Origin of the sequence: Streptomyces sp. NPDC015532, from assembly GCF_043078065.1 — a bacterium.
In the GTDB taxonomy this organism is placed as follows: Bacteria; Actinomycetota; Actinomycetes; order Streptomycetales; family Streptomycetaceae; genus Streptomyces.
In genome coordinates this window covers 248,628-306,298 of record NZ_JBIBSY010000010.1, presented here as the reverse complement: position 1 = coordinate 306,298, position 57,671 = coordinate 248,628, and the positions used below count along the sequence as shown (strand labels likewise).

Here is a 57,671-nt window from a genome sequence, read left to right as displayed (position 1 = left end):
ACACCCGGCCGTGGATGACGCCCCCGCCGTCGAGGCGTCCCCCGTTGGGGCGGCCGGCTCCGGAGCCCACGGAATCAGGGTCACGCTCGTGATCCCTGACACAGCCATCATGCTGCGACCGGCACCGCTTTATCCACCCACAGCTTTTTGACCCAAGAACGGCATGCCTTATTGAACTTGCGCTGGTGAGCGGGCATTTGCCGTGGAGCGGGCCAGGAGACGCGCAGGGGCCCGTCGTGGCCACCGACCACGGAAGGCCGGTTACACACGTGCACGCAAAGCGAACCTCAAGTCTCCCTCAAGTGATCACATTGTGAGATCGTTCCGTCGCAAGATGACCACGAACTGGCATCACCATGACTACGCCAACACAGGGGCATGACACCCCCTGCGGATATCGCCAACGGCACCGGACGACGCCTGACCAGCCGTTCCACCAGCCGAGATGGACCTGGACGCCGCACCTCGACGTCCCAGGTCCGAACCACGCACCGAGCACAACCGCACACCACGACTCACGGGGGTCGGTAACACATGTGGAAGTTACGATGAACGCGAAAGCACTGCGGGTGCTCCTGACAAAACGACGAGCCTCGGTGGCACCGGAAGCCCACGGGCTCAGGCGCCCCAGCGGCAAGGGCCGGCGCGCGGCCGGACTCGCCCAGCATCAAGTCGATCTCCTGCTCAACCGCGGCCCGGGAACCTACCAGCGCCTTGAGTCGGGGAAGTACAGGAACCCTCCCGTCGACCTGCTGCACGACCTCGCTCGCCTCTTGGGCCTCTCCGAACTGGAATGGATCACGCTGTGCCGTTACGCCGGCATCGGCGATCCACCCTGTCCTCTCACTCCACAGTCCGGCGAACAGGTTCCCCACCTCTGGAACGACGCCGTCAAGGGCATCTCCCACGCGGCCTGCGTCATGAGCGCCTCGTGGAACATCCTGGCCCACAACCAGCCGTTCGAAGACATCTTCCCTCCCGGGAAATGCCCCACGAACACGATGCAGTGGATGCTGTTCGACGGCCGGCATCTGCTCTCCAACTGGACCACCGCCTGGGCACCACATCTCCTGTCCCGTCTGCGCGCCGACCTGGCCGCCCGCCCCGAGGACGAGGTGCTGCGCCGGCTCGAATCGGCCGTCATCGCGGACCCCACCGCTGGGCAGCTCTACGAATCGGCCGGCGTGGTCGTCCACCCCTATGAGGTGGAGCGCCCCCTGCGGCATGCCCGGCTCGGCCCGGGTTCGATCAACATGTGCGTGGCACAGCCCCTGTCGTCCCCCGGAGCACGTCTGTGCATCCTCATCTTCACGCCCGTCGGCCACTCCCCCGGTCCGGCTCCCAGAAGCCAGGAGTCGGCCATCTCCCTCATTGAGCAGGTGAGGGTACCCGCCTGAGAACGGCGGACGACTTCGACCACCAGGCGCGGCGATACGGTTCTCCCACCACCCGGGAACCGTATCGTCGCGCCTCCTTCTCATTCCTCCGTGAGGCAGCGAATAACCCAGCTGTCTTTTGGGAGTAAAAGACGGCAGTGGATAACACCGCACCAGCCACGTGATGATTACCGGGGTGAGCACGCCGTGCAGTCCCCGACTGGCCGGTGGTCCACCGTTTGTCCTGCCGCAGCCGGTTCCGACGCAACGGCACCTCCATCGAACGGGAGTTGCGGCCACCCCCTCTGTATCGGCAACCCCGATGCAGTCCACCTATCGCCGCCGGCGTTTCCCTAACGGAGGGCTTACTGATGCGAACTTCCGCTGTCAAGAGCGTGCTGTTTGTCGGAGGGAAGCGGACCGAGGCACTCGAGGCAGCCCGGAACTCCGGTCTGCAGGTCATCTATGTGGGCCCCAAGACCGACATGACCGCACGGCATCACGAACTGGTCGACGCGGCGTTCCTCTTCCCCGAGTTCTCTCCCGAACTCGCCCTGCGTGCCGCCATCGCGCTGCGGGAACTCATTCCGTTCGACATCGCGTACACCGCCGGCGACCCGTACCTGGAGACGGCCGCACGGATCAATCATGAACTCGGCCTGAAATCGAATCCGCTGCGCACGGTCTCCGCCGTCAACGACAAGGCTCTTATGCGGGACATCCTGCGGGACACGGGCGTGCACCAGGTTGCGGCCGCGAAAATCCGCAATCGGCTCGACCTCGAGGAATTCGTCACGTCGAACGGCTTCCCGCTCATCCTCAAGCCCACTCGGGGCAGCGCGAGCGAAGACGTCCGCATCATCTCCGACCCCACCGAACTCGCCGACGTGGCCGCCGGGCTGGAGTCCGCCGGGAACGCTTCCTCCGACAGTGCGGCGCCCTGGGTGGCCGAGGAGTTCCTGGAGGGGCGGGAATTCAGCGTCGAGACACACAGTGCCGCCGGTGAGCACCAGATCCTCGCCGTCACCGAGAAGTTCAAGACCGAGAGTTTCGTCGAGATCGGCCACGTGGTGCCCGCGCGGATCACCGCCGAGGAACACACCCTGCTCACCGACGAGACGAAGGCCGTCCTGACCGCCCTCGGCGTGGAGGAAGGGCCGGCCCACACCGAACTGATCCTCACGGCCAAAGGCCCCGGCCTCGTCGAGACGCACACCCGTCCCGGGGGCGACGCGATCGTGGAACTGATCCGGATCGTGGCGGGATACGACATCCACGAGATGACCTTCTCCTGGCTGTCCGGAGAGCGCGCGGACGTGTCGCACGAGCCGCTGGCCGGGGGTGCGGCCATCTGGTTCCTCACGGCCGAGCAGGGCCGGGTGACGACCGCCGGGGGCGAGACGGAGGCCCGGACGTCCGAGGGAGTTCAGTTCGCCTCGCTCTCGGCGGCCGTGGGTGACGTGATCTCCGAGGTCCGCAGCTCCGCCGACCGGCACGGCGAAGCGCTCGCTGTCGGCGAGGACGCGGACAGCGCGCTGCGGAACGCGCGGGAAGCCGTGGCCCGGTTCCTGGTCGAGGTCGAGCCGCTCACCCTCACGGGAGACCCGGTTCAGGGCTGACACCAGGAGTGTCGGCCGGCCCCGCCCGAGTCCCGGCCGACCTCATGACGTCCCTCCGACAGAAGAACCAAGGAAACGAGCAGACATGACGACGAACCCCACACCCGCCGGCGTGCCGACGCCCGAGAAGCCGCTCCTGCTCCTGGTGGGCAGCGGAGGCCGGACATGGCGCGAGTACGTGCTGCGGGCCATCGTGACCAAGTACCGGCTGCACCTCCTGTGCCCCGCGCCGCCCTCCTGGGAGAAGCCGTACATCGACGGGTACACCGTGGTCGACACGCTGGACGCCCCGGCGATGGCCGACATCGCCCGCGCGCGCACCGAGAGCTTCGCCGGCGTGCTGACCTATGAGGAAACGCGCGTCGAGTCCGCCGCCGAGCTGGCCACCGCGCTGGGGCTGCGGACCAGTCCGCGAGCGGCCGTGAACGCCTGCCGCGACAAGTACCTCGGCCGCCAGGCCCTCAAGGCGAGGGGCGTGCCGCAGGCCGAGTCCATCGCCGTCACCGATCTGGCGCAGGCCCAGGAAGCCGCCGAGCGGATCGGCTACCCCGTGGTGGTCAAGCCCCGTGCGCTCTCGGCCAGTTGCGGAGTGACCTTCGTGCCCGGGCCGCAGCAGCTGGAGGAGGCCTACCGGGAGGCGGGCAGGATCTGGTTCGACGAGGTACCTCGTTCCGAAGCGCCCATCCTCGTCGAGGAGTTCCTCGACGGGCCGGAGATCAGCGTGGAGGCCCTCTGCCGCGACGGGCAGGTCACCGCTCTGTTCGTGGCGCGCAAGGAGCTCGGCTACGCCCCCGGCTTCGAGGAGGTCGGCCACACCGTCCGGGCGGACGACCCGCTCCTGCACGACGAGACGCTGCTCAAGGTCCTTCAGGACGCCCACACCGCGGTGGGCCTCACCGACACCGTGACCCACACCGAACTCCGGCTGACCGCGGCCGGACCGAAGGTCGTGGAGATCAACGCCCGGATCGGCGGCGACCGGATCCCCTACCTGGGCGGACTCGTCACCGGGATGGAGATCGGGCTGGTGGCCGCGGACCTCGCCGCCGACGTGGTGCCGGACATCCCGCGGACCACCGGCTCGGCGACGGCCGGCGTCCGCTTCCTCTACCCCGAGCGGGACCTGAAGCTCGAGTCCATCGAGATCGACGAGGCCAAGCTGCCCGCGTCGATCCACGAAGTGACGCCCCTGGCGGACCCGGGCAGGGAGCTCTGGCTCCCGCCCGTGGACAACGCGCGCTCGCGCTACGCCCTGGTCATCGCCGTTGCCGAGACCGAGAACGACTGCGCTGCCGCCCTGGACGAGGCGGCCGCGGCGGTGACGGCCACGGGCGTCCCGCTCTCCTGACACCAGAGAGCGGCAGTTCGCACCACCCACCATCGAATCCTGGGGGAAAGCACAGTGCCGAGAATCATCGCCATCGTGTCCGGTGGCATGGATTCCGTGACCATGGCTCACCAGCTCAAGGAGCAGGGCAACGATGTCCACCTGCTGTCGGTCGACTACGGGCAGCGCCACCGCAAGGAGCACGACTTCGCCGCGGCTGCGGCCGAGCGGCTCGGAGCGGTGCACCAGATCGCGGACCTGAGCGCCGTTGGGGCCATGTTCCGCGGCTCCTCGCTCACCGACCCCACGGTCGATGTGCCCGAGCAGACCTGGGACGGGTACGGCGAGAGCCCCAACATCGTGCCGAACCGCAACGCGCTGCTGCTCGCCGTCGCCTTCGCGATCGCGGTCGTGGAGAAGGCCGAAGCGGTGGCGATCGGCATCATGGCCGGCGACGCCACGTCGGTCCCCGACAGTACCCCCGCCTTCCTCGACTCCTTCATCGCCATGGAGCGACTCGCGACCAAGGGGTACGCACATCCCGAACTCGACCTGCTCGCTCCGCTGGCGGGGCTGCAGAAGAGCGATGTCGTCCTGCTCGGCGAACAGCTCCGCGTCCCGTGGACCCGGACGTGGACGTGTCTGCGCGGCGAAGAGGCGCACTGCGGCCGCTGCGCGGCCTGCTGGGAGCGCCAGGAAGCCTTCACCGACGCCGGAGTCGACGACCCGACCACCTACCAAGGGAACAGAGGATGACTCTCCGTATCACCAAGCAGTTCGCCTTCTCGGCCAGCCACCAGCTGGACGGCCTGCCCGACGGACACCAGTGCGGTCGCCTGCACGGCCACAACTACCAGGTGGAGATCGAGCTGAGCGCCCGGCGGGACCAGCTCACCGCACCCGGATTCGTGCGCGACTACGGCGACCTGGCCGGATTCAAAGGGTGGATGGACGAATTCCTCGACCACCGGCACCTGAACGACGTGGTCAAGGAACAGAATCCGTCGGCCGAGAATCTCGCCGTGTGGATCTATGAGCAGTGGTACACGGTCTATCCGGAACTCACAGCCGTACGCGTCTCCGAGACGCCGAAGACCTGGGCCGAATACCGTCCCTGATTCTCCATCGCGCACGTCACCTGCAACAGAATTCAGTGAAGGGGGTGGTGCCTTGTGGAACCGGAGCTTGTAGTCAATGAGATCTTCGGCCCCACCTAGCGCCTTTCAAGGCGAAGGGCGCTCGATCGGCCGTCGATGTGCATTTGTGCGACTGGGCGGCTGCAATCTCTCCTGCCGGTGGTGCGACACTCCGTACACCTGGGACTGGACAGGATCCAGTGACACGGGAATCAAGTTCGACCCCAAGAAAGAACTCCACCGGATGCCGGTCGGCACGGTCGCGGAGAAACTGCTCGCCTACGGTGTCGAGCTGGTCGTCATTTCCGGCGGAGAGCCTCTCAACCAGCAGAATCGACTCGTTCCGCTCGTCGATGAACTGATGCGGCACGGCGTCGAGATCGAGATCGAGACCAATGGCACACGGGTTCCCGACGAGCGTCTGATCGAAGCCGGCGTACGTTTCAACGTCTCCCCGAAGCTTTCGCACGCGGGAGATCCGGTCGAACAGCGCATCGTTCCCGATGCCCTGCGGAGCCTGGCCCGGCTTCCCTCCAGCACATTCAAGTTCGTCTGCCGGGAATTGGCCGACCTCGACGAAGTGGCCGAGGTGGCGGACGCGTTCGGCATCACCTCGGTCTGGATCATGCCGGAGGGGCAGACCAGCGAAGAGGTAAACGGCCACATGCAAAAGCTGGTATCCACCGTCATCGACCGTGGCTGGAACACCACAACCAGGCTGCACACTCTGGTCTGGGGACAGAAGAGGGGTGTCTGAGGGTGCTCGACAAGATGATCGAGGATGAGGTCCTTACCGTCCGTCCCGGTATCGCCGAAGAGGCCGTGCCGGATCCGCTCGAGGGCCTGGCCCGGGCACTTCTCACGGAGATAGGTGAAGACCCGGACCGGGAGGGTCTCCGGGACACGCCGGCACGCTACGCGCGTTGGTGGCGCGAGTTCACCAGCTACGACCCCGGCACCATCGACACGCTCTTCGAGACGACGTCCTCGGGGCAGATGGTGGTGGTCTCGGACATCAAGGTGTGGTCGCTGTGCGAGCACCACCTGCTGCCCTTCAACTGCTCGCTGACCATTGCCTATCGCTCCGCCAAACAGCTGCTCGGGCTGTCGAAGTTCGCCCGGATCGCTCATCAGCACGCCCACCGGCTGCAGGTCCAGGAGCGTCTGGTGTCGGGCATCGCGGAAGACGTCATGCGCATCACCGAAGCACCGGACGTCGCCGTCATCGGCCAGGGCGAGCACCTGTGCATGACCATGCGCGGGATCAAGACCGTCGGCCTGATGACCTCCACCTCGTTCCACGGGGTGTTCGCCGAGGACAGCTCCGCCCGGTCCGAGCTGCTGTCCCTCGCGCGCGGGGTCTGAAGTCCCGGCAGTGATCGGGCCGCCGTGGGATTCCCGGGCCCGGTCGGTTCCCGCGGACGGCCTGCGCATCGTCAGTTCGTCGTCGCGTCAAGAGAGTGGAACACCTCATGTCAGACACGTTTCCTGTGATCGACCTCCGGGACGCCGAACGCGGCCCTGAGGCACGGGCCGAGTTCCTGGACCGTCTACGACGGGCCGTCCACGACATCGGCTTCTTCCAGCTGGTCGGGCACGGCGTGACCGGTGCGGCCGAACTGCTGGACCTGTCCCGGGAGTTCTTCGCGCTGCCGAATCAGGAGCGCCGCGAGCTGGACATCCTCAACTCCCCTCATTTCCGCGGCTACTCCGAGCTCGGCCGGGAACGGACACGCGGTGTGCCCGATCAGCGCCAACAGCTCGACATCGGGCCCGAACGGCCCGGCGGACGCCCTGCCCCGGGTGAGCCGGCGTATCGCTGGCTGGTCGGCCCCAACCAGTGGCCGGCCGGCCTGCCGGGCCTGCGGCCCGCCGTCATCGACTGGATGGACCAGCTGACGGGCATCTCCCACCGACTGCTCAACCTCATTCTCGAGTCGCTGGAGACGTCCGCGGACTTCCTGGACACGGTCGTCGATCCCGATCCACAGGTCCACTTCAAGCTGCTGCACTACCCGGGTCCCGCCGAGTCGGTGGACATCGACCCCTCGGACCAGGGAGCGGGCATCCACAAGGATCTCGGGCTGCTCACCCTGCTGGTCCAGGACGATGTGGGCGGGCTCCAAGTGGCCGTCGAGGACGACCACTTCGTGGACGTGCCGGTGGTCCCGGACGCGTTCGTGGTGAACCTCGGCGAACTCCTCGAGGTCGCCACGCGCGGCTATCTCAGGGCCACCGTCCACCGGGTCGTCCGCCCGGCGCCGGGGGTCGACCGGTACTCCATGCCGTTCTTCTACAGCCCTCGCCTCGAAGCGTCGATGCGGCCGCTCCCGAGCCGCCACGTCAGCGAGGCGGGCGGTGTGGTCGTCGACCCGGACAATCCGCTGTTCGCCTGCTACGGCGACAACGTGATGAAGGGCCTGACCCGGGGGTTCCCGGAACTGATCGCCCGCCACCACCCCGATCTGCTGACCGCGGCCGGCCAGTGAGGGTCGGACGGACCACGCCCCGGCAGCACTTTCCCGAAGGAGCAAAGCAGTTGAGCAACCGCAAGCCGGCCGTTCTCCTGGTCGACCCTGTGTCGGTCGGAGCGGGCTACAAGCAGGCGGTCCGGGACATGGGCATGGACGTCGTGTCCCTCTTCACCAACGAACCGGCGGACCTGAGGGCGACCTGGCCGGACCACGCCAAGGGCGACGACGCCTCCCTGTACGCCACCGAGGCGGCCGAGGTCCTGACCGCTCTCACGGGGCTCGACCAGGAGATCAAGGCCGTCGTCCCGGGCTCGGAGTCCGGGGTGCACCTCGCGGGTGTCATCGCGCACGAACTGGGCCTGCCCTGCAATGACGTCGAGCTGGCACGGGCCAGGCACGACAAGGCCCTCATGCGCGACCACGCCGCCTCGCAAGGGCTCCGTATCCCGGCCTACCGCCTGGTGCGCGACCCCTCCGAGGTCCGCGAGGCCGCCGAGAGCATCGGCTACCCGGTCATCGTCAAGCAGCGCGAGGGCGCCGGCTCCATCGGCGCCACGCTGGTGCCCGACACCGCGAGCGCCGAGAACTTCGAAGTCGTCGACAGGACCAACTACTTCGGCTGGACGGTCGAGGCCTGGCTGGTCGAGGAGTACATCCGGGGACGCGAGTTCGCGGTCAACGCCTTCAGCAGCGACGGCGACCACCGGGTGATCGACATGTGGGAGTACCGCAGGCCCGACGACCGGGACTACGACTTCCCGCTCTGGGACAACGTCCAGGCCGTGCCGGACGATCCCGACTGGGCGAGGATCGAGGAGTACGTCGTCCGGGTACTCACCGCGTTCGGGGTGCACCGCGGTCCCAGCCACACCGAGGTGAAGGTCAACGCGGACGGCGTCTTCCTGATGGAGGTGGCCGCCCGGCTCCCCGGCGGCCCCGCCACCGACCAGTGGTCGGAGTTCACGGACATCCGTCCGTTCCACGACACCCTGGAGTGCTACCTCGGGCGGCGCCCCGCCGTCATGGACAAGCCGGTCAACAGCCGCGCCATGTTCGGGGCGATCGCCATCCACAACGAGGTCGGCCCCGGCACCCTCGTGGCCATGCACGGCCTGGAGCAGGTCAAGAACCACCCCGGTGTCGACAAGGTCCTGGTCTCCTACCAGCCGGGCGATCATGTGCCGCTCACCCGCGACATCCTGTCGATCCCGCTGGGCGCCTGGGTCTCCGGCCCGGACCAGGAATCGGTCGTACGGGTGCTCGCGGAGATCAGGGCCATGGTCGACCTGGAGATCACGCCGGACACGCCGGCCGTCTGACTGCGTCCGCCCCGTTCCCGGGCGGTTCTCGCGATCCCATCCCATCAGCGCAGGAAGAAGGACTCAGCATGGACATCAGCAAGATCGACGAGACACTCGGCAAGTTCCTGGCCGAGAACTACACCCCTGAGCGCATCGAGCGGCTGGCGGACCGGTTCCACCACAAGGGAGTGGTGAAGTTCGACAAGGACGCGCGGCTCGTGCCCGAGGAGATAATGACCGCCGTCCGCGCGGAGGCCGACCAGCTGATCGGCGAGCACAAGGAGCGCCGGGACCTGCTGCTGCGCACCACGGGCAACACCCCGCGCAAGATGAGTGTGGTCAAGAGCGAGGACATCGAGCAGAGCGAGCTCATCCGCACCATCGCCACGTCGGAGTCGTTCCTCGGCTTCCTCGGGCGCGTGGCCCGTGAGCCCGTCATTCCCCAGGTCTCCGAGGACGAGCGCTACCTGATCACCCACCAGGAGTTCAAGGCGGACACCCACGGATGGCACTGGGGCGACTACAGCTTCGCCCTCATCTGGGCCCTGCGGATGCCTCCCATCTCGTGCGGCGGCATGCTCCAGGCCGTCCCGCACACCCACTGGGACAAGTCCGACCCCCGTATCAACGAGACCCTCTGCGAGCGTCGGATCGACACGCACGGCCTCGTCACCGGGGACCTCTACCTCCAGCGCACCGACACCACGCTGCACCGGACCGTTCCGCTGACCGAGGACGGCGCGGCCCGCACCATCCTCAACATGACCTGGGCCGGCCAGCGTGACCTCGACAAGCCGCTGATCGGCAACGACCGCTGGTGGGAGGACCCGGAGGCGAAGGCCGCGCAGTCGATGATGTAAGGCCGGCTGCCGACCTGGAGGTGCGGATGCGGCGCCGCGCCCCGGCGCCGCTCCCGAAGGGCCAGGCCGCGCGCAGGAACGCGCGCCCGGCCCTCTTCATCTGAATTCGGACGGGACCTGTCTGACGTGTCCAGTAGCCAGATCACAGCTTTCTTCCTCGACGTCGCACTGATCGCCGGGTTGGCATGGGTAGGTGGCACCGTGGCGCGACGGTGCGGCCAGCCCGCCGTCATCGGTGAGATCGTGGCCGGAATCCTCCTCGGGCCCACGCTGCTGCACGCGTCGTTCACCGAGGCCCTCTTCCCGATGGAAGTACGGAGCGAGCTCAGCGCCCTCGCCGACATCGGTCTCGCCCTGTTCATGTTCGCGCTCGGTACGGAGTTCGAGTGGTCCGCCAAACGCTCGGTCCGGCGTACCTCGTTCGCCATCGCCGTCAGCGCGATGGCGGTCCCGTTCACGGTGGGAGCGGGTCTCGCCCTGTGGTGGGGGCCGGGCGAATCCTCGGCGAGCAGGTTGCCGCAGGTCATGTTCATGGGAATCGCGTTGTCGGTGACCGCGTTTCCCGTCCTCGCCCGAATCGTCGAGGACCGTGGCCTCTCCCGAACGCCGCTGGGGCAGTTGGGGGTGGCCAGCGCCGCGCTCTGCGACATCTTCGCGTGGGTGCTGCTGGGCGCGGTCATGCTGCTCTGCGGCAGCGGCGCACCCTGGCGCCTCCTCTGCTTCGTCCCGTACCTGATCCTGATGATCGGCGTCGTACGGCCGGCCCTCCGTGCGCTCATGCGCAGGGCGGGCGGCGAGGCCGATCTGGTCGTCACGTTCGTGGGAGTGCTCGCGTCCTGTGCCGCCACCGAGTGGATGGGGCTGCACTTCATCTTCGGCGCCTTCGTCTTCGGCATCGTGCGGACCAGCGCCCGGCGCGGGTTGCCGGAAAAGGTGGATGTCCGGCTGCGGCAGCGCCTGGGGTCGCTGAGCAGCCGCCTCTTCATGCCGGTCTATTTCGTGGTGGCCGGCTGGAACGTGGACCTGTCCAGCCTGGGTCCGTCCCAACTCCTGGACCTCTCTGTGCTGTTGGCCGCCGCCGTGGCCGCCAAGTTCCTCGCCGCGGCCGGGGCCGCCCGGCTCTGCGGGATGACGGCGAGGGACTCGGCGGCGATCGGTGCCCTGATGAACACGCGCGGGCTGACCGAGCTGATCGTGCTGACTGCGGGCCGTGAGATGGGGTTGCTGGACGGCACCCGCTACACGCTGCTCGTGGCCATGGCCGTGCTCACTACAATGTCCACCGGCCCGGTCCTGAAGCGACTGCTGCCTCCCGGCGACCGGCCCGGACCGGACGCCGCACCTGCCCCGCTGTCCCCGGACTCGGAGCATGCAGGACGGTCTCGGGGCGTCGGGGAACCGGCACACGACGTACCGCGCGAACCCACCGCACGTGACGCCCGAGAGCCGTAACGCCCCACCGGCCCCGCCGTCGGATGCCCGCCGCACCACAGAGCAAGGAGCCCAGAGGATGTCTGCCGAGCCCGAAGTCTTACGGGAGACGACCCCGCGCGGTCCGCTGCACAGTTACCGGGAACTGAGGAAGGTGCCCGGGTTCTGGCGGATCGTGGCGGTCGGCATGGCGTCGAAACTGCCGAACAGCATGGTCGAGTTGAGCCTGCTGCTGATGGTGGGCCGGGCGTACTCGTACACGACGGCCGGCCTTGCCGTGGCCTGCCTCGCGGTCGGCACCTGTGTGACGTCCCCGCTGCGCGGCCGGCTCATCGACCGGCACTCCCCCCGCGTGGTGCTGCTCGGCTGTCTCGCCGGCTACGGGGTGGCGACCGGCCTGCTGATCCTGGTGGTGTCCGACCACGGGCCCACCGCCTGGGTCCTCGTGACATCGACGGCCCTCGGGGCGACGGCGCCACCGATCGCCGTCCTGATGCGGACCGTCTGGTACAACGCCGCCGACCAGGCCAAGCTCAACACCGCGATGGCCCTCGACTCGGCGATGATGGGCACCGCGCTGGTCACCGGCCCCGTGCTGGCCGGCTGGCTCAGCCTGTCGTTCTCGGGTGCCGCGCCGCTGGTGGTCATCGTGGTGCTGACCGCCTTGGTGGTGTGCCTCCTGCTCGACACTCCGGCCTCACCGCAGCCGGACGGGCGACGGCACTGGCTGGGACCGCTGACCTCCGCGCCCCTGCGGCGCCTGCTGATCGCCGACGGGCTCTTCGTCCTGGCCGTGACCGCGACCGACGTGATACTGCCGATCTACGCCAAGGAGTACGACGCCGCGGTGTTCACCGGGGTGTACATCGGGGCCCTGTCCGTCGGCAGCGTGCTGGGTAGCCTCGCCCTGGGCGCCATGCCCAACCTCCTGGTCCGCGGCCCCAAGCTCTCGGTGCTGCTCTGTGTCTTCGCGGCGGGAGTCGGCACACTGGCGCTGGCCGCCCGGCTCTCCCCGCTGGCGGTCCTCTTCCTCTGTCCGGTGGCGGGACTGGTCATCGGTTCTGTCTTCGGCACGCTGCGTACGGTGGGAGGGGACCTCGCGAGGAAGGGCGAGATCACCGAGACGATGTCCTGGCTCACCAGCCTGGACATGGCGGGCGGCGCTGTGGGAGCGGCGGTCTTCGCGCACCTCGCCGTGGTCCAGGGGAGCAGGACGGCAATCGTCCTGGTGCCGTTGGTGATCCTCCTGAGCGCCGTGGTGGGCTGGACAGCGCGGACCCCGGCGGTCAAGCAGGCATGATCCTCCGGCCGCCGCCCCGTGAACCCGCCCTCACCGCGGATGAGTGCGCGTTCGCGCGGTCGGTGGCTTCCAAGTCGGCGGCCGACGCCGCATCCACCGCGGGTGTGCCCCGTCCGACGGCCCTTCCGAGATGTTCGGGCCGATGCCGGGGCTGCCGGGCCGGCTGTACCCGCGCGGGGTCGCACGGACCGCGGTCGCGCCCGAGGGGCACGGGGTGCCGGGGTGTGACGCGGGTGGGCGTCCAGGGCCGGTGCCCGCTCAGCTCGTCGTCCGGCCCCACAGCGGTCCGATCCGGTCCCAGTCCTCGTCCCAACGGTCCACGCGCCGGCGTTCCAGGCGGCCGCGGAGGAGCCGGCCGACGGCGAAGGGGACGCCCGCCACGCCCGCGCCCGCGAAGACGCCGATCAGCCAGGCCCGCAGCCGGGCCACCTCCACCGTGGTGGGCTGGTTGACGAGACGCCCGTCGGGATCGGTCCACACCAGGACCGGGGTGTCCGCCGAGGTACCCGCCGCGACCCTCACCCGACCGGAGCGCAGAGTGCCGTCCGGCGCCGTCCAGCGGACCTTCGTCCACACGACGCGACTGGTGAGCCCGGTGGCGCCCGCGTCCGGCGCGTCCGCGAGGAGCTGAGCGGGGACGGTGAGCGACTCCGCGCGATCCCGCGCGAGACTGTTCTCGACGGCGTCGACGGTCACCAGGCCCGAGACCACACCGCCGAGCACCGTGAACACCCAGGCGGCGAGCATGATCCAGGCCTCCAGGACATCGCTTCGCCGCCGCAGCGGGTTGCGCCGCCACCGCCACAGCCACACCTTCGGACCACGGAACGCCGCCATCAAGGGCATCCTCCTCACGACCGCACGGACACGCCACGTCCCCCTCCCTTACGCGCGCGCTCCGCGCGATGCTCACTCCCCGTGCCCGCCGGCTCGTCGGGCACGGCGTGCCGACGGCCGCGGGACTCCCCCCGCGAGCGGCCCGGAGAGCGGCGCCGCGCTCCCCCGTCGTCCGCCGACACGGCACGTCCGACCTGCGCAAACGCCACTCCGGAAGGTGACTGTCGGTGCCGGGGTGCAGACTGGCCCGTAGCGCAGACAACGACGTCGCGGAGGTGGCCGGTCATGGCCGACGTACTGCTCACGGTAGGCACCCGCAAGGGTCTCTTCATCGGGCGACGGCGCGGCGGCGCCTGGGAGTTCGACGAGAGCCCGTACTTCAACGCGCAGGCCGTGTACTCGGTCGCGATCGACTCCCGGGGCGAGCGGCCGCGGCTGCTGGTCGGCGGGGACAGCGCCCACTGGGGCCCGTCCGTGTTCCACTCCGACGACCTGGGCCGTACGTGGACCGAACCCGAGCGCCCCGCGGTCAGGTTCCCCAAGGAGACGGGTGCCTCGCTGGAGCGGGTGTGGCAGTTGCATCCGGCGGCCGCCGAACCGGATGTCGTGTACGCGGGGACGGAACCGGCCGCGTTGTACCGCTCGGAGGACCGCGGCGAGTCCTTCGAACTCGTCCGCCCCCTGTGGGAACACCCCACCCGCTCGCAGTGGGTCCCCGGAGGCGGCGGGGAGGGACTGCACACCATCCTCACCGACGACCGCGACCCGCGGGCCGTGACCGTGGCCGTGTCCACGGCCGGGGTCTTCCGCACCGCCGACGGCGGCGCGAGCTGGGAGCCCGCCAACTCCGGTGTCTCCGCCGTGTTCCTGCCGGATCCGAACCCCGAGTTCGGCCAGTGCGTGCACAAGGTCGCGCGCGACGCGGCGAACCCGGACCGGCTCTACCTCCAGAACCACTGGGGGGTGTACCGCAGCGACGACGGGGCCGGGCAGTGGACCGACATCGGCGCGGACCTGCCGTCCACCTTCGGATTCGCGGTGGCGGCGCATCCGCACCAGGGGGACACGGCCTACGTCTTCCCGATCAACGCCGACGCGGACCGGGTCCCGGCCGACCGGCGGTGCCGGGTCTTCCGTACGGACGACGCCGGCAGGACCTGGGAACCGCTGACGGCGGGACTCCCCTCCGGGGACCACTACGGCACGGTGCTGCGGGACGCGCTGTGCACGGACGACGCGGACCCGGCGGGCGTGTACTTCGGCAACCGCAACGGCGAGGTGTACGCGTCCGCGGACGACGGCGACAGCTGGCGGCAGCTCGCCTCACATCTCCCGGACGTCCTGTGCGTCCGCGCGGCGGTCATGGCCTGAGCGTGGCCGACCGCGGACCCCAACAGCCCGCGGCGGCAGGTGTCTTGTGTCGGGAGACGACCGATTCGGCGACGAAACGGTCATCCCCGGACGCGGTACGGCCACCAGTTTGATCTCTGCCATGCGTACGGCAGTAGGGTGACGCCCGTGGCACCACGACCGTTGCATGAGATCGTCGAACCGGGCTGGGCGAAAGCCCTCGAACCCGTCGCCGGACGGATCGCCGAGATGGGCGACTTCCTGCGCGCGGAGATCGCCGCGGGACGCACCTACGTACCGTCCGGGGCGAACGTCCTCCGGGCCTTCCAGCAGCCCTTCGACGAGGTACGCGTCCTCATCGTCGGGCAGGACCCCTACCCGACCCCGGGACACGCCGTCGGTTTGTCCTTCTCGGTGGCCCCGGACGTCCGTCCGCTGCCGCCCAGCCTGATCAACATCTTCACCGAGCTGAAGAACGACCTCGGGGCGTCCCAGCCGTCCACCGGTGACCTCACCCCCTGGACGCAGCAGGGCGTGCTCTTGCTCAACAAGACGCTCACCACGGCACCCCGAAGGTCCGCCGCGCACCAGGGCAAGGGCTGGGAGGAAGTCACCGAACAGGCGATACGGGCACTGGCCGCCCGCGGCCGGCCGCTGGTGTCGATCCTGTGGGGCCGCCCCGCGCGCAATCTGCGCCCCCTGCTCGGCAGTCTGCCGGCGGTCGAGTCCGCGCACCCCTCACCCAGATCGGCCGACGGCGGCTTCTTCGGTTCGCGCCCCTTCAGCCGCGCCAACGACCTGCTGGCGAGGCAAGGGGCGGAGCCGGTGGACTGGCGCCTGCCGTGACACCCGACGGTGGGCACGGCGGGCGGCGCGGCGGGCCGAGCCCTGCCGTGGTGCTGGCCGTGGACTCCGGAGGCTCGGGACTGCGGGTGGCTCTCGCCGCGCACGCGGTGCCGGGCGATGACCGCTCCCCCGTACGCCGAGGAGCACCGGCGCACCCGCACCCGGCCCCGCTCGGTGCCCCGCTGACCTCCAGGGAGCCGGTCCGTACCGGGCCGCGCGGGATCTCGGCCGGGCACCTGCTGGATCAACTGCTGCCGATGGCAAGGCGTTTGATGGCCGATGCGGGCGCCGACCGGCTCGGGGCCGTCGCCGTCGGCGCGGCCGGCCTGGCCACGCTCGGCGACGAACTGCGGGACGAGCTCCCGGCCGCACTGGAGCGTGAACTGGGAGTACGGCGGCTCGCCCTGGCCGCGGACGCCGTGACCGCCTACACGGGCGCCCTGGGTGCCCGGGCGGGAGCCGTGATCGCGGCCGGCACCGGCATGATCGCGGTCGGCACCGACCTCACGTCGTGGCGCAGGGCCGACGGATGGGGCCATCTGCTCGGCGACTGCGGCGGCGGCGCGTGGATCGGCCGCGCGGGCCTGGAGGCGGCCCTGCGCGCCTTCGACGGCCGCCCGGGCGGCTCGGCCGCCCTGCTGGCACGGGCCGAGGAGATGTTCGGGCCGATGCCGGGACTGCCCGGCCTGCTGTATCCGCGCACCGACCGGGCCGCCGTGCTCGCCTCCTTCGCCCCCGAGGTGGCCGGCCTGCGTGGGAGCGATCCCGTGTCCTCCGGCATCCTGCGGACCGCCGCACGGCACATGGCCGAGTCGGCCGCCGCGGTGTGCCCCGCCGACGGCGAGCCCCATCTCGCGCTCACCGGGGGCGTGTTCAACATGGGTGCCGCGATCCTCGGGCCCCTGACCGAGGCGTTGGGCGAGCGGCTGCCGCACGCCTGCCGCGTACCGGCCGCGGGCGACCCGCTCGACGGCGCGCTGCGGATCGCGGCCGACCTGGCGGACGGCCGGCTCGCACTGCCCCCGGACGAACGGATGTTGTACGTGGTGGCCGAAAAGCCGCACGGGGAAATCTATGGCCCGAAATCTTCGTAGGAACGACAAGTCGGCGACTACTGATCACTTCTGGCCTGTACGTAACTCATCAGACAAAAGCGGACGGATACCGCTCACCTGCACCCTCCCCGAACAGGGGAACCCGAGAAACCAGTAACATGCGGCGCCATGAGCTCCCCCACTGGGCCCGCGTCCGGCCTGCCAGTACGAATGCCGCGACCCCGCCAAGCCGGGCGGCACCGCCGTCCGGAACCCCTGGCGGCTCCTGAGGGCGCGCCCGCGCTCGTCCTCGCGGTGCCGGGCACCCCCAGCGCCGCCACGCGCAGCCTTGCCGAGGAGGTCGTGAGCATCGCCCGCTCCGAGCTCCCCGGCCTCGATGCCCGCATCGGTTACCTGGACGGGGACAACGAGTTCCCCACGCTGCAGTCCGTGCTGGCCCACGCCGCCGAGGAGCGCACCGCGCGCTTCGAGCAGGCCCGCGCCGCCGGTTCCGACGTCTCCGCGCCCGACGGCCCTGTCGGCATCGTGGTGCCGCTGCTCGCCGGTCCTGACGGCGCCCTGCTGCGCCGGATCCGCCAGGCGGTCATGGAAAGCCGTGTCGCGGCCGAACTGACCGATGTCCTCGGTCCGCACCCGCTGCTCGCCGAGGCGCTGCACGTGCGCCTCTCCGAGGCCGGTCTGGCCCGCGCCGACCGCGCCCGGCTGTTCACCGTGGCGACCGCCGCGGACGGCATCGTGCTCGCCACCGTCGGCGGCGAGGACGCGGTGCAGGCGGCCGGGATCACCGGCATGCTGCTCGCCGCGCGGCTCGCCGTGCCGGTCATGGCGGCGGCCCTCGACGAGGAGGGTTCCATCGCGGCCATCGCCGAGCAGCTGCGTGGCTCCGGTTCGCAGCAGCTCGCGCTCGCCCCGTACCTGATCGGTCCGGAGCTCGACGCGGGTCTGCTCGACGCGGCCGCCAAGGAGGCCGGCTGCAGCGCCGCCGAGGCCCTCGGCCCGTACCCGGCGATCGGCAAGCTCGCGCTCTCCCAGTACACGTCGGCGCTGGGCATCGCTCCGCCGCAGACCCAGGGAGCGCCGGCCTTCTAGTAGGCCGCCGCACACCCGCACCACCCGTACCGCCCGCACATCGAAAGGGCCCGCTCCTGAGTCAGGAGGGGCCCTTTCCCATTGGCGCGGGACGCACCCGGCACGACCCCCGGGGCATGCCCGGGGCCGGCCGGGCCCGGTCCAGGGGTTGCCCGGGTCGGGCCCGGTCCGGTCCGGTCCGGTCTGGTCTGGTCAGCCGAAGACCACGCAGGACGCGGCGGGGGCCCGGACGGAGCCGCCGCGCCGTGGTATGCCGGTGTCCGGTTCGACGGTGAACCAGGTCACGTCGCCGGAGCGCTCGTTGGCCGCGTAGAGGAAGCGCCCCGAGGAGTCGAGGGCCAGCGCACGGGGCCAGACGCCGCCGCAGGGCACCTCGGCGACCAGCGTGAGCCCCTCTCCCCCGGCGTCGACGCGGAGCACCGAGACACTGTCCTGCCCGCGGACGGCGGTCCACACGAAGCGGCCGTCGGGCGAGACGACGACGCCCGAGGGATACGCGTCGCCGTCCGGGACACCGGAGAGGACCGGCGTCTCGCCGACGGGTCGCAGCGAACCCTCGGCGGCGTCCCAGCGGCAGACGGTGACGGTCGGAGCGAGTTCGTTGAGGACGTACGCGTGCCCGCCCCGCGGGTGGAAGGCGAGATGACGCGGCCCGGAGCCGGGGCGCAGGGCGATCTCGCGGTGCAGGATGAGCGTCCCGCCGTCGAGGGCGCACACCCGGACCGAGTCCGTGCCGAGGTCCACGCTGACCGCCCAGCGGCCGGTGGGGTCGGGCTGCACATGGTGGGCGTGCGGGGCCCGCTGTCGCTGTGTGTGCGGACCGGAACCGGCGTGCCGCAGCACGCTGGAGGGGGTGGACGCCAGTCCGCCGCCGGGGCGGACGGGTACCGCGCTGACGGTGCCCGAGCCGTAGTCCGCGGTGAGGACGTGTCCGTCGAAGACACTGAGGTGGGTGGGGCCGCTGCCTCCGGTCCGGGTCGGCGGACCGGTCAGTTCCGGTTTGTCGCCGTGCGCCCGGAAGGCGGCCACCGCGCCCTCGCCGGTCTCGCTGACCGCGTACAGGACGTCGTGCGCGGGCGCGAAGGCGAGATAGGAGGGGTCGGGCACGTCGTCGACGGCGCTCAGCACGGTCAGCGCCCCGGTGTCCGGGTCCACGGCCGCCGTGAGGACACCGAGGCCTCCCGCCGCCGTGAACGACCCGATGAACGCCCGCTGTCGCCGCTCGCCGCCTTGCGCCACTTCTGTCCCCTCTCGATCCCTCACCGTCGGGGCGACGGTAGCAGTGACGGCGCTGCGGTCTAGACCAAAGCCCGCGATCGGTCGGCACGGAAACGCCGTGCGCGCGGAGGGGTTCCGGCCACCCGCGCGTGCGGTCCGGGGCGGGTGCGATCGGGCGGGCGCGGTCCGTGCCACAGAGGGCCCCTGGAGCCTCGGGCCGTCGGGCGCGTGCGGTCGCGTGACCGATCGGGGTGCCGGGAACTCGGGCCGCCGGACGGGAATCCTCGCTTCCGGGCGGGCAGTGGGTCGCGCGGGCGCGTGGAGCCCGCGAGAAGGCCGCCGCGGGCCTCCTCGGGGCCCGCCGGAGGGGTCGGGGTCCGGAGGCCGCCGCGAGGCCGCCCAGCGGGCGCCCACGCCCTCGCTGTGGATCTTGAGGGCGCCTGCGCCCGGCGGGGCTTCACGGCGTCTGGGCGACAGAGAAAAACGGCCCCCCGGGGTGCCGGAGAGCACCCCAGGGGGCCGAGGAAGAGCCGGTCGGCGTCAGGCGCCGACGAGCCGCGAGCCGCGTCGCGGTCCGCGCAGCGGTGTCGCCATCGCGACGAGCGCCCGCTCCAGTCCGTGCAGGTGCACGAGCGCCTGCTCGGCACCGGGGTGGTGGCCCGGGACGCCGTGGTGGGCTGCCGAAGCGCCGCCCGGCACGGCGCCGACCAGGGACTCCATCGCGGTCTCGACCCGTCGGCAGGCAGCCGTGAGGCGGGCGTCGTGCGAGGCGTCCGGGTCGGCGGCGACAGCGGCGAGACCGCGTACCTCGCGGGCGCAGTCGTCCAGCAGGGCGAGGATCGCGCGGGCCCGCTCCTTGCGCCGGCGCATCGGGTTGAGCGGATGCACCAGAGGTGCGAGGGCCATCCGTACACGCCCCAGGAGCACTTCGAGCTCCCCCGCGAGCGGCGCGGGGTCGGCCTGGTCGTCTCCCGCGAGCCGCCGGGCGGCCGCCGAGGTGCAGCCGTGCACGGCGCGCAGGGCGCGCTCGATCCAGCGGTCGGTGACCGTGTGCGTGGTGATCGGCAGGACGAGGGCCACCGCGAGCGCGGCACCGAGCGCGCCGACACCGGTCTCGGCGAGCCGGAGGCCCAGCAGTCCCGGATGCAGGACGCCGAGCAGCCCGTAGAGCAGGCCCGCCATGACCGTCACGAAGAACATCATCCAGCTGTACGAGGGCGCGGCCGTGTAGAAGATCCCGAAGACGCTCACCGCGACGAGGACGGCGGTGGGCGCGGGCGCGCCGTGCAGCGGTACGGCGACCAGGAGGCCGGCCACGATCCCGACGAACGTGCCGACCACGCGCCGGAAGCCGCGGACCAGCGTCTCGCCGCGCGAGGCCGTGTTGACGAAGATCCACCACGCGGTGCCGACGGCCCAGTACCAGCGGTCGTGCGAGAGGAACTGGCCGGCGGCGAGCGCGAAGGCGCAGGCCGCGGTCGCCTGGAAGGCCTGACGGGTGGCCGGGCGCGCCAGCCCGCGGCCGTCCAACGGCAGCGGCGCGGCGGGCAGGGGGCTGCGCCGCTCGATGCACCAGACGCCGAACCGGACGGCCGATGACGCGGCGATCGACAGGGCGACGGCCGCGTACAGCTGCGGGAGCTGGCCGGGCACGGCGTGCAGGAACTGGGTGGTGAAGAACATCATGAACGCGAAGATGCCGAGCGCGTGCCCGCGCGGGCCGAAGCGGCGGGCGTACACCCCGGCGAAGACCACGGCGAGCCAGATCGTGTCCCGCAGCATCGGCGCCCCGTGCAGGGAGGTCGCCACCGCGAGGACCGGGAAACCGGCCACGGGGAGCAGCGCGGTGGTGCCGGCCTGGCCGCGCACGGTCGGGTCGCCGACCGTGAACATCGCGAGGAGCGCCGCGAGCCCGCCGGCGATCGAGGCGGGGAGCGAGAGTCCGGCCACCTGGCACAGCGTGACCGCGAGGCCGATGCCGAGAACCGCCCGGATCGAGACCCTCAGCCGGAACAGTCCCGGATCCGGCGCCATGAACATCTTCTTCACCTTCGGCGTCCCGCCCCCACTTCGCAGTTCAACACAGGTTTCGGCATGCGCGGCGCACATGCGAAAGGCGCCGCGGGTCCGGTACGGCGTCCTTGCCGTCCGGCGCTGCGCAGCGCCATCGATACGGGCAAGGTACGCGGAAGCCGGGAACTGGCTCAACCGGCTCGGTTTCGAATGGGCCATTGGTACAGTCGAGGGAGAACATTGTCGGCCGCGAGGAGGCCAACGGACCATGCCGGTGGACGAGCTCGACACCCGCATCCTGCGGCTGCTCCTGGAGCAGCCGCGCACCAGCGTCCGTGAGTACGCCCGCGTCCTCGGCGTCGCCCGCGGCACGCTCCAGGCCCGCCTCGACCGGCTGGAGCGGGACGGGGTGATCACCGGGACCGGGCCGTCTCTGTCCCCCGCGGCCCTCGGCCATCCCGTGCTCGCGTTCGTGCACATCGAGGTCACGCAGGGCCATCTGGACGACGTGGGCGACGCGCTCGCCGCCGTGCCGGAGATCATCGAGGCGTTCTCGATCACGGGCGGCGGCGATCTGATCACCAGGGTGGCGGCGCGCGACAACGCCCACCTGGAGGATGTGATCCAGGCCCTGATCAGCCTGCCGGGTGTGGTCCGCACCCGGACCGAGGTGGCACTGCGTGAACGGGTCCCATACCGGTTGCTGCCGCTGGTGGAGTCGATCGGCCGGGCGGCACAGGGCTGACCGCTCCGCGGGGGTGGATCGCTCAGCGGCCTGACCTCGGTCGGATCACGCCCGCGCGTCACCACGGCCGAATCACGCCCGCGCGTCACCACGGCCGGATCACTCCCATGCGTCAGCACCGTCGAATCAGCCCCGGGCGTCACCGCGGGGGGGAGCACCCCTGGACGTCGCTCCGGTGGGAGCACCCCAGGGGCCTCACTGCGGTCGGAGCACCCCCGGGCCCAGCGTTCCTGAGCCGGCACCCTTCGCCGGTCATTTCGTCGGTCTGCGGCCGGAATTCCGCCGGGTGCGCCAGAATGCCGGTCGGCGAGAGGTTCCGGACACCGCGCGGAGCGGTTCGGCCGCCGCGGGGCGGGCCGGACGCTTCGGCAGGCCCTGGGCACACGGTGGTCCGCGATCCCCCGCCTCGTGACAGCCGTCCCGTCCCCGAGGGTGCGGTCCGGCCGTGTCACCGGGAGAGATCCGGCTGTCGTTCCGGAAGGAGTAGGCGTGCACCCGGACAAGGACGCACCCGCGGGCTCGGGGGCACCGGCAGAGCAGGACGGACCGCTGCGCTCGGACGCGCGGCGCAATCGCGAGCGCATCCTGGCCGTGGCCCTGGCGGAGCTGAGCCGCTCCGCCGACACGCCGCTGAGCGCGATAGCCAGGAAGGCGGGAGTCGGTCAGGGGACCTTCTACCGCAACTTCCACCATCGCGAGGCCCTCATCCTGGAGATCCACCGCCACGAGGTGCGGCAGGTGACCGACGCGGCGGCGCATCTGCTCGCCACCCGACCGCCGGATCGGGCGCTGCGGGAGTGGACGGACCGTCTCGCCCGGTTCGCCATGGCCAAGGCGGGCCTGGCCGACGCGCTGCGGACGACCACCGGCACACCCCGGAGCCTCCTCACCAGACTCGACCACAAGCCCCTGAGCTCGGCCGTGGCACTCCTGCTGAGGACCAACGAGGAAGCGGGCACCATCCGGCCCGGTGTGACCGCCGACGACTTCCTGCTCGCCGTCGCCGGGCTCTGGCAGCTCGACCGGCACGGGGACTGGCAGGCGCACGCCCACCGCCTGCTGGACCTGGTGACGGACGGCCTGCGCGTCGGCGCGCCCGGACCGGGCAGGCCCGCGCGCAAGGACTGAGCCCCGCCGCTCGCCCCCGGAGGCCGGCCGTGCCGCCCGTCACCGCACCCGGGACCGGGCCCCGGGCCGGAAAGGGCGGGCCCTGGGCCTGGCCCAAGGCCCGGCCCGGAAGGCGGCCAGGTCAGCGGCGGACCAACTGCACGTGCGTCACGGCCGGCGATCCGACCAGCTCGGCCACCCGGTAGCCGTCGACCCCGTCCCCGAGGTTGTCGAACAGGCGCTCTCCCCGGCCCAGGAGCCGCGGGACGACGGCCAGGTGCATTTCGTCGAGGAGTCCCGCGCGCAGGTACTGCTGGACGGTGGACGGTCCGCCGCCGATCCGGACGTCCTTGCCCGCCGCCGCCTCGAAGGCACGGGCCAGAACCGTCTCCACGGGTTCGTCGGTGAAGTGGAAGGTCGTTCCGCCCTCCATGACGACCGAGCGCCGCAGGTGGTGCGTGTGGACGAACACGTCGTTGTGGTAGGGAGGGTTGGGGCCCCACCAGCCCGTCCACGACTCGTCCTCCCACGGTCCGCGATGGGGCCCGAACATGTTGCGGCCCATGATGGTGGCGCCGATGTTCTCCTCGCTGCGCTCCACATACTCGACGTCGATTCCTCCCTTGCCGTCGGCCAGGTCGCGCATCGCGGCGAACATCCACTCGTGCATGCCCGTGAAGCCCTCGCCGAGCGGATGCTCAAGACACTGGCGGGGTCCGGCGGCATAGCCGTCCACCGAGACGGTGATGTTGTGTACGCGCAGCTTGGGCATGGCCGTGCTCCTTGGGTCCGTGGTTTCCCGTTCTCACCGGTACGTCGAACGGGACGCCCCCGGATCGACAGCTCCCCCGAACGGGATCGACCGCTCCCCCCAGGAGTCGCCCGCCCGTGCGCGAGGCGCGCCAGCCGTCAACGAGCCGCCGAAGGGGGCGGCAGGCTCAGCCCGGCGAGGTCCGGGGGGATGGGGGTGTCGGGGCGGAAGAACGGGGCGGGTTCACCGTCGGCGGCCGTGGCCGGTGCGTCCGTGAGGCGGAAGCGGTCGCGCAGCCGGCCGTAGAAGTCGGTGGGGTGCAGGCGGATCAGCCGCACCCGCTGCGGAGCACGGAAGACCCCGATCCAGTCGCCGGGGTCGAGCACCCCGCGCAGCTGGCCGTCGATGCTGACGGCGGCCTGGCCCGAGTGGGGCAGCACCCGCAGGGCGACGGGTTCGTCCGGCGCCGCGACGACACTCCGGTTGAAGGTCATGTGGGGCGCGATCGGGGTGAAGACGACCGCGTCCATGTGCGGCGAGAGCACGGGACCGCCGGCGGCGAAGCTGTAGGCGGTCGATCCGGTGGGGGTGGCGACGGCGAAGGCGTCCGCCGAGTACGAGGCCAGCCGCCGTCCGGCGAGATAGACACCGACGCTGACCTGGCGGTCCCGGGCCAGCTTCTCCAGGACGACGTCGTTCAGGGCCGTGACGTCCAGCGCCACCCCCCAGCCGTCGCCCTCCGTCGTCTCGGCTCGGACCTGCGGCGGCGGCAGGGCGGGTCCCCGCCCGTAGCAGAGCGCGGTCTCCATCGATCCGGGGATCTCCAGGACCCGGGAGGCCCGCAGGGTCAGCGTCATCCGTTCCTCGACGATGGCCTCGCCCTCGTGGACGGCTTGCAGCGCCCGCGTGACGTCGGCCGCCGGCACCTCGGTGAGGAACCCGACCTTGCCGAGGTCGACGCCCAGCACGTTCGCATCGCTCTTGACGGCGATCCGGGCGCCCCGCAGGAAGGTGCCGTCGCCGCCGAGGGTGACGACGAGGTCCGGGTTGCCGGCCGCCTCCGCTTCCGCGCGTCCGCCGCGACGCCGCTGGTCCTTGGCCCAGACGTCGATGTCGGTGCACCGGATTCCTCGCGCGTCGCACCAGTCGTGCACGGCGCGGGCGGCATCGCGGGCCGCTTCCCGCCCCTGGTGGACGACCAGGCCGACACGGTGCACGGACACGGCGACCTCCAGGTCCACGTGGGGCATGAGCACGTGCCGCGGGCCCGGGACCGCCGGCGGAAGAGCTGCGGCGAGCGTGATCCGGGCTCGGCTCCGGGGCACGACTCGATCCTTCCACGAATACGACATTTCGGTACGGGCAGACGGGCAGACGGGCAGACGGGGAGACGGGCGGATGCGTGGGCTGGCTGGCCTCGCGGCCCGGGAGGCGCTGACGACATGGCCGACGCCGACGCCGAGCAGCAGCTGGCGCCCCACGAAGCCGACGAAGCCGTCGAAGCGAGGGAAACCACCGTGCGGGCACGCCTTCGGCGCCGGAGGGGCGAGGGCGTGCCGATCTCCACCGCCCCCGCCCGCCCCACCAGCGCCTCCCGGTCCAGCCCCCAAGAGCGAGGCGCGCGACCCCGCCAGATCCTCAATTCCGCCCGGGGAGAGCCGACTTCGCCATGTCGCGCACCACCGGCGGGAGTCGGCTCCACGAGCCGAGCCAGGTCACTCGTTTCCCCGGGACGGATTCCAGCCGTGTCGACACCATCCGGGTCCGGCAACCCGCTTCCGTTCGCGGCGAGTTCGGGTGTCGTCAGCGGCGGGGCAGTGGGCACGGGAGCCGTTCCGCCGGCCGAACATTTTTGGACACTTGGGCATCCCGCCGAACACTGAACGACTATCGTCTCGAATTGACGTCTCCTGAGCGACCGACATGGCTCGGAGATCCCGTCATGGCCGTTTTCCTCCGCATCACGGACCAGTTCGACAGCCCCCATGAAAGGTTCCTTTCGTGATCAACAGCAATCCCGGGACTGATTACGAGAGCATCCTGCTCGACCGCAAAGGACAGGCCGAAGCGTTCGACGCCATCGGCGACCGCTACGACGAGGCCTTCCCGCACAAGGAGGGCCAGGTCACCGCGGGCGAGTGGCTGATCGGATCGCTGGGCGAGGGGGCTCGGGTCCTGGATCTCGGCTGCGGTACGGGCGTGCCCACCGCGCGCCAGATGGCGGACGCCGGCTTCGAGGTCGTGGGCGTCGACCTCTCCGGCGGCATGGTGAAGCTCGCGAGCGCCTACGTCCCCGACGCGACGTTCCATCAGCTGGACCTGGCCGACCTGCGCCCGGGCGGACCGCGCGACCTCGGCCGCTTCGACGGCGTCGCCGCCTTCTTCTCGCTGCTGATGCTGCCGCGCGCGGAGATTCCCCACGCTCTGCGGACCGTCCGTCATCTGCTGGTGCCCGGCGGCCGGTTCGTCCTGTCCATGGTCGAGGCCGATGTGGACAACTTCGCGATCCCGTTCCTCGGGAACACGATCAGGGTCTCCGGCTATCTGCGGGAGGACCTGCACAGAATCATCGAGGAGGCGGGCTTCGAGATCGTGAAGGAGACCTCGTACACGTACGCCCCCGCGGTGACCGATGTCCCGCCCGAGGAACAGGTCTTCCTGTGCTGCCGGCGGTGTGACTGAGGAGGCGGAGTCCGAGCCGCGGACCCGCGCCACCCACCGGACGGGACAGAACGCGTGACCGAGCATCACACCCACCACGAGGGCACCGCCCCGGCACAGGGTCTCTTCCCACCTGCCGCGCCGACGGACGGCCGTCGACGTGCCACGTCGGCGGACGGCGGCCCGCCCGCCACGGTGGCGGACGGCGGGCCGCCGCAGACCGACCGCCTCCGGTATCTCGACGTGGCGACGCGGCGGATCGCCCGCGGGATGGACCTCGACGAGACGCTCCGGGAACTGCGGCAGGCGGCCGTACCGGCGTTCGCGGACACGGTCTACATCCACCTGGCCGATCCGCTGCCGGTGGACAGGGAGGGGTCGGCGGCACCCGTCGTCCTCCGCCTGCACAGCTCCGAACGGGCGCTGCCGGCGCCGCGGCGCGCGGACGGGGCCTCGCACGCCGACCCGGCCCCGCCACCACCGCCGTTCCCCGAAGTCGCCGAGCGCGTCGAGCCGGCCGGCGGCGGCCGTCTCGCGGAACTGCTGCGGGACGGGCGTCCCGCGTTCGGTGACGCGCCGGGCAACGCGCCCGCCCTCGCCGAACTGCTCATGGCGGGGACCGACGCGCGGTGCACCCTGCCGCCGGGCCACCGTCTGATCATCGCGCCACTGCGCGGCAGCCATCACGTCATGGGCACGGTCGTCCTGCTCCGGGGCGCCGACCGCCCGGTCTTCACCAGCGACGATCTGCTCGTCGCCTCGCAACTGGCCACGCACACCGCACTCGGGGTCCAGAAGGCGGTGATGTACGGCCACGAGGCCGCCGTGGCGGACACCCTCCAGCACACCATGCTCCCGTCGTCGCTGCCCGAACCGACCGGGATCCGGCTGGCCAGCCGCTACCTGCCCGCCTCGAAGACCGCCCAGGTCGGCGGCGACTGGTACGACGCGATCCCGCTTCCCGGCAACCGCGTCGCGCTGATCGTCGGCGACGTCATGGGCCACTCCATGACCTCCGCCGCGATCATGGGCCAGCTGCGCACCATCGTGCAGACCCTGGCGGGTCTCGATCTGCCGCCCGACGAGGTCCTGCACCATCTCGACGAGCAGGCCCAGCGACTGGGCAGCGACCACATCGCGACCTGCCTCTACGCGATCTACGACCCGATCTCGCACCGCCTGCTGATGGCGAACGCCGGCCACCCGCCCGCGGTACTGCTCCACGAGGACGGCCGGGCCGAGGTGCTGGGCGTTCCGCCCGGTGCCCCGATCGGCGTCGGCGGTGTCGTCTTCGAGTCGGTGGAGATGGCCGCGCCCACCGGGGCGACCCTGGTGCTGTACACCGACGGACTCGTCGAGTCCCGGGACACGGACATCGGAAGCGGTGTCGAGGCCCTGCGGGTCCGTCTCCAGAGCACCGCTCAGGGACTCGCCTCGCTGGAAGTGCTCTGCGACCACGTGCTGGGAACCCTGGGCCCGGGATCCCGCGACGACGACATCGCCCTGCTCGCCGCCCGGTTCGACGGCTTCCCGCCGGACAGCGTCGGCTACTGGTACCTGGCTCCCCACCCGATGACCGCCGGCCAGGCACGCCGGCTGACCCGCAGGGCCTTGCGCCGCTGGGGTCTGGAGTCCCTGGTCGACCCGACGGAACTCATGGTCAGCGAGATCGTGACGAACGCCGTGCGGTTCGCCTCGCGGCCCCTCTCGCTGCGGCTGCTGCGCACCGACGTGCTCCGCTGCGAGGTGACCGACGACTCGCCCCAGGTGCCCAGGATGCGGCAGGCCGGTTTCGGGGACGAGAGCGGTCGCGGGCTGTTCCTGGTCAACCAACTCGCCCTGCGCTGGGGCGCGACACGCGTGAGCAGCGGCAAGGTCGTCTGGTTCGAGCAGAAGATCCCGGCGAAGTAGCGGCCGCTCCGGTCCCATTCGGCCGATTCCCGATCGACGGTTCCCGGGCAGGCATACCCGGCGCGGGTATGGTGGCGGTCCTAGGGCCTGCCGTTCGGATCATGCCGCGGGACGCGGGGCCCGATCCGAACAGGCCCTCGCAGGAAGTGCGGACGCCCCTGATGACGGTACGAAGGTTGCCCTGGGCACGGTTCGACGGCGCCGCCCGCCGGGTTCGCGGTCCGGTCGTCGCACCGTGCCCCCTGGCCGCCGTACCGCTCCGTCACGACGTCCCCGGCGCGACCACCGGCACGAGGCGCCCCACTCCCCCGCACGCCCTCGCGGGACCGCTCGCCCGGCCCGCCGTTCCTCTCCCCATCGCGCACATAGGCCACGTCCCCACGGCTCTCCTCGGCGCCTGACGCCGTCCAGCCGTGCGGACCGTCCCCAACGCCTGTCGCGCACCGAGAAGAGGACTCTTCGTGAACAGCATCAACCGTCGCACCGTCCTCGCGGGCCTGGGAGCGGCAGGTACCGGCCTGCTCGCCGCCTGCGGCAAGGACGCCCCCGACACGCCCTCCCTCCTCAGCCCCAACGGATCCCAGGTCGCCCGCGCGGAGAAGAAACGCGGCGCCACGGGCCGGGTCCAGAGCGTCAACGTGACCGCCGCGCCCGCCACGCTCGACCTGGGCGCCGGTGTGCTGGCCAAGTCCTGGGCCTTCAGCGGCCTCGTTCCCGGCAAGGAGATCCGTATCTCCGCCGGTGACACGCTCACCGCCGAGCTGTCCAACCAGCTGCCCGGTGCCACCACGACGTCCCTCCACTGGCACGGCATCTCGCTGCGCAGCGACATGGACGGCGTTCCACCGGTCACGCAGACCCCGGTGCGGGCGGGCTCCAACTTCACGTACCGCTTCGTCGCCGACAAGCCCGGCACGTACTTCTTCCACCCGCACGTGGGCATCCAGGTCGACCGCGCCATGTACGCGCCGCTGATCATCGAGGACCCCAAGGAGCCGCTGGCGTACGACGACGAGTGGGTCGTCGTCCTCGACGACTGGCTCGACGGCGTGACCGGGACGCCCGACGACGTCTTCACCGAGCTCAGCCATCACATGGCCGGTATGGACATGAAGAGCACGGGACCGAGCCGGCCGGCGTCCTCACGGTCCCCGTCCGCGTCCTCCGGTGACCGCCCCTCGACACGGTTCAGGCTCAGTGGCACCGCCAGTCCGCTGCTCGGCCGTGACGCCGGGGACGTGAACTACCCGTACCACCTGATCAACGGACGCGTGGCGACCGACCCGGCGGTCTACTCCGGCACGCCCGGCAGACGGGTCCGCCTCAGGATCATCAACGCGGGCGCGGACACCGCGTACCGCGTGGCGCTCGGCGGCCACAAACTGACCGTCACCCACACCGACGGCTTCCCCGTCGAGCACGAGGAGGTCGACACGCTCCTGGTCGCCATGGGCGAGCGGTACGACGTGCTGGTCACCCTCGACGACGGCGTCTTCCCGCTCGTCGCCCTCGCCGAGGGCAAGGACGTCACCGGCATGGCCCTCGTGCGGACCGGATCGGGAGGCCTGCCGGATCCCGCCGTGCGGCCGCGGGAACTGGACGGCCGCACGGTGACCGCAGGACAGCTGCGCGCGAGCGACGGCGTACGGCTGGAGGCGAAGGATCCGGACCAGGTTCTCCGCGTCAAGCTCACCGGCAGCATGGGCGCGTACGACTGGGCCATCAACGGCAAGCGGTTCGACATGGCCGACCCGACCTCGAACCCCCTGCTCGTCCAGGAGGGCCAGCGGGTCCGGCTCGACTTCGTCAACGCCACGAACATGTGGCACCCGATGCACCTGCACGGCCACACGTACCAGCTCGGCGACACCGGCCCGCGCAAGGACACGACCATCGTGCTGCCCAGGTCGAAGGTGTCCGTCCTCTTCGACGCCGACAACCCCGGGCAGTGGATGCTGCATTGCCACAACGCCTACCACAGCGAGGCCGGAATGATGGCGCTCGTGGCCTACGGGGCCTGAATCCGCGCAGGAGCGCGGGCGTGTGGTCCCCGGCCGGGCACAGCGCCGAAGGCATTCACGCTCCTTGGTCCAACGGGCCACCGGGCACGCCCCGGTGGCCCGTGCACCGTGGCGCCGGCGGCAGGCCGCCCGTCCGCGCCGGCGAAGTTCGCGGCCTTCAACAAAGCTGCCGGATCCTGTCGAAATCGCCTGCGGCCGCGCACGGTTCTGGAAAGATCCGTCCATGCACACCAAGGGGGACGGACTGCGCGCCTGGGTGACCGGACTGGACGACCGCGCACTCCGGGAACTGCTCATGGTTCCGGGCATGTTGGCGCACATTCCGGGCATCGCGACCGCCCTGAACGGGCAGCCGCCGCGGCTGAGGCGCCGCGAGATCCTGGCCGCTCGTACGTGGCTGAGCCGCACCAGTGCGGGCGGCCTCGCGGCGATCGTGCAACACGCGACGGACTGGACCCTGTTCCGCCTGGAGCGGTGTTACGGACATCCGGTGGGACAACTGTCAACACCCGGCACGGAGCATCTGCGCGAGGTGCTGCGAGAGGTCGATTCCGTGCTCGCGCAGATCACCCTGTACGGCCTCTCCGACAGACCCGTCGCGGGTGGCGGATCGGTCGGGGACCATTGGGACGACCTGTGGGCGGCCGCGTCGACCGCCGGGACACCTTGCAGGTGCGAGCGGGGCGAAGGAGCGTGCCGCCCGGCCGCCGCGGCCGAGGACGGATCAGACGCCGCCGAGGAAACCACCGAGCCGGATGCCGTCCCCGCGGGAAAGGGCGAGCCGTTGACCCTGGAGATCACCGACGAGCAACTGCTCGCGTCGCGCGAGGTGCTGAGCGAGCGGTCCGCGGAACTGGGCCGGGTGCTGGAGGAGACGCTGCGGCGGGTCCGGGCGGGGCGGGGCGTTCCCGACCTGCTGGACGGGCAGTTGAAGCAATGGCGGCGGGTACGGTCCGGGATCGCGGACAGGCTCGCGGCCGACGGCCGGGAGTGGTCCGGGGAAGCGGGCTTCGCCGAACTCGACGAGATCGTCCAGGAGTTGCGGGACGCCGCGGCAGAGCGTGCCCGGGAACTGCGCGAACTGAACGAGGACCGCGAGGGACTTCTGCTCCTCCTGGACAGGACCGCCTCCGACGCACCGCACCGCATACCGCTGCAACAGTCGCTGACCGCGCTGGAGACGCGCATCAGCGAACTCGCCGCGGCGGGGGCCCCTGCGGCCCTTCCGCCGGACGGCGCACCGCCCGCCGCGATACCCGGACAGGCAAGGGCCGTCGATCCGGGCGAGGGATCCCGGCCGATGACGGACCCCGACGCGGATCCGCCGGCGGAGCGGAACCACACGCCTGACGACACACCTGACGTCACCCCGGAGCCTTCGGTCGAGCGCATCCCGATCTCGGCGACGACCATCCCCGCGGACGCGGCCCCGGACTTGGACGCGGCCCCGGACGCGGACTCGACCCTGGACTCGGACTCGACCCTGGACGCGGCCCCGGACTCGGACGCGGCCCTGGACTCGGACGCGGCCCCGGGCTCCGACGCGCAGCCGCAGCCGCAGCCGCAGCCCGGAACGGTCCCGGACGCAGTGCCGGCCGCCGTCCGGTCGCCACAGGCCGAACCGGCCACGGCCTCCGCGCCCGTGCCGCCCGCGGAGGAGTCCGTTCCCGCTCCGGAGGTGAAGGCCGACCCGGCGTCCGAGGCCGCGGACGTTCCCGAGCAGGTCGTCACGACCCGGACCAGGCCTCGCGCGACAGGGGCGCAGGCCCCGCTGCCGGAACGGGCCGACCCCGAAGCCTCCGGCGCTCCGGCGGCCACGGACGCCCCCGACGCCCCGGACCTCGATCCGGCGGCCGTGGCGAAGTCGTCCTTCCTGCCCTGGAAGCCGCTGACGGCGCCCGGCGACGGCGAGGCCGCGGTGGCCCGGCTGATCGGCCAGGGCCGTTTCCAGGAGGCCTACTGGACGACGGTGGGCTCGGCCGAACCCCCGCACCGCACCGCCTGCCTCGCCTTCGCCGAGGCCGCCTTCGCCTGCGGCGACGAGGGAGAGGCCGTGGCCGTGATGACCGGCTTCGACCCGGAGATCCGTCTGCTCCAGGCCGACCGGCCCGCTCTCGTGCTAGCCGCCGTGGCCTCCCTACGGGCCGGTCTGCTGGCCGGCTGGCCCAACGACCTCCTGATCCAGACGGACCTCGCGTCCACCGTGCCCGGGAACTGGGGCAAACTCCTGGAGCGGGCCGTCCACGCACTGCGCCGCTATCACCGCCTCGACCTGACCGCGACCCGCCTGACCACCGACAACATGGTGGGACTCACCGCGGACCAACTCGCCTCCGAGGCCGCCGCGCTGCGTGACGCGCTTCGGCGCCAGCGCATCGGCTACACCCGCGCGACCCAGGTCAGAACCCGGCTGATCGGCTCGGACCAGCCCCTGGGGAAGGCCCTGGACGGAGTCAGCGACTGGGCGAACGGCACGGCCGGAGCGGCCGCCCTCGACCAGGTCTGGGAGCTCTTCCGCAAGCGTGGCTCCGCGGAACGCATGATCGAGGAGGCCGACGCCGAGATCCGCACCCCCAAGCAGGCCAAGGAACCGATCGAGGCCGCCGCCAAACGGGCTCTCCTGCGCAGCATCGAGCAGGTGTCCGACCTGCTGTCCCGCGCCCGGGCGCTGGCCGCCCCCGTCGTCGACGAACGAGCCGACAGCACCACCGGCCTCCGCCACGCCTTGGACCAGGTACGTCACGAAGCGCCCCCGCCGGGCGTCGAGGGAGCGGCTCTGCTGCGGCTGCGCACGTGGCTGCTCGAAGGTGACCGGACGCCCGGCACCGCCGTCCCGGCACGTGACCCCGACGCCGTGCGGGTGACGGACCAGCCTCGGACGGAGGCCCTTCTCGCGGCGCCGGAACTCCCGCGGTCGCCCGAAGGGACTCCCCTGCCCGACGAGGAGGGTTTCGGGAAGGCGATGCTCACACTGCTGGAGCCGGTCGACGTGCGCGCGGTCCTCCGGAGCTACCTGGAGCGGGGCGACCTGCATCTCGCCGACGCCCTGGTCTCATCGCTGGAACAGGACCTCGTCCCCGCCGTCCCGGAGGGCCTCGAAGCCGTGCCGCGGGACTGGCGGCAGTTGCGCGACCCCGAGTGGACGCGCTGGAGCGCCGTTCACCGCACGTCGCTCGCCACGGCGAGCGCGCTCCTCGCCGAACTGCGCACCCAGCAGCTCGACATACAGACCGAGCGAGAACTCGTCGGTCGCCTCGAAGAGCTGCGCCGGCCCGCCCCCGAGGGCGCGTTCGGCCGCGCCTGCGTCGGCATCGGCGTCCTCGACGGCGAGATGCGGGCGATGGTCCAGCAGTACGTGGAACGCCTCCGCGAGAGCCTGACCGCGTTGAACCCTCCGGCCGAGGAGCTGCAACGCCTCACCTCGCGGCTCGACGCCGGGGACACGGTCACCGCCGAGGAGTGTCTGGCGCTGCTGCGCGAGGGCAAGCCCCTCCCCGACTGGAGCACCACGGACTCGGGGGCCGAGCTGGAACGCTTCACCGCCGGCATCGAGCTGACCGTGGGGCGCAAGGCCGGCTCCCAGGGCTACTCCGCCCGGCCCTGGGCCGACCACTACCTGGACGGGGAGCCCCTGACCGAGGGCGCGCGGAGCGGACTGGACTCGTGGGAGGCCCTGTGCCGCCCCGCCACCCGGGGCTCGGAGTGGCAACGGCACATCCCGTCGGTCCTGCGCGTGCTCGGGCTGGAGTGCCCTCAGACCCCTGTCCGGGACCAGCGGCACGAGGTGCGCGGTGTTCTGCGGCTCAGCGCCCGGGCGCGGGCGAGCGAGACGGCTCCCGGATACGTGGCCGCCCTGGGGTCGGCCGCGTCCTCGTACACGATCCTCGTGGTCTCCGACGAACAGCGAGGGCGCAGCCCGCTGGAACTGCTGGACAGCAGTGACTCCGGGGCGTGCCTGATCCTCTACCTGTACCCGCTCGGGCTGAACGGGCGCCGGGAGATGGCGGCACGCGCGCGGACCGCCTCCTCCCAGCAGGCGCTCGTGGTGGACCCCGCCGTGTTCGGCTGGGTCGCGGCACGCTCACCGAGGTCCTTCAGGGCCACTCAGCGGGTGACCCTGCCCTGGACGGCGTACAACCCGTACACGCCCTTCGTGGCCGGGCTCGTTCCGCCGGAGATCTTCTACGGCCGGCAGGAGGAGATCGCCGCCGTCACCGACCCGCTCGGCGCCCTGTTCCTCTACGGCGGACGCCAGCTGGGCAAGTCCGCTCTCCTGCGCAAGGTGCAGGCGTCGTTTCCCGGCACCCCGGGCCACAAGGCCATCTACGTCGACCTCAAGGCGCGCGGTGTGGGTGAGGCCGAGCCGGCGGAACGCATCTGGGCCGTGCTCGAGGACGAGTTGAAGCGCGTGGGCGTGCTGAGCGAGTCCGCGGATTCCGGCCACACCCCGGACGCGATGCTCGACAGGGTGGAGCGGTGGCTGGAGGAGAGCCACGACCGGCGGGTGCTGGTGCTCGCCGACGAGGCCGACGCCTTCCTGACCGCGGACTCCAAGGCCGTACGCGGGCGGGGCGGGGACGCCACCTTCTCCAACGTGCTCCGGCTCAAGGGGCTGATGGACCGCACCGACCGCCGCTTCAAGATCGTCTTTGCGGGTCTGCACCAGGTCCAGCGCTTCAGCCATCTCTCCAATGTGCCCCTGACGCACGGCGGCCCCGATGTACTGATCAGTACGCTGAAACCCGCCGAGGCGCAGCGCCTGGTCGTCGAGCCGATGGCGGCCTTCGGGTACAGCTTCGAACGGCCCGAGCTGGTCTGGCGGGTCCTCGCGGCGACGAACTACCAGGCGTGCCTGGTCCAGATCTTCTGCGAACGGCTCGTCGCGACCCTCCGCGGGAAGTCCCTGGCCTCGGCGAAGTGGCCGATCACGGTCACGGACGAGGACGTCCGGTCCGTGACCGGATCCGCGCAGGTCCACCGGCACATCGCCGAACGGCTGCGCATCACCATCAACCTGGAGGACCGCTACCGGGTCCTCGCCCTGGTGATCGCGTTGCGCAGTCAGGAGGACCGTTACCGGGGCGGCTATGACGCCGACGATCTGCTGAGGGCGGCCAAGGAGCGCTGGCGGGAGGGGTTCAGTTCCCTCACCGCGAGCGATGTACGGATCTACCTGGACGAGATGGTCGGCCTGGGCCTGCTCATCCAGCTGGCCGACGCGCGTCGGTACGCCGTCCGCAGCCCGAACGTCGTCAGCATGCTGGGGACCAGGGAGGACCTCGAACTCGAGTTGCGCCAAACCGAGTTCGACCTCCCGTACGACTACAACCCGCGCTTCTCCCGGCGGTTCGTCGGTCCGGACCGCGAGGGAATCGCCCGCTACAGCCCTCTGACGGAACATCAGCTCCACCTGGTGACGGCGCCCGGGGTGGCCGCGGTGTGCCTGACCCAGGCCCACGGTCCCGCGCTCGTGAAGGGCGCGGTGAAGTCGTACTCCACCGCGCGCGGACTGGAATTCCGGGAGGCGGCCCCCGGAGCCGCGCCCCAGTCCCTGACGAAGGACGCGGAGGGACGGCCGTTCCTGATCCTGGCCGACGTCCGGGGCCGCGGATCCGCCGAGGCCGCCGACTGGGCACAGGCCCTGCACGCCCACACCTCCTTGCCGGAGGGCGGAGTGCCCCATCGGACGGCCGTCCTGCTGGTGGACCCGGCCGAGCTCGGACAGAAGGACGACCTCATCACCTGTGTGGTGCGTCCCGAACGATGGACCGCGGACAGTCTCCGCGCCTGGCCCGAGTGTCCCTTCGACACCCCGGACAAGCGGCGGCGGGTCATCGAACTCACCGGCGGCTGGCCCCACTTGCTGGAGCGGACCGTGCACCGCATCACCCGGGAGGGCTCCACGCTGGAAGCGGCCCTGGAGGACGCCCGGTACTTCATCGGGCAGCGTGACTTCGCCCGTGTGCACCTGGAGCGGGTCGGCATCGACACCCGTCTGACGGAGGTGCTGACCGAGTGGAGCCAGTACGTGGAACCGGGCGAGGGATGCGCCTACGCCGACATCGCGGCGGTCACCGGCATGCGGATCGAGGAGGTCGGATCGCTCGTCGGCCGGCTGCTCGAACACGGCGTACTGGACGACGGTCCGGAGGGCTGCTCGCTGGACAGGATCACCTTCCGGGCACTCCAGGTCCTGTCGGAGCCGTCGTGACCCTCGTGTCCCACGCTCTCTCCGGGAACCTGGTGAGCACCCTGCCCGGAGTGCGGTTGTGGACGCGACGGCTGCTGGGCGACCTTCGGTCGGGAAGGAGCTGCCTCTGCCTCTTCCCCCAGGCCCGCCCGACGGGTGTACCGGCCGTCGCCGAAGCCCTGCTGGACGAACTCCTCCACGAACTGGCGGACTTCGTCCTCGTTCCCGGACCCGGCGACGGCGTGGCGCCCGGCAGCCTCGCCCCGCCCCCACCGTCTCCCGTGCCCGCGGACCCCTGGGGCGGGATGGACCCGATCCTGGACTACGACGACGGGCTGTCCGCCTTCTCGGCCGTGGCGACGAAGAACGCGACGGTCGCACCGGCTCGCCCGGCCTCGGCGCGGGACGGCCGGCGGGAGGAACCCGGCCCGCACACCCTGGGGGACCGGATCGTCAAAGAACTCGGCGACTCGGCCTCCGGCACGGCCCCGGGGCACACGGGAATCGACGGACTCCTCGAACGCCTCACCACCGCTTCGGACAACCCCGACGGGACCCGGGTGATCGTGGTGCGTGGCTGGCGGGAACCGGCACCGACCGCGGCGACCGACCTGCTGCGGCGGCTGTCCGCCACGGTCAAGGCGGCCGGCCTGCCTCCGGGCAGCCGCCCGAGGCTGCTGGTGCTGGCCACGTCGCACGGACTGCCCGTGGAACTGCCGGAGCAGATAGCCCGCGAGGACGTCGGGGTGCACTGGTGGTGGGGTGCCCTCGGCCGGCTGGACACCGCCACCGTGGTCGCCATGGCGCGGCCCCGCCCGTCCGGTCCGGCCGCCCGGCACCAACTGCTCGAAGCGGTGGCGCAGGCCACAGTCGTCGAGGTGTGCGGGCCGTTCCTGGATCTGGCCGAACGGCTGGCGGTGGAGTGGGACGGACTCCCCGACGGCCTGCCCGCACAGTTGCTGCGGCTCACCGGCGGACCCGTACCTGACCGGGTCGCCGTACCCGGCCCTCGGAGGAGGGAGCCGACCACGGCCCTGCTCCATCCGAACGCCGCCCTGCGCCCCGAATGGAACCTGGGCACGCTCGACAGGTGGGACGGGCGGCTGCGCCGCCGTCCCGACGGCGGGAGCGAACACGAACACAGCGTGCGCACCCGGATCTGGCTGGCGCAGAATCACGCTCTGCTGCCCCTGCTGGACGAAGCCCGTGAGCAGTTCGCCGAGGTGATCGGGGTCCGGTCACGCGTCTCCCGGAGCGAACTCGCCGCTCTCTACGGTCGGCAGGCCGAGATGGAACTCGGTGCGATGTGGCGGGCTCACCTCCAGGGCCACGTACGGCTCACCCAGCCGGAGGCCGACCGGCTGCGGACCCTGTGGCGGTCCCGCAACAAGCTCGCCCACCGCGACGTACTCGACGACGCAGCCCTGAAGGCGCTTGTGCACGTCCTGTGCTCCTGAGGCCTCCTGACGTCTCCTGAGATCGCCTGCGGTCGCGACGACATGGCCGGGTGACGAGCGCAGCGGCCACAGCCGTCCGGGCAACCGTCCGGGGCAGGCATCAGGAACGGCCGTCAGGACCGACCGCTCAGCCCAGGAAACTCAGCCGCACCTGGCGATTCGGGTTGTCCCGGTTCGTGTCCACGAGGCACACCGACTGCCATGTCCCCAGCTCCAGAGCCCCGTCCACCACCGGCAGGGTCGCGTGCGGCGGGACGATGGCGGGGAGGACGTGGTCACGGCCGTGCCCGGGGCTGCCGTGACGGTGCTGCCAGCGGTCGTCCGCGGGGAGCAGGGCGTGCAGCGCGGTGAGGAGGTCTTCGTCGCTGCCCGCGCCGGTCTCGATGATGGCGATTCCGGCGGTGGCGTGCGGGACGAAGACGTTCAGGAGGCCGTCACGGCCCGCCGCGACCTCGCGGAGGAAGGCCTCGCAGTCGCGGGTGAGGTCGACGACCCTCTCCGACGAACCGGAGGAGATGTTCAGGACCTGCGTGGTGAAGGCATCGGACATGCCTCAATCCTCTCCCATACGGGGGCTCCCGGCTTGCGGCGACAGCGCTCGGCGCCGGACGTGGACGACCGGCCGGCGGTGGCCTGCCACACGCGGCGCGCGGCTCGCGACCTGCGGCTGACGGCTGACGGCTGACGGCAGGGTTCGTTCGTCAGGTGGCTCACAGCGGGGTTCCCGACGGGAAGATCCCGGACCTCGGTCCGGTTCGTACAAGCGTGAACAACACCGGGGTGAGCACGCGTGAGGTCGAAGTGGTCGTCGTCGGGGCCGGTCAGGCCGGTCTGGCGGCCGCCTACCACCTGCGGCGCACGGGCTTCGAGCCCGAGCGTGACTTCGTCGTGCTCGACCACGCGCCGCACCCGGGCGGAGCCTGGCAGTTCCGCTGGCCGTCGCTGACCTACGGCAACGTGCACGGGATGCACTCCCTGCCCGGCATGGACCTCACGGACGCGGACCCGGACCGCCCCTCCTCCGAGGTCGTCTCCGCGTACTTCGCCGCCTACGAACGCGCCTTCGACCTGCGGGTGCGAAGGCCGGTCGACGTCAGGACCGTCAGGGAGGGGACCGGCGGCCGGCTGCTCGTGGAAGCCCGTGACCGTACGTGGTCGACGCGGGCGCTGATCAACGCGACGGGTACCTGGGACCGCCCGTTCTGGCCTCGCTATCCGGGCCAGGAGAGCTTCCGCGGGCGGCAGTTGCACACGGCGCTGTATCCGGGTCCCGAGTGGTTCGCCGGGCGGCGCGTGGTCGTCGTGGGCGGTGGGGCCTCCGGGACCCAGCATCTGATGGAGATCGCCGCCCACGCGGCCGGGACCACCTGGGTCACCCGGCGCCCCCCGGTCTTCCGCGAGGGTCCCTTCACCGAGGAGTTCGGGCGGGCGGCCGTCGCTCTCGTCGAGGAGCGGGTCCGGCAGGGGCTGCCGCCACGGAGCGTGGTCTCGGTCACCGGGCTGCCGCTGAACGACGCGATCCGCCAGGCGCTGGCCGACGGCGTGCTGGACCGGCGGCCGATGTTCGACCGGATCACCCCGGACGGTGTGGAGTGGGCGGACGGTACGCGTGTGGAAGCGGACGTAATCCTGTGGGCGACCGGGTTCCGGGCGGCCATCGATCATCTGGCTCCGCTGCGGCTGCGCGAGCGGGGTGGCGGCATCCGGGTCGAGGGAACGAGCGTGGTCGCCGACCCGCGGATCCACCTGGTCGGCTACGGCCCCTCCGCGAGCACCATCGGCGCCAACCGGGCCGGGCGGGCCGCCGTACGGGACATCAGGCAGCTGCTGGCGACCACGCCGGTCGCCGTGTGATGCCCCGTACGCCGGTCAGTTCGTGGGAATGACCGTGGGAGTCACCGCCGACGTGCCCGCGGGAGAAGCCGCAGGAGGGACTGCTGCGGAGGTCTCGGGCGTGAGCGCGGGAGACGCCACGGGAGGGGCTGCTTCAGAGGTCTCGGGTGTGACCGCGGGAGAGGCCGGGGACGTGACCGCGGGAGAGGCCGCCCGGGGGAGCTTGGACGAGGTGGCCGAAGTGGGCGCGGTGGCTGAGGTGGCCGTGGGGGACGCGCTCTTGCGGTGCCGCCGGTTGAACTCGGCCACGTTGCGCTGGTGTTCCTCGTAGCTGGCCGTGAAGCGCGTGTCGCCCGGCTTGACCGTGACGAAGTACAGCCAGTCGCCCTGCGGCGGGTTGACCGCGACGCGCATCGCCTCCTCGCCGGGGTTGGCGATCGGCGTGGGCGGCAGGCCCATGCGCCGATAGGAGTTGTACGGGCTGTTGAGCCTGGTGTCCGCCTCGCTGGTGTTCAGCGTGGAGCGGTTCAGCGCGTAGTTGATGGTCGAGTCCATCTGCAACGGCATTCCGCGCGCCAGGCGGTTGTAGACGACCCTGGCCACCTTGCCCATGTCCGTCCGGGTCGCCGCCTCCGCCTGCACGATGCTCGCGACGGTGACCGCCTGATACACGTTCATCGCGTTGCGCTGCGCGCCTGCGGCGATCGGCGCCCCGTTGAACCTCTTGTTCGCGGTGTCGACCATGAACGTCAGCAGGGACTCCGGAGTCGCCTTCTCGCCGATCGGATACGTCGCCGGGAAGAGATAGCCCTCGGGGTTGCCCCTGGCGTCGTTCGGAAGTTTGAGGTGGGCTTTCGCCAGGGACTTCTTGGTGGTTCCCGCGGGAACCCGGAGGGCCTTGTCGACGGCGGCGTAGACCTGTCCGGAGCGCCAGCCCTCCGGAACGACGAGCGACGTCGGGCGGGCGTCGTCGTCTCCCATGCTCAGCAGCGGCACCGCCACGGCGGTGGCCGCCACGACGGCGCCGGTCGCGATGAGGGCGACCCGGCCCCGGCGCGTCAGTCGAATCGTGCTCCGTGGCGGAGTGTTCATCTGCATAACGGGCACGGTAACGCGCTATTGGCCACAAACCCGGCATATCGTCATCTTGTCGGCGCCAGTTGGGCGTCCCGGTGGACGAGAGCGGCATAGCGCCCCTCCCCCGCCAGCAACTCCTCGTGCGTGCCACGCTCGACCGCGCGGCCCGAGTCGAGGACGACGATCTGGTCGGCGCCGCGGATCGTGGACAGCCGGTGCGCGATGGCGAGCGTGGTGCGGTTGGCCGACAGGGCGTCGATGGCCTCCTGGACGGCATGTTCCGTGCGGGTGTCCAGGGCGCTGGTCGCCTCGTCGAGGATGAGCACGGGCGGATCGCGCAGGATCGTGCGGGCGATGGCGAGGCGCTGCTTCTCACCGCCGGAGAACCGGTGACCGCGTTCACCGACGACCGTGTCGTACCCGTCGGGCAGCGACGCGATGTGGTCGTGGATCTGGGCCGCCCGCGCCGCCGTGTGCAGCTCCTCGTCGGTGGCGTCCGGCTTGGCGAAGCGCAGGTTCTCGGCGACCGAGGCGTGGAAGAGGTACGTCTCCTGGGAGACGACGCCGACCGCGCGCGCGAGGGTGTCGAAGTCGAGGTCCCGGACGTCGACCCCGTCGAGGGTGACCCGCCCGCCCGTGACGTCGTACAGCCGGGGCACCAGATAGCTGAGCGTCGACTTTCCGGAGCCGGTCGGACCGACGACGGCGAGGCTGCCGCCGGCCGGGACGGTGATGTCGATGCCGTCGAGGATCGGGGTGCCCTTGTCGTCGTAACGGAACTCGACGTCCTCGAAGCGGATCTCGCCCTTGACCTGGTCGAGGTGGACGGGCCGCTCGGGCTCGGTGATGTCGATGGGCAGGTCGAGGTACTCGAAGATGCGCTGGAACAGCGCGAGCGAGGTCTGGATCTGCACACCCGTGGACAGCAGGCTGACCGTCGGCCGGAACAGGCCCTGCTGGAGCGACACGAAGGCGACCAGTGTGCCGATCGATATGGTGGGGCCGCCGAGCTGAAGGGCCACGCCCGCGGTCCAGTAGATGAAGGCGGGCATGGCGGCCATGACGATGCCGATGACGGACATGCGCCAGCGTCCCGCCATGTTCGACCTCACCTCCAGGTCGACGAGGCCCTCGGACTCCTCCGCGAACGACTTCGTCAGCGAGTCGGCCCGGCCCATGGTGCGCCCGAGCAGGATGCCGCTGACGGAGAGCGATTCGGTGACGGTGGCGGCCATCGCCGCCATCTGCTTCTGGCGCTGGGTGGTGATCCTCTTGCGTTCGTCGCCGACGCGGCGGCTGATCCACACGAACACCGGCAGCAGGACCAGCGAGACGACGGTCAGACGCCAGTCCAGGGCCACCATCGCCACGATCGTGGCGACCACACTGGTGAGGTTGGAGACCAGCGACGTGGCGGTGGACGTGACGGTCGCCTGCATGCCGCCGATGTCGTTGGCGATGCGGGACTGGACCTCGCCCGTGCGCGTCCTGGTGAAGAAGGCGAGCGACATGCGCTGGAGGCGGCCGTAGACCGCGGTGCGCAGGTCGTGCATCACACGCTGGCCGACGGTCGTGGAGATCAGCGTCTGCAGGACGCCGAAGACACCGCTCAGGACGGCGCTCGCGATCATGCCGAGGGCGAGCAGGGTCAGCAGACCCGTACGCCCCTGGGGGATCGCGGTGTCCAGGATCGCCTTCAGCAGGAAGGGCGTGGCGACGCCCACGAGGGACGCGGCGCCGACCAGCAGGCCGACGATCGCGAGGCGGCCTCGGTAGGGCCGGAAGAGACTCAGGATGCGGCGCACCTGCCGTGGCTGTTGGCTGTCGGCAGGTGGGGGGCTCCAGGTGGACGGTTCGGGGCGCAATGGACTCCTAGGGAAACGGGACGACAGGGACACCGGTGAGGATCCGACGACTGACGGACCCTAGCTCATTGTTACCTATACTCACAATGAACGGCATCCTGATATTGTTCCCGCATGACCACCCCCGATGCCGACGGCCTGCTCGCCGAGCAGCTGCTGCGTCTGACGCGCCGCGTGCACCGCATCCAGAAGCGCCATCTGGAGCAGCGCGAGCTGGGCATCACCCCGGCCCAGTCCCGGCTCCTGCGTACCCTCGCGCACTACGCGTCGCCTCCCCGTATGGCCGATCTCGCGGAGCGCCTCGAAGTGGTGCCGCGTGCCGTGACCACGCTGGTGGACGGCCTGGAGGCGAGCGGCAAGGTGCGCCGGGCACCCGATCCCACCAACCGTCGGGTGATCCGTATCGAGGTCACGGACGAGGGGCGCAAGGCGCTGCGCGAGCTGCGCGCCGCGCGCCGCGGCGCCGCGGAGGAGATCCTGGCTCCATTGACGGACGAGCAGCGCGAGGTGCTCGGCGGGTTGCTGGACACGCTGGTGGACGGCATGCCGAGGGTGGAACACCGGTGCTGAGCCTGACCGGGGCGGTGCGTCGCCACTGAGGCGGCTCAGCCCGCTTGGGGCGGTGCGTCGCCACTGAGGCGGCTCAGCCCGCTTGGGGCGGTGCGTCGCCACTGAGGCGGCTCAGCCGGCTTGGGGCGGTGCGTCGCCACTGAGGCGGCTCAGCCGGCTTGGGGCGGTGTGCCACCGCTCAGGCGGCCCAGCCGACCCGGGGCGGCGCGTCGCCACTGAGGCGGCTCAGCCGGCTCCGGGCGGAGTGGGCGGTCCCGCGCCGGTCGGGCACGGCATCCCGCGCCGCCGCCGGCCGGCCGAGCGTGTGAGGAGTGGTCCGCGATGCCGCTGCTGGAGCCCGATCCCGACGCCCTTCGCCCCGACGCGCGCCCCGAGGTCCCGGCGGCCGACCGGGTGCCCGACGACCGGGCCGGGGGGACTCCCGAGCCGCTGCGCGGCGACCTGACCGCCCTGCTCGGCCGCGAGAAGGTGCTGACCGGGATCTCCGACCTCGTGCGCTACGCGTCCGACGCCAGCCCCTACCGCTTCGTGCCGCGGGTCGTCGTGGTCCCCGAGGACATCGACGACGTCTCGGCGGTGCTCTCGTACGCCCACGGCGAGGGCCGCGAGGTGGTGTTCCGGGCGGCCGGGACCTCGCTCAACGGCCAGGCACAGGGCGAGGACATCCTCGTCGACGTCCGTCGGCACTGGACGGGCGTCGAGGTTCTCGACGGCGGAGCGCGGGTCCGGATCGCTCCGGGCACGACCGTCGCCCGCGTCAACGCCGCGCTCGCCCGGCACGGGCGCGTGCTCGGCCCCGATCCGGCGAGCGCGGTCGCCTGCACGGTCGGCGGCGTGGTCGCGAACAACGCCTCCGGCATGACCGCGGGCACCACCCGCAACTCCTACGCCACCCTCGCCTCGCTCACGTTCGTCCTGCCGTCCGGCACGGTCGTGGACACGGCCGAACCGGACGCCGACGAGCGGCTGGCGCGGGCGGAACCGGCCCTGTGCGCCGGACTCATGGAGCTCAAGGCGGAGATCGAGGCGGACGCCGGGCTGGTCGGCCGGATCCGCGCCAAGTACACGATCAAGAACACCAACGGCTACCGCCTGGACGCCTTCCTGGACGGCTCGACGCCCGTCGGGATCCTGCGCGGTCTGATGGTCGGATCGCAGGGCACGCTCGGCTTCATCTCGGAGGTCGTCTTCGGCACGCTGCCGCTGGACCGCAGGGTGTCCGCCGGGCTGCTCTTCTTCGGCTCGCTGCCGGCCGCGGCCGCCGCCGTGCCCCTGTTCACCGCGGCGGGCGCCTCGGCCGTCGAGCTGATGGACGGCAACACCCTGCGTGCCTCGGTGGCCGTCGAGGGGGTGCCCGGGGACTGGGCCGGCCTGCCGGGCCCGACGACCGCTCTGCTCGTCGAGTTCCGCGCCCCGGACGAGGCCACCCAGGAGGCGTACGAGGAGCGGGCCCGGGCGGTGCTGGAGGGGATTCCCCTGGTGTCCCCCGTGCCCTCGGTGACGAACACCCTCACCCGGGACCCGCGGACCGTCGCCGGTTACTGGAAGGCCCGCAAGGCGTTCGTGACGGCGGTCGGCGGAGCGCGCCCCTCCGGTACGACGCTGATCACGGAGGACTTCGCGGTACCGCCCGAGCGGCTCGCCGAGGCCTGCGAGGCGCTGCTGGAACTCCAGACCCGGCACGGCTTCGACGCCGCCGTCGCGGGCCACGCCGCCCACGGAAATCTGCACTTTCTGCTGGCCTTCGACGCGTCCAGGCCCGCCGACGTGGAACGGTACGCCGCGTTCATGGACGCGTTCTGCCGGCTCACGGTGGAACGCTTCGACGGCTCGCTCAAGGCCGAACACGCCACCGGGCGCAATATCGCCCCCTTCCTGGAGCTCGAATGGGGGCCCAGGGCGACGGAGTTGATGTGGCGCACGAAACGGCTGGTCGATCCGGACGGCGTGCTCGCGCCGCGCGTCGTGCTCGACCGCGATCCGCGTGCGCACCTACGGGGCCTGAAGACGATCCCGCGGGTCGAGGCGATCGCCGACCCGTGCATCGAGTGCGGCTTCTGCGAACCGACCTGCCCCAGCCAGGACGTGACGACGACACCGCGCCAACGGATCGTGCTGCGCCGCGAGATGATGCGCCAGCCCGAGGGCTCGCCGGTCGAGAACGGGCTCCTGGAGGCGTACGGGTACGACGCCGTGGACACCTGCGCGGGCGACTCGACCTGCAAGCTGGCCTGCCCCGTCGGCATCGACACGGGCGCCCTGATGAAGACGTTCCGGCACACCCGGCACACCCCGCGCGAGGAGAAAGCGGCAGCGCTGGCCGCGCGGCACTTCCGCGTGCTCGAAGCCTCCGCGCGGCTGGCCGTCGCCGTCGCGGACCGGATCGGCGACCGGCGGGTGAACGCCGTGACGCGGGCGGTCCGCAAGGCCGTACGCCCCGATCTCGTGCCCGAGTGGCTGCCGCGGATGCCCGGAGCCGCCCCCTCCGCCTTGCCTCGCACGGCGCGCGTGGGGGCCGCCGCCGTCTACTACCCGGCCTGCGTCAACCGCATCTTCGGTGGTCCGGGGGACGTATCGCTCGCGCGTGCCGTCGTCGCGGTCTCCGCACGCGCGGGAAAGCCGGTGTGGATTCCGGACGACGTGCGGGGGACGTGCTGCGCGACGATCTGGCACTCCAAGGGGTACGACGCGGGCGACGCCGTGATGGCCAACCGCGTCGTCGAGGCGGCCTGGGGCTGGACCGCCGGCGGCAGACTGCCGCTCGTCGTGGACGCCTCGTCGTGCACGCTCGGCATCGCGCGCGAGGTCGTTCCGTATCTGACCCCGGACAACCGGGACTTGCACGCCGAGCTGCTGGTCGTCGACTCACTGGTGTGGGCTGCGGAGGAACTCCTCCCCCACCTCACCGTGGAGCGCACCCTGGGCTCCGCGGTCCTCCACCCGACTTGCTCGATGCGGCACTTGGGCGACGAGGCACACCTGCGCGCCGTGGCCGAGGCGTGCGCGGACGAGGTGGTGGTGCCCGACGACGCCGGGTGCTGCGCCTTCGCGGGCGACCGCGGCATGCTCCACAGGGAACTCACCGAGTCGGCCACCCGGCAGGAGGCTGCGTTCGTGACCTCCCGCGACTTCGACGCGCATCTGTCGGCCAACCGCATGTGCGAGGTGGGCATGGACCATGCGACGGGCCGCGACTACTACTCCGCGCTCCTGGCGCTGGAGCACGCGACGTGCCCCGGCGCCGGACGGGCCGACCGGTCCCCATGACCCGGCCGGCCCGCGTCCGTTCCTCGTGCTCGCCCCTGCGGCCCGAGTTCGTCGCCCCTGCCGTCGGCCCCGCCGCCCGGACTCAGCAGCGGGTGCGGTCCCGCGTGAGCGTGCCCTGCACGGTGACCAGGGAGCGGTCGTAGCAGCCGGCCGAACCGTACCGCCGGTAGCGCTCACTCGTCGTGGCGACCGCGTGACGCTGGTCGCGCGGCACGCCGGCCGTGTACGTGGCGTCGCCCGTGTAGGTGTCGTCGAGCCGTGACCACGTGGTGGGCCGGCCGCCCGACTCCTCGGTCACGGCGGCCCGGTCGCCGAGCGTCAGCACGGTCCGCAGCCGGTCGTCCGCGCCGAGGGTCGTCGTGCCGTCCATCGTGTACGTGCGCCGGGTGCGCGTCGTCGTGGCGGGTCCGCGTCCGTCGACCGTCACCACCTCGTCGTCGGTCCACGTCGCCTCGAGGCCGTCCGTGTTCTCCCCCTCGGTCCAGCGGTGCGTGGAGTCGGTCGCGAGGGTGCGGCCGACCGTCGTCACCACCCTGCCGTGCGAGGTGTCGAGGTACCCGGCGACCGTCAGCCGGTGCCCTCCCGCGGTGTCGACGCGGTGCTCCGAACCGGGTGTGTACGTCGAGGAGTCGGCGAGATCGCCTTCCTCGGCCCGCAGGAGCGCACCGCTCACATGGTCGCGCCGTGTGTCCTGCCGGACCAGCACGTTGACGGGCAGGCTCCAGCCCGGCTGCCCTTCGGGAACGCCGACGACGGAGACGTCGATCCGGTGCGGGAGCCCGTCGTTGAGCAGTCCGGCGAACGGGGTCAGGTCGTACTCGACGGGCCTGACGGCGAAGGCGCGGGGCCCCGGGATCACGTACCAGAGGAAGGGATTGGACCAGCCCCCGGTCCACACGGTGGGGAACGGTTCGGCGATACCGGCGAGTCGGCCGTCGACCTCGATCTGCACCTCGCGGTAGGGACCGTTGTCCGCCTTGCAGGAATACGGTGCCGCGTCGGGGACCGTCAGATACCAGACCTCTTCACAGCCACCGCCGGACCCGGTCGCGTACACCTCGGCGATCACGCGCTCGCTGTTGCGCGGGGTGGTCAGGGTGCCGTCCTTGAGGGTCAGGACACGGTCGGGGGTCACGGCGGGCCTGCCCGTGTAGAACGTCAGCGTGGCCTTGACGTCGAGAACTCCGGTGTACGTGTCGTCGACGACGTTCCCGATCAGCATCTCGACGTCGTGGCTCCGCCGGAACGTGTCGCTGTAGCGCGTCACATCCGTCTCGACGGACCACTCGATCCCGTCGGGCGACGGCTCCGGGGTGGACGTACGGAGAATCTCGACCCCGCCGACGTGCAGATAGCCGAGGCGGTCGAACTGGCGCCCCTTGACCTTGCCTTCGAGCCGGAGCACGACCTTGCTCCAGCGGTCGCCGCAGCCCGACGGCGGGGTGTACGTACCCGTGTAGGGCGTGAAGTCGCGGAACTGTGCCTCGGCGACCGTGACTTCACACGAGGGCGCGGACGGCCTGGCGACGGGCGGGGCGGCGGTGACGGGGTCGTGCCAGTCACTGCCGAACTCGGCGGGCACGTCGGACGATCGGGCGACGGGCGCGGTGGAGGCGGCGGACGCGCGAGCCGCGGCGGACGCGGTGGCCGCCGGTGCCGGGCCCGCCCCGAGGAGGGCGCTCGCCACGAGGATCACGCCGGCGAGCATGGACATGATGACCGGTCTATTCATGTGCGGTGTTCTACGGGGCGGTCGAGCCGGCCGCAATGGCGCACCGACGCCCCCCGGCCACCACCCGTGGGCCCAGAGGCGCGGCCGGGGCACGCCGGACCACCGGACTCCCGAACTCCCGGACAGCCGGACCGTCAGGGCCTGTCGGCCTAGGTCGTGTCCGCAAAGTCGCGTCGTTCGCCCGGACGCCGGGCAGGCGCGACTTTGCGGACACGGCCTAGGCCTTCAGATCCGCCTTGTCCCCCATCACCACCACGGGGTGCTGTTCCGGGTCGAGTGTGCGCAGCAGGTACTTCATGGCCTGCTCGGACAGGCTCACGCACGCCGACGTGCCGCTGCCGTGGTCCATGTGCAGCCAGATACCGCCGCCCTTCTCCTCACCCCAGGGGCGGGTCGGATCGTCCGGCGGATTGCCCTTGAGACGGTTGTAATCGATGGCGATGACGTAGTCGAAGTCGTGCCAGTACGACTTCGCCCAGTCGTGCGGCGCCTGGAACGTCTCCGACTGTGTGTACGGCAGCCGGGAGCCCGGGTCGTCGAGCACGCCGCCGGCGTCGCTGAGCGTGAACACACCGACGGGGCTGCGTTTGTCACCCTCATGATGGTCGGTGGTCCAGCCCTTCGTCCCGTTGTGCGCCGCCCAACTGCGCGTCTTCTCCCAGGCCGTGCCGGACTTCGTGTACAGCACGGCCGTGGATTCCGCGGAGTCCTCGCCCTCGCCGTACACCGCCAGCACCTGGCCGGAGTCCGACGGGATCCGCCGCTGGAGCCGGTCTCCCACGTCGGGGATGCGTGTCGGGTCGACCGCGGGCGCACTCGTACGAGCGACCGCGCCGCGGGTTCCCGCGCGGTCCTTCGCGGCGCTGCCGCTTCCGCCGTCCACGCCGCCGCAGGCCGAGAGAGTGACCGCGACGGCTCCGCAGACCATGACCGCGAGCCCCGTACGCGTCGCACCGTTCTTTCGCATGCCGTCCATCCTCGCACCACGTATCGGGCGAATCGCCCTTCCCTCCCGTTCCGGCCAGTCGCGGTCGCCGCGGTCCCGTTCCCTGCGGCGGGGCGGAAAACCGTTTGCTTTCGACCACGCCGCGACGCGAACCTTTCACGGTTTGCTGTCGGCCCCCGGCCTGACGGCTGCCGAATCCGGAGCACCCTCCATCGCCTGACACGAGCCACTGGGACGTCATGCAGATCCAAGACCTTCCGTATCCCGACCCGGGTGTGCCCGACGCGCGCTCAGGTCCCCGATTCCTGTGGTGGCTCGGGCGGAATCAGCTCGGCGGACAGTTCAAGGCCCTGGCCTGGGGTCTGCTGCACTTCCTGGCCGTCTCCGCGCTGCCGTTCTGCGTCGGTCTGGCCGTCCAGTCCGTCGTCGACCACTCCGGCACCCGGCTCGCCCTGACCGGCGCGCTGATGGCGGTGTGCGGCGTGTGCATCGCCCTCGGCGAACTCATGCTCCACCGCACCGCGGTCACCAACTGGATCACCGCGGCCGCGCGCGTCCAGCAACTGCTGGCCCGCAGAACCGCACTGCTGGGCTCCGCGCTCACGCGGCGCGTCGCGGCGGGTGAGGTGGTCGCGGTCTCCACCGGCGACGTCGAGAAGATCGGCTGGTTCGTGGAGGGCGTGTCGCGGTTCTCGGCCGCCGCCGTGACGGTTGTGGTGGTCTGCGTGGCCCTGGTCGTCTACCAGCCGGCCCTGGGTGTGATCGTCGCCGTGGGCGTGCCCGTGCTGGCGGTGGCCGTACTGCCGCTGCTGCCCCACGCCACCCGGCGCGCCGACTTCCAGCGGGAGAAGGCGGGCCGCGCGACCGAGCTGGCCTCCGACACCGTGGCGGGCTTGCGGGTACTGCGCGGCATCGGCGGCGAGGAGCTCTTCCTCGACCGCTACCGCCGCGCCTCCCAGGAGGTGCGCCGGGCCGCCGTGCGCAGCGCGCGCATGTGGGCGGTGATCTCGGCGATCCAGGTGCTGCTGCCCGGTCTGCTGATGATCGCCGTCGTCTGGCGCGGTGTGCAGCTGGCCCGGGAAGGCCGGATCACGGTCGGTGAACTGGTCACCGTGTACAGCGCCGTCATGCTTCTTACGTACCCTTTGCGGCATTTCGAAGAGATCGCGATGGCCTACTCCTTCTCGCGTCCGTCGGCCAGGCGAGCCGCCCGGGTGCTGTCTCTGGAACGGGCCATGGACAGCGGCGGCTCACGCGCCGCCGAGGTGCCTGGAGGCGATCTGTACGACCCGGTGACCGGTCTGCTCGCTCCCGAGGGCAGGTTCACCGCCGTGGTGTGCGGGGACCCGGACGCGGCGGGGCTGCTGGCCGAGCGTCTCGGGGGCCACGCCTCCCAGCAGGGTGAGGTGGCTCGCGACGAGGGCGTGCCGGGAAGCACCTCGGTGGTCCTCGGGGGCGTCCCGCTGGACGAGTTGCCCCTGGAGTGCGCCCGCACCGCCGTCCTCGTCCAGGACAAGGACCCGGTGCTGCTGTCGGGCTCCTTGCGCGAGCTGCTCGACGTGCCCGCCTCGGGTCTCGTGAGCGCCGAGGCGGCCCTGTCCGCGGCCCAGTGCGGCGACGTGCTGGACGCGCTCACCCAGGGCTCGCTCGACACCGAGGATCCGTTGGACGCCCGCGTCACCGAACGCGGCCGCTCCCTGTCCGGGGGCCAGCGCCAGCGGCTCGCGCTGGCCCGGTCCCTGATCACGGACCCGGAGGTACTCGTCCTGGACGAGCCGACGTCCGCGGTCGACTCACACACCGAGGCCCGGATCGCGGACGGAGTGCGCTCCCTGCGCGCCGGACGCACGACGGTGGTCTTCACCTCCTCACCGCTGCTCCTGGACCACGCGGACCGGGTCGTCCTGGTCCATGAGGGCGAGGTCGTCGCGGTCGGCGTGCACCGCGAACTGGTGCACAGCGAACCGCGGTACCGGGCCGTGGTGACCCGCGAGACCGAGGAGGAGGCCGCCGCGGAAGCGGCGGACCGGACCCCGCTCGGCGCGGTGACCGTGGACGACGAGGCCGTTCTCGACGGCGTACTGGAAGAGATCGAGGAGACCGCATGATCGGCGTGGCGCCACCCGCGTACGACCCGGCCGCCCCGACGACGGCGAACACCTTGCCCGTCGGCGCGCCCGCGACCGTACGCGCCTACGTGACCGAACTGTTCCGACGGCACCGCAGGGCCTTCCTGCTCCTGGTCGCCGTCAACACCGTGGCCGTCGTGGCCTCGATGGCCGGGCCCTATCTGCTGGGCTCGGTCGTCGAACGCGTGACGGACCACGCGGACGACCTCCACCTGGAGACCACCTCCGCCCTCTTCGTCGTCGCGCTCGTCGTCCAGGCCGTGTTCGTCCGGCAGGTGCGGCTGCGTGGTGCCACGCTCGGAGAGCGGATGCTGGCGGATCTGCGCGAGGACTTCCTCGTGCGGTCGGTCGGTCTGCCGCCCGGCGTCCTGGAACGGGCTGGGACGGGCGACCTGCTGTCCCGCATCACCACCGACATCGACCGGCTCGCCAACGCGATGCGCGAGGCCGTCCCACAGCTGGCCATCGGTGTCGTGTGGGCGGCGCTGCTGCTCGGCGGACTCGCCGTGACCGCCCCCGTACTCGCCCCCGCCGTCCTGGTCGCCGTTCCGGTGCTGGTGATGGGCTGCCGCTGGTACTTCAAGCGGGCACCCGCCGCCTACCGCTCGGAGGCGGCCGGCTACGCCGCCGTCGCCGCGGTCCTCGCCGAGACGGTCGACGCCGGGCGCACGATCGAGGCGCACCGTCTGGACAGGAGCCGCATCGAGCTGTCGGACCGCCGGGTCCGGGAATGGACGGCGTGGGAGCGCTACACGCTCTGGCTGCGGTCGGTTCTCTTCCCGGTCGTCAACATCACGCATGTCACGGTGCTCTGCTCGGTCCTGATGATCGGCGGGTGGCTCGCTCTGCAGGGCTGGATCGGGGTGGGCCAGCTGACGACGGGTGCGCTGATCGCCCAGATGCTCGTCGACCCGGTGGGACTGATCCTGCGCTGGTACGACGAGCTCCAGGTCGCCCAGGTCTCGCTGGCGCGGCTGGTCGGTGTCCGGGACATCGAGCCGGACGCGGGCGACCCGGGCGTGAAGCCGGAGGGACGCGACGTCCACGCGGACCGGGTGCACTTCGGCTACCGCGCCGGGGTGGACGTGCTGCGGGAGGTCTCCCTGGCGGTGCCGCCCGGCACGCGGATCGCCCTGGTCGGCCCGTCCGGCGCGGGGAAGTCCACCCTGGGCAGGCTGCTCGCCGGCATCTACGCGCCCCGGGACGGCCGGATCACCCTCGGCGGCGCCGAGCTGTCCCGGATGCCCGCCGAGGAGGTCCGGGCGCACGTGGCTCTGGTCAACCAGGAGCACCATGTGTTCGTGGGCTCCCTGCGCGACAACCTGCTGCTCGCCGTCCCCCACTCCCGGCAGCACCAGGACGACGAGCAGGATCAGGCTCAGAAGCAGGCTCCGGTCGCTGCCGGCACTGGTGCTGGTGCTGGTGCTGGTGCCGAGGCTCCGGGCGACGGCGCCGCCTCCGTGGACGCCCGGCTGTGGGCGGCTCTCGGCGCGGTCGACGCGACCGGCTGGGCACGCGCGCTGGACGACGGTCTGGACACCGAGGTCGGCTCGGGCGGGTTCGCGCTCACGCCGGCCCAGGCCCAGCAGATCGCGCTGGCCCGGCTGGTCCTGGCCGACCCGCACACCCTGGTCCTGGACGAGGCGACCTCGCTGCTGGACCCGCGGGCGGCCCGCCATCTGGAACGCTCGCTGGCCCGCGTCCTCGACGGCCGCACCGTCGTCGCCATCGCCCACCGCCTCCACACCGCTCATGACGCGGACGTCATCGCCGTGGTCGAGAACGGCCGCATCAGCGAACTCGGCAGCCACGAACAACTGGTCGCCGCGGACGGCGCGTACGCGGCGCTGTGGAGGTCCTGGCACGGGTGAGCGGGGTACTCGGCCCGGGCGACCCGCCCGCGCGCACGGGCCGGGTACCGAGCGGTACCACCTGCCCGCGACGCGTGGGACGGGTGGCGGCCCGGGCAGTCGGGGCGGCCCGGTCGGCCGGGCCATGCGACCGGCGTCGCACCGGTCCGTTCCCACGTTCACTGTGCACAGGCCCGCTCCGGCGCGGCTTCCGCCACTCGCGGGGACGAGGGCACGGCCGTCCTCCGAGCGCCCCACGAGGGGCCGCGTGGCGGGGTGCCGGTCCTCGCGACGCCGCTGGTCGGCGCCTGTGGCGTTGCGCGGTGCCGAAGGGGGGTGGAAGGCTGGACGTGGGCACCCGCTCGGGGGACTCCCGTGAACCAACCGGTTCGCGGGGAGCAACGACTGTGTCCTCGGGTCCGCGCGCCCGCCGTCGAACACGGCGGCTCCGGTCCCGTCCGCACCCCCTGGAGGTACCCGTGGACAGCGCCGACGGATGGGGAGACGACGTCTACCAGCCCGACGGATCCGAGGTACAGGACGACGCGGGCCTTCTCGACGCCGAGGACACACTGGTGACGGACGGCGTGAGTGACCCCCTCGACCGCGGCTGGTCCCCACCGGAGCGGCCGTGGGCGGTGGAGCACCGTGGGGTGACCGCCTCGGAGCGCCGGGCGGGCGAGACCCTGGACGAGCGCCTCGCCGACGAGCTACCCGACATCGCCGGATCCGACGGGGACGGCATCGGCGACTGCGAGGGCACCGACGGAGAGCCCCTCGACAACGAGGTGGGTGCCCTGCGCTCCGGCCGGCTGGTGGCCCCGAACGAAGGCGCGCACGAGGACGAGGAGAGCGGGCTCATCGCCACGGACATCGGCATCGACGGCGCCGCGGCCTCGGCGGAGGAAGCCGCGATGCACATCGTCGACGAGGACGCCGTGTCCGGCTGACCGGCCCGCGTCCCGCCTCTCCCCCAAGGAGTCGCCATGCAGCAGGACAAGCAGCCCGACTACCGCCCCGTGGTGTTCCGCGACCGCGCCGCCGGATACGCCTTCCTCACCCGCTCCACCGCCACGAGCGACCGGACCATCGACTGGGACGACGGCGAGACCTACCCGGTCGTGGACGTCGAGATCTCCTCCGAGAGTCATCCCTTCTACACGGGCAAGGCCCGCACGGTGGACTCCGAGGGCCGCATCGCCCAGTTCGAGCGGCGTTTCGGTGGTGACCAGGGGACCGGCGCAGGGGGCGACGGCTGACCGTGACCGGCGCCCCGCGTGCAGCCACGGGCGCCGGTACGGCCGCGAAGGAGTCGCGCGACGGCGGCGCGGTCCGGGCGGCGCTGGACTCAGATGAAGTTCAGCGCGGCCGCGCAGCCCACGGCGCCCAGCAGCATGAACACCGGCGTCAGCACCTTGAGCTCGACCCAGCTGCCCGCGCGGAAGCGCATCACCTTGGGCGGGCCTATCGGGTACCAGCGCTTGCGGCCGACCGGGATGGGCCAAAGGATCGGGCAGCCGGAGACCGTCAGCGCGTCCCCGATGTCGTGCACCAGGGCACCGAGGATGACCGGCAGCCCGAGCCACAAGTACTCCTGGCCCGGCGCCGCGAACAGCCAGTCCGAGCCGTTGCCCGGCTTGTCCAGGGTCTGCGCGAGGATCCACGAGGTCGTCGCGGCGAGCAGCCAGACCAGGACGTTGCTGCTCGAACCGCGGGCGGCCCGCCACAGCAGACCCTCGATGGCGAGCACCATGTGCACGAAGAGGATGCCGAGGACCGCCCAGCGACCGCAGGTGATCGCCAGCACCGCCGTGCCCGATCCGATCGCCACCGCCCACACCCAGGTGTGCGTCAGTGTGCGGTGCCCGCCGCTGCGCCGGGGGTCGCCCGCCTTCCGGGTCCCCTTGTAGGCGGCGTAGGAGAGCTTGTCGACGATCTCGCACATCCTCCGTGACACCGGTCCGAAGGCATTGGAGATCGTGGCGGCCTTGTGGTCCAGGTCCGGGGCGAGAGCGGCGCCCGCGCAGATCAGGGCGCCGACGAGCAGGACCGGCCAAGGCATCGCATGGCCGGCCGCGGCTGCAGCGGCTCCGACGCCGAGCCAGGCCGCGGCCCCCGACAGTGAGTGTGCTGGTCCCATCATGGCCGTTCCCCGCCCCATTCCTCTTGCAACGCTGTCCAGTTGCCCGTGCACGCTGACGCGTCACCGGCGCCACAGCGTAGCGGTCGTGATCTTTCCCCGAACATCCGATTCCCCCATCGCGTGCATCGACAGGCAAGATGGGGGCGTGACCCTTATCGATCAGCTGCCGAAGACCGCAGACCCCGACGCCCTCTACGAAGCCTTCGAGTCGTGGGCCGGGGAACGCGGTCTCACCCTCTACCCCCATCAGGAGGAGGCGCTGATCGAGGTTGTCTCGGGTGCGAACGTGATCGTCTCGACGCCCACCGGCTCGGGCAAGAGCATGATCGCCGCGGGCGCGCACTTCGCCGCGCTCGCCCGGGACGAGGTCACCTTCTACACGGCGCCGATCAAGGCGCTCGTCTCGGAGAAGTTCTTCGAGCTGTGCAAGATGTTCGGCACCGAGAACGTCGGCATGCTCACCGGCGACGCCTCCGTGAACGCCGACGCTCCGGTGATCTGCTGCACCGCCGAGGTCCTGGCGTCCATCGCGCTCAGGGACGGCAAGCACGCCGACGTCGGCCAGGTCGTCATGGACGAGTTCCACTTCTACGCCGAGGGCGACCGGGGCTGGGCTTGGCAGATCCCCATCCTGGAACTTCCCCAGGCGCAGTTCATCCTGATGTCGGCGACCCTCGGCGACGTCTCGATGTTCGAGAAGGACCTCACGCGCCGCACCGGCCGCCCCACGGCCGTGGTCCGCTCCGCGACCCGGCCCGTCCCGCTCTCCTACGAGTACGTGCTCACTCCGCTGACGGAGACCCTCACCGAACTGCTCGCCACCAAGCAGGCCCCGGTCTACATCGTGCACTTCACCCAGGCGCAGGCCGTGGAACGGGCGCAGGCGCTGATGAGCATCAACATGTGCACGCGTGAGGAGAAGGACCGAATCGCCGACCTGATCGGCAATTTCCGGTTCACCACCAAGTTCGGCCAGAACCTCTCGCGCTACGTACGTCATGGGATCGGTGTGCACCACGCCGGCATGCTGCCCAAGTACCGGCGGCTGGTGGAGAAGCTGGCGCAGGCCGGTCTCCTGAAGGTCATCTGCGGTACGGACACCCTCGGTGTCGGTGTCAACGTGCCCATCCGCACCGTGCTGTTCACCGCGCTGACCAAGTACGACGGCACCCGGGTGCGCACGCTGCGCGCCCGCGAGTTCCACCAGATCGCCGGCCGGGCCGGACGCGCGGGCTACGACACGGCGGGCTACGTCGTCGGTCAGGCGCCGGAGCACGTCATCGAGAACGAGAAGTCGCTCGCCAAGGCGGGCGACGACCCGAAGAAGCGCCGCAAGGTGGTGCGCAAGAAGGCTCCCGAGGGCTTCGTGGGCTGGACCGACAACACCTTCGAGAAGCTGATCTCCTCCGATCCCGAGCCGCTGACCTCGCGCTTCCGCGTGACGCACACGATGCTGCTCTCGGTGATCGCACGGCCCGGCAACGCCTTCGAGGCGATGCGGCATCTGCTGGAGGACAATCACGAGCCGCGCAAGCAGCAGCTGCGGCACATCCGCCGGGCCATCGCGATCTACCGCTCGCTGCTCGACGGCGGCATCGTGGAGAAGCTCGACGAGCCCGACCCGACGGGCCGTATCGTGCGGCTCACCGTCGATCTCCAGCAGGACTTCGCGCTCAACCAGCCCCTGTCGACGTTCGCGCTCGCCGCCTTCGACCTGCTGGACCCCGATTCCCCGTCGTACGCCCTGGACATGGTGTCCGTCGTGGAGTCCACGCTGGACGAACCGCGGCAGATCCTCGCGGCCCAGCAGAACAAGGCCCGTGGCGAGGCCGTGGCCGCGATGAAGTCCGACGGCGTCGAGTACGAGGAGCGCATGGAGCGGCTCCAGGACGTGACGTACCCCAAGCCGCTGGAGGAACTGCTCTTCCACGCGTACAACACCTACCGCAAGAGCCATCCGTGGGTCGGCGACCACCCGCTGTCGCCGAAGTCCGTCATCCGTGACATGTACGAACGGGCCATGTCCTTCACGGAGTTCGTCTCCTTCTACGAGCTCGCTCGCACCGAGGGCATCGTCCTGCGCTACCTGGCCAGCGCCTACAAGGCCCTTGAGCACACCGTCCCGGACGACCTCAAGTCCGAGGACCTGGAGGACCTGATCGCCTGGCTGGGCGAAATGGTGCG

The 57,671-nt window shown here is 71.4% G+C and carries 41 protein-coding genes and 1 pseudogene (1 of these 42 only partly in view); 31 read left to right on the top strand and 11 right to left on the bottom strand.

The annotated features are described in order from the left end of the window. Positions 1–548: 548 nt before the first annotated feature. The 12 genes from ACF07B_RS28015 to ACF07B_RS27960 all read left to right on the top strand — a co-directional run bounded on the left by ACF07B_RS28015 (position 549) and on the right by ACF07B_RS27960 (position 12,824). On the top strand, positions 549–1,397 hold the full coding sequence (locus tag ACF07B_RS28015) for a helix-turn-helix domain-containing protein (RefSeq protein ID WP_392180966.1): 849 nt from the start codon (positions 549–551) through the stop codon (positions 1,395–1,397). A gap of 350 nt (positions 1,398–1,747) precedes the next feature. Continuing rightward, complete coding sequence (locus tag ACF07B_RS28010; protein ID WP_392180965.1) at positions 1,748–2,995, top strand: ATP-grasp domain-containing protein; 1,248 nt, start codon at positions 1,748–1,750, stop codon at positions 2,993–2,995. 85 nt (positions 2,996–3,080) lie between these two features. Continuing rightward, complete coding sequence (locus ACF07B_RS28005) at positions 3,081–4,343, top strand: ATP-grasp domain-containing protein (protein ID WP_392180964.1); 1,263 nt, start codon at positions 3,081–3,083, stop codon at positions 4,341–4,343. Between the two features lie 54 nt (positions 4,344–4,397). Continuing rightward, entirely contained in the window at positions 4,398–5,078 is a 681-nt protein-coding gene (locus ACF07B_RS28000) for a 7-cyano-7-deazaguanine synthase (RefSeq protein WP_328455210.1), read from the top strand. Next, complete coding sequence (locus ACF07B_RS27995) at positions 5,075–5,440, top strand: 6-pyruvoyl tetrahydropterin synthase family protein (RefSeq protein ID WP_369479708.1); 366 nt, start codon at positions 5,075–5,077, stop codon at positions 5,438–5,440. The genes ACF07B_RS28000 and ACF07B_RS27995 overlap by 4 nt, the downstream gene beginning before the upstream one ends. A 76-nt stretch (positions 5,441–5,516) precedes the next feature. Then, the gene (locus ACF07B_RS27990; RefSeq protein WP_328665301.1) at positions 5,517–6,215 is read left to right on the top strand and encodes a 7-carboxy-7-deazaguanine synthase QueE; all 699 of its coding nucleotides are present in this window, start codon (positions 5,517–5,519) and stop codon (positions 6,213–6,215) included. A 2-nt stretch (positions 6,216–6,217) separates the two neighbouring features. Continuing rightward, positions 6,218–6,823, top strand: a complete 606-nt coding sequence (gene folE / locus ACF07B_RS27985; RefSeq protein ID WP_369479710.1) for a GTP cyclohydrolase I — start codon at positions 6,218–6,220, stop codon at positions 6,821–6,823. Between the two features lie 107 nt (positions 6,824–6,930). Further along, complete coding sequence (locus ACF07B_RS27980; RefSeq protein ID WP_392180963.1) at positions 6,931–7,947, top strand: isopenicillin N synthase family dioxygenase; 1,017 nt, start codon at positions 6,931–6,933, stop codon at positions 7,945–7,947. Positions 7,948–7,997: 50 nt separating this feature from the next. Continuing rightward, entirely contained in the window at positions 7,998–9,251 is a 1,254-nt protein-coding gene (locus ACF07B_RS27975; RefSeq protein ID WP_392180962.1) for an ATP-grasp domain-containing protein, read from the top strand. 68 nt (positions 9,252–9,319) lie between these two features. Next, positions 9,320–10,093, top strand: coding sequence for an ArpA protein (locus ACF07B_RS27970; RefSeq protein ID WP_392180961.1), 774 nt, complete (start codon positions 9,320–9,322; stop codon positions 10,091–10,093). 126 nt (positions 10,094–10,219) lie between these two features. Beyond that, the gene (locus tag ACF07B_RS27965) at positions 10,220–11,545 is read left to right on the top strand and encodes a cation:proton antiporter (RefSeq protein ID WP_392180960.1); all 1,326 of its coding nucleotides are present in this window, start codon (positions 10,220–10,222) and stop codon (positions 11,543–11,545) included. 58 nt (positions 11,546–11,603) lie between these two features. Then, positions 11,604–12,824: an MFS transporter gene (locus ACF07B_RS27960; protein ID WP_392180959.1), complete on the top strand. Its 1,221-nt coding sequence runs from the start codon at positions 11,604–11,606 to the stop codon at positions 12,822–12,824. A 258-nt stretch (positions 12,825–13,082) separates the two neighbouring features. Here ACF07B_RS27960 and ACF07B_RS27955 read toward each other — a convergent pair whose 3' ends face one another. Further along, positions 13,083–13,661 (bottom strand): hypothetical protein, encoded by a 579-nt coding sequence (locus tag ACF07B_RS27955; RefSeq protein ID WP_392180958.1) that lies wholly within the window; start codon positions 13,659–13,661, stop codon positions 13,083–13,085. Positions 13,662–13,946: 285 nt separating this feature from the next. Between ACF07B_RS27955 and ACF07B_RS27950 the strand changes: the two genes are divergently transcribed. The 4 genes from ACF07B_RS27950 to ACF07B_RS27935 all read left to right on the top strand — a co-directional run bounded on the left by ACF07B_RS27950 (position 13,947) and on the right by ACF07B_RS27935 (position 18,001). Continuing rightward, positions 13,947–15,032 carry a WD40/YVTN/BNR-like repeat-containing protein gene (locus ACF07B_RS27950; RefSeq protein ID WP_392180957.1) on the top strand — a complete coding sequence of 362 codons (1,086 nt, stop codon included), beginning with the start codon at positions 13,947–13,949 and terminating at the stop codon, positions 15,030–15,032. A 147-nt stretch (positions 15,033–15,179) separates the two neighbouring features. Beyond that, entirely contained in the window at positions 15,180–15,857 is a 678-nt protein-coding gene (locus ACF07B_RS27945; protein WP_362397850.1) for a uracil-DNA glycosylase, read from the top strand. Then, positions 15,854–16,951 carry an N-acetylglucosamine kinase gene (locus ACF07B_RS27940; RefSeq protein ID WP_392180956.1) on the top strand — a complete coding sequence of 366 codons (1,098 nt, stop codon included), beginning with the start codon at positions 15,854–15,856 and terminating at the stop codon, positions 16,949–16,951. Before ACF07B_RS27945 ends, ACF07B_RS27940 begins: the two co-directional genes overlap by 4 nt. A 129-nt stretch (positions 16,952–17,080) precedes the next feature. Beyond that, entirely contained in the window at positions 17,081–18,001 is a 921-nt protein-coding gene (locus tag ACF07B_RS27935) for a sirohydrochlorin chelatase (protein WP_369479719.1), read from the top strand. A 192-nt stretch (positions 18,002–18,193) separates the two neighbouring features. Here ACF07B_RS27935 and ACF07B_RS27930 read toward each other — a convergent pair whose 3' ends face one another. Together ACF07B_RS27930 and ACF07B_RS27925 are read right to left on the bottom strand one after the other, a co-directional pair. Continuing rightward, a complete protein-coding gene (locus tag ACF07B_RS27930; protein ID WP_392180955.1) occupies positions 18,194–19,240 on the bottom strand; it encodes a lactonase family protein in 1,047 nt (348 codons plus the stop codon). 519 nt (positions 19,241–19,759) lie between these two features. Then, positions 19,760–21,259, bottom strand: a complete 1,500-nt coding sequence (locus tag ACF07B_RS27925; protein ID WP_392180954.1) for an FUSC family protein — start codon at positions 21,257–21,259, stop codon at positions 19,760–19,762. A 241-nt stretch (positions 21,260–21,500) separates the two neighbouring features. Here ACF07B_RS27925 and ACF07B_RS27920 point away from each other — a divergent pair, with 241 nt between their 5' ends. Next, on the top strand, positions 21,501–21,977 hold the full coding sequence (locus ACF07B_RS27920) for an Lrp/AsnC family transcriptional regulator (RefSeq protein WP_355977303.1): 477 nt from the start codon (positions 21,501–21,503) through the stop codon (positions 21,975–21,977). A 489-nt stretch (positions 21,978–22,466) separates the two neighbouring features. After that, positions 22,467–23,105, top strand: a complete 639-nt coding sequence (locus ACF07B_RS27915; protein ID WP_392180953.1) for a TetR/AcrR family transcriptional regulator — start codon at positions 22,467–22,469, stop codon at positions 23,103–23,105. 121 nt (positions 23,106–23,226) lie between these two features. Here ACF07B_RS27915 and ACF07B_RS27910 read toward each other — a convergent pair whose 3' ends face one another. Both ACF07B_RS27910 and ACF07B_RS27905 read right to left on the bottom strand, forming a co-directional pair. Beyond that, complete coding sequence (locus ACF07B_RS27910) at positions 23,227–23,856, bottom strand: dihydrofolate reductase family protein (RefSeq protein ID WP_392180952.1); 630 nt, start codon at positions 23,854–23,856, stop codon at positions 23,227–23,229. 137 nt (positions 23,857–23,993) lie between these two features. Then, positions 23,994–25,058, bottom strand: coding sequence for an NAD(+)/NADH kinase (locus ACF07B_RS27905; protein WP_392180994.1), 1,065 nt, complete (start codon positions 25,056–25,058; stop codon positions 23,994–23,996). Between the two features lie 778 nt (positions 25,059–25,836). Here ACF07B_RS27905 and ACF07B_RS27900 point away from each other — a divergent pair. The 5 genes from ACF07B_RS27900 (at position 25,837) to ACF07B_RS27880 (ending at position 38,075) form a co-directional block, all read left to right on the top strand. Continuing rightward, on the top strand, positions 25,837–26,517 hold the full coding sequence (locus ACF07B_RS27900; protein ID WP_369479724.1) for a class I SAM-dependent methyltransferase: 681 nt from the start codon (positions 25,837–25,839) through the stop codon (positions 26,515–26,517). Between the two features lie 54 nt (positions 26,518–26,571). Then, the gene (locus tag ACF07B_RS27895) at positions 26,572–28,407 is read left to right on the top strand and encodes a SpoIIE family protein phosphatase (protein ID WP_392180951.1); all 1,836 of its coding nucleotides are present in this window, start codon (positions 26,572–26,574) and stop codon (positions 28,405–28,407) included. A 461-nt stretch (positions 28,408–28,868) separates the two neighbouring features. After that, on the top strand, positions 28,869–30,428 hold the full coding sequence (locus tag ACF07B_RS27890) for a multicopper oxidase family protein (protein WP_392180950.1): 1,560 nt from the start codon (positions 28,869–28,871) through the stop codon (positions 30,426–30,428). 223 nt (positions 30,429–30,651) lie between these two features. Further along, positions 30,652–36,639: a hypothetical protein gene (locus tag ACF07B_RS27885; RefSeq protein ID WP_392180949.1), complete on the top strand. Its 5,988-nt coding sequence runs from the start codon at positions 30,652–30,654 to the stop codon at positions 36,637–36,639. Then, positions 36,636–38,075 carry a hypothetical protein gene (locus ACF07B_RS27880; RefSeq protein ID WP_392180948.1) on the top strand — a complete coding sequence of 480 codons (1,440 nt, stop codon included), beginning with the start codon at positions 36,636–36,638 and terminating at the stop codon, positions 38,073–38,075. Before ACF07B_RS27885 ends, ACF07B_RS27880 begins: the two co-directional genes overlap by 4 nt. Before the next feature lie 127 nt (positions 38,076–38,202). On the opposite strand, the gene ACF07B_RS27875 is transcribed toward ACF07B_RS27880, so the two are convergent. Further along, on the bottom strand, positions 38,203–38,625 hold the full coding sequence (locus ACF07B_RS27875) for a secondary thiamine-phosphate synthase enzyme YjbQ (RefSeq protein WP_369479728.1): 423 nt from the start codon (positions 38,623–38,625) through the stop codon (positions 38,203–38,205). A gap of 230 nt (positions 38,626–38,855) precedes the next feature. On the opposite strand from ACF07B_RS27875, the gene ACF07B_RS27870 reads away from it, so the two are divergent. Further along, complete coding sequence (locus ACF07B_RS27870; protein ID WP_392180947.1) at positions 38,856–39,929, top strand: NAD(P)-binding domain-containing protein; 1,074 nt, start codon at positions 38,856–38,858, stop codon at positions 39,927–39,929. Between the two features lie 249 nt (positions 39,930–40,178). On the opposite strand, the pseudogene mltG reads toward ACF07B_RS27870, so the two are convergent. Then, positions 40,179–41,006, bottom strand: a pseudogene (mltG, locus tag ACF07B_RS27865) (endolytic transglycosylase MltG); the annotation flags it as partial. A 44-nt stretch (positions 41,007–41,050) separates the two neighbouring features. Next, on the bottom strand, positions 41,051–42,850 hold the full coding sequence (locus ACF07B_RS27860; RefSeq protein WP_392180946.1) for an ABC transporter ATP-binding protein: 1,800 nt from the start codon (positions 42,848–42,850) through the stop codon (positions 41,051–41,053). Between the two features lie 114 nt (positions 42,851–42,964). Between ACF07B_RS27860 and ACF07B_RS27855 the strand changes: the two genes are divergently transcribed. Further along, positions 42,965–43,420, top strand: a complete 456-nt coding sequence (locus ACF07B_RS27855; RefSeq protein WP_351862670.1) for a MarR family transcriptional regulator — start codon at positions 42,965–42,967, stop codon at positions 43,418–43,420. Between the two features lie 321 nt (positions 43,421–43,741). Then, entirely contained in the window at positions 43,742–46,687 is a 2,946-nt protein-coding gene (locus tag ACF07B_RS27850) for an FAD-binding and (Fe-S)-binding domain-containing protein (RefSeq protein WP_392180945.1), read from the top strand. Positions 46,688–46,769: 82 nt separating this feature from the next. Here ACF07B_RS27850 and ACF07B_RS27845 read toward each other — a convergent pair whose 3' ends face one another. Both ACF07B_RS27845 and ACF07B_RS27840 read right to left on the bottom strand, forming a co-directional pair. Beyond that, positions 46,770–48,419: a peptide-N4-asparagine amidase gene (locus tag ACF07B_RS27845; protein ID WP_392180944.1), complete on the bottom strand. Its 1,650-nt coding sequence runs from the start codon at positions 48,417–48,419 to the stop codon at positions 46,770–46,772. Positions 48,420–48,636: 217 nt separating this feature from the next. Further along, positions 48,637–49,386 (bottom strand): L,D-transpeptidase family protein, encoded by a 750-nt coding sequence (locus tag ACF07B_RS27840; RefSeq protein ID WP_392180943.1) that lies wholly within the window; start codon positions 49,384–49,386, stop codon positions 48,637–48,639. A 218-nt stretch (positions 49,387–49,604) separates the two neighbouring features. On the opposite strand from ACF07B_RS27840, the gene ACF07B_RS27835 reads away from it, so the two are divergent. The 4 genes from ACF07B_RS27835 to ACF07B_RS27820 all read left to right on the top strand — a co-directional run bounded on the left by ACF07B_RS27835 (position 49,605) and on the right by ACF07B_RS27820 (position 54,603). Then, positions 49,605–51,473, top strand: a complete 1,869-nt coding sequence (locus tag ACF07B_RS27835) for an ABC transporter transmembrane domain-containing protein (protein WP_392180942.1) — start codon at positions 49,605–49,607, stop codon at positions 51,471–51,473. Then, the gene (locus ACF07B_RS27830) at positions 51,470–53,365 is read left to right on the top strand and encodes an ABC transporter ATP-binding protein (protein WP_392180941.1); all 1,896 of its coding nucleotides are present in this window, start codon (positions 51,470–51,472) and stop codon (positions 53,363–53,365) included. The genes ACF07B_RS27835 and ACF07B_RS27830 overlap by 4 nt, the downstream gene beginning before the upstream one ends. A gap of 458 nt (positions 53,366–53,823) precedes the next feature. Beyond that, positions 53,824–54,294, top strand: a complete 471-nt coding sequence (locus ACF07B_RS27825) for a DUF5709 domain-containing protein (protein WP_326789264.1) — start codon at positions 53,824–53,826, stop codon at positions 54,292–54,294. A gap of 36 nt (positions 54,295–54,330) precedes the next feature. Beyond that, positions 54,331–54,603, top strand: a complete 273-nt coding sequence (locus ACF07B_RS27820; protein ID WP_392180940.1) for a type B 50S ribosomal protein L31 — start codon at positions 54,331–54,333, stop codon at positions 54,601–54,603. 89 nt (positions 54,604–54,692) lie between these two features. Here ACF07B_RS27820 and ACF07B_RS27815 read toward each other — a convergent pair whose 3' ends face one another. After that, the gene (locus ACF07B_RS27815; protein WP_369479738.1) at positions 54,693–55,487 is read right to left on the bottom strand and encodes a metal-dependent hydrolase; all 795 of its coding nucleotides are present in this window, start codon (positions 55,485–55,487) and stop codon (positions 54,693–54,695) included. Between the two features lie 145 nt (positions 55,488–55,632). Here ACF07B_RS27815 and ACF07B_RS27810 point away from each other — a divergent pair, with 145 nt between their 5' ends. Then, on the top strand, positions 55,633–57,671 hold the 5' portion of the coding sequence (locus ACF07B_RS27810; RefSeq protein WP_369479740.1) for a DEAD/DEAH box helicase. The gene runs 475 nt beyond the window's last position; 2,039 of the gene's 2,514 nt are visible here — the first part of the coding sequence; its start codon is at positions 55,633–55,635; its stop codon lies beyond the right edge, outside the window.

What these genes read in the sequence shown, in the direction of transcription:
- ACF07B_RS28015 (WP_392180966.1), top strand. Translation starts at nt 549, where the DNA reads ATGAACGCGAAAGCACTGCGGGTGCTCCTGACAAAACGACGAGCCTCG.
- ACF07B_RS28010 (WP_392180965.1), top strand. Translation starts at nt 1,748, where the DNA reads ATGCGAACTTCCGCTGTCAAGAGCGTGCTGTTTGTCGGAGGGAAGCGG.
- ACF07B_RS28005 (WP_392180964.1), top strand. Translation starts at nt 3,081, where the DNA reads ATGACGACGAACCCCACACCCGCCGGCGTGCCGACGCCCGAGAAGCCG.
- ACF07B_RS27995 (WP_369479708.1), top strand. Translation starts at nt 5,075, where the DNA reads ATGACTCTCCGTATCACCAAGCAGTTCGCCTTCTCGGCCAGCCACCAG.
- ACF07B_RS27990 (WP_328665301.1), top strand. Translation starts at nt 5,517, where the DNA reads ATGAGATCTTCGGCCCCACCTAGCGCCTTTCAAGGCGAAGGGCGCTCG.
- ACF07B_RS27980 (WP_392180963.1), top strand. Translation starts at nt 6,931, where the DNA reads ATGTCAGACACGTTTCCTGTGATCGACCTCCGGGACGCCGAACGCGGC.
- ACF07B_RS27970 (WP_392180961.1), top strand. Translation starts at nt 9,320, where the DNA reads ATGGACATCAGCAAGATCGACGAGACACTCGGCAAGTTCCTGGCCGAG.
- ACF07B_RS27960 (WP_392180959.1), top strand. Translation starts at nt 11,604, where the DNA reads ATGTCTGCCGAGCCCGAAGTCTTACGGGAGACGACCCCGCGCGGTCCG.
- ACF07B_RS27955 (WP_392180958.1), bottom strand. Translation starts at nt 13,661, where the DNA reads ATGGCGGCGTTCCGTGGTCCGAAGGTGTGGCTGTGGCGGTGGCGGCGC.
- ACF07B_RS27950 (WP_392180957.1), top strand. Translation starts at nt 13,947, where the DNA reads ATGGCCGACGTACTGCTCACGGTAGGCACCCGCAAGGGTCTCTTCATC.
- ACF07B_RS27935 (WP_369479719.1), top strand. Translation starts at nt 17,081, where the DNA reads ATGAGCTCCCCCACTGGGCCCGCGTCCGGCCTGCCAGTACGAATGCCG.
- ACF07B_RS27925 (WP_392180954.1), bottom strand. Translation starts at nt 21,259, where the DNA reads ATGTTCATGGCGCCGGATCCGGGACTGTTCCGGCTGAGGGTCTCGATC.
- ACF07B_RS27920 (WP_355977303.1), top strand. Translation starts at nt 21,501, where the DNA reads ATGCCGGTGGACGAGCTCGACACCCGCATCCTGCGGCTGCTCCTGGAG.
- ACF07B_RS27910 (WP_392180952.1), bottom strand. Translation starts at nt 23,856, where the DNA reads ATGCCCAAGCTGCGCGTACACAACATCACCGTCTCGGTGGACGGCTAT.
- ACF07B_RS27885 (WP_392180949.1), top strand. Translation starts at nt 30,652, where the DNA reads ATGCACACCAAGGGGGACGGACTGCGCGCCTGGGTGACCGGACTGGAC.
- ACF07B_RS27875 (WP_369479728.1), bottom strand. Translation starts at nt 38,625, where the DNA reads ATGTCCGATGCCTTCACCACGCAGGTCCTGAACATCTCCTCCGGTTCG.
- ACF07B_RS27855 (WP_351862670.1), top strand. Translation starts at nt 42,965, where the DNA reads ATGACCACCCCCGATGCCGACGGCCTGCTCGCCGAGCAGCTGCTGCGT.
- ACF07B_RS27850 (WP_392180945.1), top strand. Translation starts at nt 43,742, where the DNA reads ATGCCGCTGCTGGAGCCCGATCCCGACGCCCTTCGCCCCGACGCGCGC.
- ACF07B_RS27845 (WP_392180944.1), bottom strand. Translation starts at nt 48,419, where the DNA reads ATGAATAGACCGGTCATCATGTCCATGCTCGCCGGCGTGATCCTCGTG.
- ACF07B_RS27840 (WP_392180943.1), bottom strand. Translation starts at nt 49,386, where the DNA reads ATGCGAAAGAACGGTGCGACGCGTACGGGGCTCGCGGTCATGGTCTGC.
- ACF07B_RS27835 (WP_392180942.1), top strand. Translation starts at nt 49,605, where the DNA reads ATGCAGATCCAAGACCTTCCGTATCCCGACCCGGGTGTGCCCGACGCG.
- ACF07B_RS27830 (WP_392180941.1), top strand. Translation starts at nt 51,470, where the DNA reads ATGATCGGCGTGGCGCCACCCGCGTACGACCCGGCCGCCCCGACGACG.
- ACF07B_RS27820 (WP_392180940.1), top strand. Translation starts at nt 54,331, where the DNA reads ATGCAGCAGGACAAGCAGCCCGACTACCGCCCCGTGGTGTTCCGCGAC.
- ACF07B_RS27815 (WP_369479738.1), bottom strand. Translation starts at nt 55,487, where the DNA reads ATGATGGGACCAGCACACTCACTGTCGGGGGCCGCGGCCTGGCTCGGC.